The organism is Solibacillus sp. FSL K6-1126 (genome assembly GCF_038003445.1).
Lineage (GTDB): Bacteria > Bacillota > Bacilli > Bacillales_A > Planococcaceae > Solibacillus > Solibacillus silvestris.
In genome coordinates this window covers 2,939,322-2,996,992 of the sequence record NZ_JBBOPD010000001.1, presented here as the reverse complement: position 1 = coordinate 2,996,992, position 57,671 = coordinate 2,939,322, and the positions used below count along the sequence as shown (strand labels likewise).

The window sequence follows — 57,671 nt, the reverse complement described above, 5'->3', positions numbered from 1 at the left end:
CCCAATTATTATAGTCCTTTAGAAAATGCCATATTATCTCATTAGATAATGGTAATTCCACTGTGTGGATCGCGTTCGGCATAATGATTCCTCCTAAATCAGTTATAGAGTAAATTATTTCCAAAATGTACTGCTGTAAATAGTATGCTTAAAAATGAATTAGAATTCAATAAAAATCGGAAATATTCTCCAAAAAACATAAAATATATCCTTCAAGTAGTTATCTCATCGTTCAGGAATGAGTGTAATTATTATACAATTTAATTAATTTAAATAATTTATAATAATTCACTTGATTTTATATTTATTCATTTGTATAATAAAACCAACATAAAGCTCACAGAGGTGTGTAATAATGAAATTATTAGAAGAGGTGCAATTAAAGCCGGTTGAAAGTTTAAAAGGAAAAGACTTATTAACATTGCTTGACTATACGAGTGAAGAAGTGAAGCAACTGCTTGAACTTGCTACACAGTTGAAAATAATTACAAAAGCGGGCAAATGTCCACGATTATTGGAAGGTAAGACACTTGGCATGATCTTTGAAAAAAGTTCAACGCGTACACGTGTATCATTTGAAGTAGGTATGCAGCAGCTTGGCGGATATGGAATGTATATGAATGCGCGCGATATGCAAATTGGCCGTGGTGAACCAATATCTGATACAGGAAGAGTATTGTCAGGTTATTTAGACGGAATCATGATCCGTGCCAACTCCCATAAGATGGTTGAAGAATTGGCTGATAACGCCTCGATTCCGGTCATTAATGGGTTAACGGACCTTGATCATCCATGTCAGGCATTAGCTGACCTTGAAACAATTGCCGAAAATAAAGGGGAATTGAAAGGATTAAAAATTGCTTATGTAGGTGATGGCAATAATGTAGCACATGCGCTTATTGTTGCTGCAGCACATGTTGGTATGCATGTAGCAGTTGCAACACCACCAGGATATGAATGCGATACGCGTATTATTGAAAAAGCACAAGTGATTGCTTCTCGTAACGGCAGTACAATTGTCGTAACGAATGACCCAGTGGCAGCTGTTACAAATGCAGATGCTGTTTATGCAGATGTATGGACATCTATGGGGCAGGAAGAAGAAACGCAAAAACGACTGAAAGATTTTGCGAAATACCAGATTAACGATGAATTGGTTGCCCATGCAAAGCCGGATTATATGTTCCTTCATTGTTTACCGGCACATCGAGAGGAAGAAGTTGCGACGTCAGTTATTGACGGTCCAAATTCTTATATATTTGAGCAAGCAGAAAATCGCCTGCATGCCCAAAAAGCAGTATTAGTATCTTTAATGGCGTAAAACAAGCAGCTGGCATTGTACTACGGGTTGTAGTCGACACTGCGAACAATACATTGTTTATGGGCAGGAAGGGCAAATAAATAATGTAGTAGTCCAACATGAATAGCAACGGGAGACGCTGTGATGATTCATGAAGAACTACAAGTGATGTCTGTATTCAAGATGGAATGCCCCATCACTACATAGAAAAAGCAATCCGGGAGACGCTGGATTGCTTTTTTGTATGGAAAGATAATGGAATAATGGGTGGTAATGCTTAGTTATTAGCTGACAAATTGTTTTGCTAATTTTTGTGAAAAATCGTTTCGCTCGCTTTCGCTTGCACCGTTCCACCATTTTTCCAGAAAGACACCAAGGCCTGGAAGTAAATGCTCCTCGCCCCGTGCAATTGCATCATTGACGATATCCTGAAATTCAGCGGCATCTGAGCCCGTTACATTGGCAGTAATTGCTTGTCGAATTTGAAAATCCATATGAAACCTCCTTTTCCCATACTTTGTACAAAATAATAAACTTTATACATGGCATTGCGTTATGGATTACAAAATAATTGTGATAGAATATACAATCGAGTACGTAAAAAAGGACGGGAAATAATGAAAAAAATCGAATCGACACAAAATGCACTAGTGAAGCATTGGAAAAAGCTTGTTACACAACGTAAAGAGCGAGAAAAAACAGGAGAGTATATTGTAGAAGGCTTTCATTTAGTGGAAGAAGCATTAAAGCATAAAGACCAAATCGTCCAGATTATTGTGCGTGATGGTGTTGATCTACCATTGTTATGGGCAATAGATGAAGTAGTATTAGTCCATGTAAATGAGGCAGTCTCAAAAGAAATTGCGGAAACTGAAAATTCCCAAGGGGTATTTGCCCATTGTAAGCAGCGCCAAATCTCCGAAGATGAACAATTTAATTGGCGTAAAGTTTTATTAGTCGATGCAGTGCAAGACCCGGGAAATATCGGTACGATGATCCGTACTGCGGATGCGGCAGGAGTTGATGCTGTCATTCTTGGAAAAGGCAGCGTCGATGCATTTAATCCAAAATCATTGCGCTCTGCACAGGGCTCCCATTTCCACATTCCGGTAGTACGTGGTGACTTGATGGAGTGGGTGGAAAACCTGCAGGCTGATGGTATCCGTGTTTATGGCACTTCTTTAGATGAATCGATTTCATATAAAAAAGTGGAACCGAGTGATTCATTTGCTTTAATTGTTGGTAATGAAGGAAGTGGCATTAATCCCCAAATTTTGGCGAAAACTGACCAGAACATTATCATTCCTATATTAGGCGGTGCAGAATCACTAAATGTTGCAGTGGCAACAGGAATTTTATTGTATGCATTTGTAAAATAAACAGGTGAAAAGTTAAAGTGGGGATTTTGTAAGTAATTGCTTATAAAATCCCATTTCTTTTAAAAAAACAGGAAATAAGAGGGAATAAAACCCAGAATATGAAACAACTTCAGCTTTCTGATTAGTCGCAAAATATGAACTTTAACGAGTTCATAGAAATGTCATTTTTGAAATGAAGTTACCTTTTAGCTCGTAAACGCTCTATTTTCCTGCATTTGTCGTTATTATTTTAAAATATTAAAACAGAAATGCTCGAAAAATGGCAGAAATAAGGGTTTTTTCCATTTTGATGTTTTGACACCTATTTGATGTTTCACTAAAATCTAAGTAGGTTAGACAGACGCCTTAAGTTGTCGCAACAAAAAAATAAAATAATGCTTTTTAAAATAGTGTGCAAACTGTTGTTTATGGGATTCAATTTAAAGGTTCTAAATGGTGATGAATTGATGATCTGGCTAATTGCCACTATATGCATAGTGTAAATGGTAATAAGTGAAATTATTCATTCAAAGTCGCACTATCATCATTATTTTATTTTCGCTCTCACATGAAAGCGCTTAAGCAAAATCTAACAAGCTCTATTTATTTGGAAAGGAGTCCAACTATGAAAGTAAATATGAAGGGAACATTACTCTCTTTCATGGGACTAGGTGCTATTCTATTAGCAGGCTGTAACGATAAGTTAGCAGTACTTGATCCTAAAGGTCCTCAAGCTCAAAGACAAGCCGATGACACAATGTTATTAATTTACTTAATGTCAGGGATTGTTTTAACAGTATTAGCAATTTTGGTGTTTATGTTATTTAAATACCGTGCATCAAAACAAAGTCCGGATTACGAGCCACCGCATATTCATGGTCACTGGCTTGTAGAAACAATTATGATTGGTATTCCTGTAATCATCGTTATTTTCTTATCATTTGTTTCTGTTAAGAGTAACTACATTGTTGAGAATGTTCCACAAGAATATGAAGATCAGGAACCTTTAGTTATTTATGCTTCATCATCAAACTGGAAATGGCACTTCAGCTATCCGGAACAAGATATTGAAACAGTAAACTATCTGTACATTCCTGCCGGACGTGCAATTGAATTCAAACTTTATTCTTACGGTCCGATTACAAGTTTCTGGATTCCACAACTTGGTGGTCAGAAATACGCAATGGCAGACATGGTAACAACATTACACTTAGCTGCTGACAACCCAGGCGAATTCTGGGGACGTAACGCGAACTTCTCAGGTCGTGGTACAGCAGAAAACATTTTTGATGTAACAGCATTAACTCAAACTGAATTTGATGAATGGGTAACAGAAGTTCATGAAACGGCTGCTCCATTAACAGAAGAGAAGTTTGACGAATTATTAGAGCCAGGTCATCTTGGTAAACAAACTTACACTGGTACACATCTAGAGTTCTCACCAGCTCCAGAACACAACCATGAATCTTCAGACGAAGAAGATGAAGAGGATCATTCTTCACACTAATTTTTGAAAGTAACAACTTTTCGAAAGGAGTACTACTATGTCGGAATTCTTTGCACAGTTTGCAGTTCCACACCCAAGCACATTAATTTATATCGCAATGGCTTCTATAGTTTTAGGGTCAATCGCGTTAGTAGCAATCGTTACTTACTTTAAATTATGGGGCTACTTATGGCGTGAATGGATTACAACTGTTGACCATAAAAAAATTGGTATCATGTATTTAATCGTCGCTTTAGTTATGTTATTCCGCGGCGGTGTCGATGCCGTAATGATGCGTTTGCAGCTTGCTGTTCCAGATAACGGTTTCTTAGACGCTCAGCACTATAACGAAGTATTTACAACTCACGGAGTAGTCATGATTTTATTCATGGCAATGCCATTCATTACATTCTTCTTTAACTTTTTAGTACCATTACAAATCGGGGCACGCGACGTTGCGTTCCCGCGTTTAAACAACTTGGCATTCTGGTTATTCTTCATGGGTATGGGATTATTCAATATCTCGTTCATCGTTGGTGGATCTCCTGATGCTGGTTGGACTTCATATTTCCCATTAGCGGATAATGAATTCAGTACATCAGTTGGTACAAACTATTACATGCTGGCGCTTCAAATTGCCGGTCTTGGTACGTTAATGACAGGTATTAACTTCATTACGACTATCATGAAAATGCGTGCTCCAGGTATGACATTATTTAAAATGCCAATGTTCACTTGGTCTGCACTTATTGCAAACTTAATTATCGTATTCGCGTTCCCAGTATTAACAGTAGCTTTAGCTATGGGTACGATGGATCGTCTATGGGATACTAAATTCTTTGCTATCGGCGACGGTGGTATGGACATGCTTTGGGCCAACCTATTCTGGGTTTGGGGTCACCCTGAAGTATATATCTTAATTTTACCGGCATTCGGTATTTTCTCTGAAGTTATTTCGACATTCGCACGTCGTAACTTATATGGTTACACGTCAATGGTTTGGTCAATGATCTTAATTTCAGTATTCTCGTTCGCTGTATGGACTCACCACTTCTTTACAATGGGTCAAGGTGCATTCACGAACTCGATCTTCTCGATCACAACAATGGCAATTGCGATCCCAACAGGGGTTAAAATTTTCAACTGGTTATTTACACTTTATAAAGGGAAAATTGTTATTACAACACCAATGTTGTATGCATTACACTTCATTCCTTTATTCACATTAGGTGGTGTAACAGGGGTTATGCTTGCGATGTCAGCAGCGGACTACCAATACCACAACACAATGTTCTTAGTAGCTCACTTCCATAACGTAATCATCCCTGGTGTTGTTTACGCAATGTTAGCAGGTTTAACATTCTACTGGCCAAAAATGTTCGGTTTCATGTTAAATGAGCGTCTAGGTAAAGCTACAGTTTGGGTAATGTCTATAGGTTTCGTACTATCATTCATTCCAATGTATATCACTGGTTTAGATGGTCAGGCACGTCGTATGTACACTTACTCTGATGCAGCTGGATTCAGTACATTAAACATGGTATCGTTCGTTGGTGCCGGGATCATGTCTGTTTCATTCTTAATGCTTGTATGGAACATTTGGTACAGTTTCAAAAACTCTCCACGCGACATCGGTTCAGATCCATGGGATGCACGTGGTCTTGAGTGGGCGACACATACACCAATTCCGCATTATAACTTTGCAATTACTCCAGACGTAACTGATTCAACTTCAGAAGCATTCTGGGATTCTAAGAAAAACGGCACGAAGTTATTCAAAGGTGAAATTAAAGATATTCACATGCCGAATAACTCAGGTCAAACATTTATTTTATCAGTATTCTTCTTCATCGGTGGTTTCGCTCTAGTATTCAGTATGTTTACTTTGGCAATCATCAGCTTAATCGGTATTTTAGCTTGTATGGGTTACCGTTCACTAGAAGACGACCATGGCTACCATATCCATAAAGAAGAAGTTGAATTAATCGAGAAAAAATATGAAAAAGAAGGAGGTGCGAAATAATGGGTAAAGTTAATAACAATGTTCCATTGGAATATTCAACAGAGGAAAATAACCTGAAGATCTTCGGATTCTGGATTTTCCTAGGTGCGGAAATTATGTTATTCGGTACATTATTCGCATCATACTTTGTTCTAGAAGGTCGTACAGGTAATGGCCCAACTGCAGCTGAGATTTTCGAAATCGGTCCAGTACTTGCAGAAACATTCATTCTTTTAACATCAAGTTTTACAATCGGTTTAGCCATTCATGCAATGCGTCTTGGAAGTAAAAAAGCGACATTGTCATTTATGGGTATTACATTATTACTTGGTGCAGCGTTCATTTCTGTAGAAATTTATGAATTTGTACACTATGTACATGTTGGTGCAGGTATTACTACAAGTGCCTTCACATCTGCTTTATTAACAACGTTAGGAACACACGGTCTTCACGTAACATTCGGTTTATTCTGGGGAATCTTCATTATGATCCAAATTGCCAAACGTGGACTTAACTCGGTAACAGCAGGGAAAACATTTGTATTCTCACTATACTGGCACTTCCTGGATGTTGTTTGGATCTTCATCTTCAGTTTCATTTACTTGAAAGGAATGATGTAATCTATGGCTAAGTTCTTTCCAATCGGCCAAATTATGGGCTTCGTATTTTCACTGATTTTAACAGTGGTTGCAATGCTTGTTTACTTCACAGATATGTCATTCACAACTGGAATGGTTATCCTTTTAGTAACAGCATTCATTCAAGCAGGTTTACAATTTATGATTTTCATGCACGCTGGTGAAACAAATGACAAGTGGGCTATCTACTCAAACATCGTATACGGAATCGGTTTAGTAGTATTGACTGTTTTAGGTTCTTTATTAATCCTTCTATGGGATATGTAATGATGAAAAACACGCCAGCTAGTTGATAAATGTATGAAAATGCATTAAACTAGTTGGAGAATATATTACGAAATGCGTTGACCGGGAAGAGTAGGTATACAACATTTGTTTTAGGGAATGCAAGCCAATGACTGAAAGCTTGCTAACAAATTGTATAGTGAAGTTCACCCCGCGAGCAGCATCCGGGATCCACTTGTGGTGAAAGGATTGCCGGCTAGACATAGTCGTTAGCTCCAATGAAGTGATTGCAATTGCGCAATAACTAGGGTGGTACCGCGAAACTCGTCCTCGTCCCTTTCTTAGGGGACGAGGATTTTTTATTTTCAAAAATGGTGATGATTATAGTGCGTATATATGAATTTGTTTAAGCAACGGGTTCAGAGCAGGCACTATGTCACTATTTCTAATGAGTAGGAATTTTGTAGTTTTTGGAGATACTTAGTTGATTGAAATGTAGGCGGCGACTCCTACGGGAACAGCACGAGCGGAAGCACCCGGACTGAGCGAAGCGAGGGAGAAGGCTGGAGCCGTGCCCGTGGAAAGCGTCCGCCGAAATGGAAATCAACGGATTGAAGAAGCTAACTTTATTCTCTAACTAAATAAGGAGGACTTTGTAAATGGAACAACAATTAAAGCAACTGGAACAAGAAGCATTAGCCAAAATTGCCGATGCTGCTGACTTAAAAGCATTAAACGACGTTCGTGTTGCGTACTTAGGTAAAAAAGGACCGATCACGGATTTATTAAAAGGAATGGGGAAACTTTCTGCAGAAGAACGTCCGAAAATGGGTGCCCTAGTTAACACTGTACGTGAAAATGTAACAGCTGAACTTGAGAAAAAGGTTGCTGTTTTAGAAGAAGCTGCAATTTTAACGCAGCTTGAAAACGAGTCAATCGATGTGACGTTACCAGGTGCAAAAGTACGTGCAGGAAACCGTCACTTGTTAACACGTGTAATCGAAGAAATCGAAGACCTGTTTTTAGGTATGGGCTACGAAATCGTAGAAGGACCTGAAGTAGAAAAAGACTACTATAACTTTGAAGCTATGAACTTGCCTAAAGGTCACCCGGCCCGTGACATGCAGGATTCATTCTATATTTCAGAAGAAACATTATTGCGTACACATACTTCTCCAGTTCAGGCACGTACAATGGAAGCCAAAAAAGGCGAACCGATTCGTGTGATTTGCCCAGGTAAAGTATTCCGTCGTGACACAGATGATGCGACACACTCTCACCAATTCATGCAAATTGAAGGTCTTGTAATCGGGGAAAATATCCGCATGTCTGACCTAAAAGGAACTCTTGATGCATTGGCCAAGAAAATGTTTGGAGCAGAACGCGAAATCCGCCTTCGACCATCATTCTTCCCATTCACAGAGCCTTCTGTAGAAGTTGACGTATCTTGTCATAAATGTTCAGGTAAAGGCTGTAATGTATGTAAGCAAACTGGCTGGATTGAAATTTTAGGTGCTGGTATGGTACACCCGAACGTACTTGAAATGGCTGGCTACGATTCAACTAAGCTTTCAGGTTTCGCTTTCGGTATCGGTGCAGAACGTATCGCAATGTTAAAATACGGTGTGGATGATATTCGTCATTTCTATACAAATGACACACGCTTCTTATCACAATTCCACCAGGCAGAAGTGTAAGAAGGAGGACAATATAAATGTTAGTTTCATTAAAATGGTTAAGTCAATATGTAGACATTTCTTCATTAGAAGCAAATGTATTAGCAGAAAAAATTACGCGTGCAGGGATTGAAGTAGATGCAGTAATTGACCGTTCACAAGGTATGACAAATGTTGTTGTTGGTCATGTTGTGTCTAAAGAAAAACACCCGGAAGCTGATAAATTAAATGTATGCCAAGTTGATGTTGGGGAAGAAGAGCTTCAGCAAATCGTATGTGGTGCACCAAACGTCGATGCAGGTCAAAAAGTCATCGTAGCGCGTCCAGGAGCAAAATTACCAGGCGGCATTAAAATTAAAAAAGCGAAATTACGCGGCCAAGAATCAAACGGGATGATTTGTTCGCTTCAAGAATTGGGCATTGAAGGCCGTCTTGTACCAAAAGCTTATGCTGAAGGGATTTATGTACTTCCAGCTGATACCACTCCAGGTGCCGATGCATTAGATGTTTTAGGCTTACGTGATACAGTACTTGAGCTTGGTTTAACACCGAACCGTTCAGATGCAATGAGCATGCTTGGCGTTGCTTATGAAGTGGCAGCGATTTTATCTCAAGATGTAAAATTACCGAAAATCGATTATACTGCTTCAGCGGAAAAAGCGGCAGATGTATTAAAATTAACGGTAGAAGATAAAGAAGCAAACCCAATGTACGCAGCGAAGGTTGTAAAAAACATTGAAGTAAAAGAATCTCCATTATGGTTGCAACATGCGCTTATGTCTGCAGGTGTACGTCCACATAATAATGTAGTCGATATTACAAACTACGTATTAATGGAATACGGTCAACCATTACATGCATTTGACTACGATAAATTAGCAACTGGTGAAATCGTAACGCGTATGGCTCGTGATAGCGAAGTGATGACGACGCTTGATGATCAGGAGCGTAAATTAGCAAGCCACAATCTTGTCATTACAAATGGTCAAGAAGCAGAAGCGGTTGCAGGTGTCATGGGCGGTGCTAAATCAGAAGTGTCCAATTCTACTACGACAGTAGTAATCGAATCAGCTTACTTCAACCCGGCATCTGTGCGTCGTACTTCAAAAGAAATCGGCTTACGTTCGGATTCTTCTGCACGTTTTGAAAAAGGTGTAGATCCGAACCGTGTCCTTCCTGCAGCAGAACGTGCAGCACAATTACTTGCTGAATTAGCAGGAGGAGAAGTATTGGAAGGTACAGTGCTAGTAGATGAGCTTGATAAAACGCCAGCTCGTGTTGTAGTATCACCTGACTTTATTAACGGCCGTTTAGGCATGAAAATTTCTTTAGAGGATATGCTTTCTATTTTAGAGCGTTTAAAATTTGATGTGGAAGCGGCAAATGGTTTATTAATCATTGATGCGCCTACAAGACGTCAGGATATTAAAATTCCAGAAGATATCGTTGAAGAAATTGCACGTATGTATGGCTACGATGAGATCCCTGTAAGCCTACCAGCGAGTGAACAAGTTGGCCGGTTAACGCCATATCAAGCAGGACGCCGTATCGTACGCAATGTAATGGAAGGTGCCGGTCCTTATCAAGCGGTAACTTACTCATTAACTTCAGCAGCGCACGCTCAAAAGTTTGCATTAAAAGCTGAGGAGACAACAAAGTTATTAATGCCTATGTCTGAAGAACGCTCTACACTACGCCAAAGCTTAATTCCCCACTTAGTAGAGGCAGCAAGTTATAACGTAGCTCGTCAAGCGGAAACAGTAGCATTATACGAAATCGGATCAGTTTTCCTTGGACAAACAGCTGAGGAACTTCCATTTGAAGAAGAACACTTAGCGCTTGTATTAACAGGTAAATGGATTGATAATACTTGGCAGGGCGAGAAGAAAAATGTTGATTTCTTCGTTGCAAAAGGTATTGTTGAAGCGGTATTTGCTAAATTAGGCTTAACATCTCGCGTAAGCTATGTAAAAGCGCAAGTAGACGGCTTACATCCTGGCCGTACAGCTGATGTATTATTAGATGGCGAAAAAGTGGGTGTCATTGCCCAGCTTCATCCGCAAGAACAAAAAGCATTTGATGTAAAAGAAACATATGTAGCCGAACTGAACTTAAATGCCATTTTAAGTGCAACACAAGAAGAGCTTGTTTATTCTATGATTCCGCGCTTCCCGGCTATGAGTCGTGATATCGCATTAGAATTGGATGTAGCAGCTCCAGCCGGTGAAATTGTGAGCATTATTAAAGGTGCCGGAACTTCTTTACTGAAAGAAGTAAAAGTATTTGATGTTTATGCAGGGGAGAAAATGACGGCTGGTAAAAAATCAGTAGCCTTCTCATTAACATACTTCGACCCAGAGCGTACATTAACAGACGAAGAAGTAGTAGCAGCACATAATAAAGTATTAAAAGCATTGGCAGCAGCTGGTGCAGAAGTACGCTAATTAAATATAATAAAGAGGCTGGGACAGAAGTAGTAATTTCATAAACTAAGGAGAAAAACCTTATTAAGAAACGGATATTTTATAAAATTGATTGGAATGGAGGGCGACTCCTGCGGGAATAGCGTGACGCCTGAGACTACAGGCTCAGGCCACGCCCGCGGAAAGCGTCCCGGAATGGAAATCAATTTTTCCGCTCAGCAAAAAAATGCCATTTTCTCTAAGAGAAAATGGCATTTTTTGGTTATGTCCCACCCTCTTTTATAATTGCGGAGATTGTTTGGCAGATTTGAACATTCCATTAGCAGCTCCGATTAAAGCACTTAATGTATGAACAATTCCAAACGTATAAAAATTAAGAAAAACGTGATTCGTATACTCATTTAATAGGGGGAAACGGTAGATTGTGGAACCCGGTGTCTTCGTATCACCGCCGAGGGATGCATACACATTATTTGAAAAATCAATGGCATAATAGATGAATGCCACTAACAGCGCAATTCCAAATACTAAATAAATCATACGCATAAGCTGATCCTTTGCGTTTCTGGCGCTTTCAGTAAAGAAGCGAAACGTAATAAATAAACTAAGTATAATAAATGGTGCAACAAGCGCTAAACCAAGAGCACCAAGATTTCCTCCATTTGCAACATCGTCCGGTTTTACCGTAAAAAAGTGCTGAATGATTAATACTCCAAATAAACTAATGCCCATACTTATAAGCCAACTAAGACGCAACATGTGAATCCTCCATTTCTCTTTTCACTATACAGTGTCATGCATTTCGTTTCAATGGAGGATCTACTATTCATTTAGTGGGAAAGTTCAGTATAATAGAGAAGAATGCAACTTAGGGGAGGTATATTCATGTTAAAAAAAGAAGAAGCAGTATTAGTACTGATTGATATTCAGGGGAAATTGGCGCAAGTTGTTGAGGAAAGCGCACTCGTTGTAAGTAATATTGCCACAATGGTACAAGGGGCAAAATTATTGGAATTACCTATTTTATGGCTTGAGCAATATCCAAAAGGGCTTGGTCCGACAGATGAGCGAGTTGCGGAGCATTTAACAGATGAAAAACCGATTGAAAAAATTACATTCAGTGCTTATGATACTGAGGAATTTGTACAAGCATTACAGCAAACAGGACGCAAGAAGATTTTATTGGCCGGAATTGAAGCCCATATTTGTGTGTATCAAACAGCAGCTCAATTACTGGAAAACGGTTATGAAGTCGAAGTGTTGGCAGACTGTGTGTCTTCACGCACAGCGAGTAATCGAGAGATAGGCATCCAGAAAATGATGCAGCTTGGTGCACGCGTAACTAGTGTGGAAATGGCATTATTCGAAATGCAGCAAGTAGCAAAAGGCGATGCATTTAAAGCAATTAGCAAATTAGTAAAATAAAAATAGGATTGGTTAGCGAAATTGGCCGCTAACCAATTTTTTTATCCTCATTAACGGGGTCTCGTCTCTATAGGGGATGAGGAAACCCCCCACTAATTAAAGTTTCATTTTATTTAAAAAGGGGCAGTTTTTTCAAAGCGATACATACTGGTATTGCAATGATTAGTCCTACTGCATTTTGAACGAGATTTCCTGGAATTGATGCAAGTGGGATAATCCAGTTTCCATAGAGAACACGTTCACAAATATAATAACCTCCAAGCATAAATGGAACCGAGATAACGATAGCTGCTAAGTTATAAATAAAGCTTCCCCCATTTTTCCCATGCATTGTAGCAATTTTTCCTACAATATAGCCTTGCAGACCACGTGTAATGAATGTAAATGGTGCCCACAATGTCCATCCAGATAAAATATCGAACAGTGCCATACCGAATGCTCCGGCCAACGCACCCTTTTTTGGACCAAATAAGATTGCGATAATAAAGAGCATGGCAGACCCTAAATGAACAAGCCCACCATTTGCAGCAATCGGCAAACGGATATTAATAAAAAATGTTGCTACGAATACAAGTGAAATAAGAAGACTCGTAATAATTAAATCTTTTGTTTTTTCTGATGAAGTAGAAATTGAACGTGATGATTCCATAATAATTGACGCTCCCTTGCTTGAAATTATCTCTCATATTAGCAATTTGTTGGCATCAGTAAAAGGTTCAAAAACAAACAATTTAACCAGGTCAGAAGATTTGCACAATATTATTTACGGATATGACGGGGACTGTCCCTCTGACAAACTGACAAATAAAAGCGCAACAAATTATGAAAACAAATTTGCTGCGCTTTTTAAATAGAGCGGTTATAGTACCAATTCACATTGCCGTTATTTAGTATTAGAATTCATCGTAGAATGTTTTTTTCCATACGTGAAATATACGATTATACCGATAATAAACCAAATTCCGCAAGCGATCCATGTGTGCAAGGAAAGTTGCGTAATCAGAAAAATACAAAGAATAAATGATAAGATTGGTAATACAGGATAAAATGGTACTTTAAATCGATCTTGCGGTAAGTTTTTATTTTTACGTAAATATAAAATGCCGGCAGAAACGAAAATAAATGCGACCAATGTACCCATATTTACAAGTTCCGCCAACAAGTCCAATGGAACAAATCCTGCAAAAAACGAAATAATCAATGTAAACAGCCACGTATTTTTAGCAGGCATTTTGCGCTTTTCACTTAGGTGTGCCAGCATTTTAGGCATTAAGCCGTCACGGGCAAAGGCCATTAATAATCGCGTCCCGCCATACATCATGACTAATATAACGGTCATCATGCCAATGACAGCACCAAGCGATATGATCCCCGCTGCCCATTCCTGGTCGATAACATGCATCGCGTACGATACAGGGTCGGTTACATTGAGGTCAGTATATGGAACAATCCCTGTCAGTACAAGTGAAACTACAATATACAATACTGTACAGACAAGCAGGGAACCGATAATTCCGATTGGCATATTCCGCTGTGGATTTTTTACTTCCGCCGCAGCAGAAGACACGGCATCAAAGCCTAAGTAAGCAAAAAATACGAGTGCAGCACCTGTGAATACACCGCTCATCCCAAATGGCAGGAAGGGTGTCCAGTTATCCGGCTTCACATAAAAGACGCCAACTACAATAAACAATAAAATAACGCCGAGTTTAATGGCAACCAATACTGCATTAAAACGAGTTGATTCTTTCATTCCTAATGAAAGTAAAGCACCAATCGCAAAGATAATTAAAATTGCAGGCAAGTTAATATAAGTACCGTTTTCAGGACTGAATGCCCCTGTCAATGCTACCGGTAAATGGATATTTAAACCTTCCAGCAGCGATACGAAATATCCTGACCAGCCTGTTGCCACGGCAGCAGTTGCAAGGCCGTATTCCAATAGTAATGCCCAGCCGACCAGCCATGCTATGATTTCACCAAAGACAATATAGCTATATGAATAGGCACTTCCTGCAACGGGTACAGTAGAAGAAAACTCAGAATAACATAGCGCGGCTAATGCACAAACGACTGCAGCAATCGTAAAGGAGAAGACAATCCCCGGGCCTGCATGGAGAGCAGAGACCGTCCCAGGTAAAATGAAAATGCCTGTACCGACAATGGCACCGACACCTAACATTATCAAATCGAAAGAACCCATTGTTTTAGGCAACTGCATATTTCCGCTTTTAAGTAAAAGGTCATTGATTGGTTTTTTTCTAAATATTTTTTTCATTGATACACCTATTTCTTAATTTACAATAATCAAAATTTTAACATTATTTTTGTGGATAATAAATATGTTTATTGAGTTAAAGTGCTAAAGTATTGGCTTTGTCGAAAAAGGAAGAAATAACTCGAATAAAACAGTGAATAATGTTATTGTTAGTATTTAACAGAAAAAAATACCTACATTTAATAAAACTTATTTCTATAATTGTTTTTAAAAAATTTGTTCAAAATTAGTGAACTATTTGTGGTTTTTATAAAAAGGTATATAATTTCGATATAGTATAAATATAGGAATTTTGCTTATGCATACTGAACACAGCACAAAGGAGTGCAATTAATGGAGAAGAAAATCCAAATTAAGCAGCCTAAATATCAAGTAATAGCAGAAGATATTGCCGCTAAAATTGTTGAAAAAAAATATGTTGTCGGGGAAAAGATTTATGCCCGTTCATCGCTGGCATCTCAATACAGTGTTTCATCGGAAACAGCTAGACGAGCGATTGCCGTTCTACAGGATTTAAATATAGTAGAAGCGACAAAGGGAAGCGGTGTTGTCATCGTTTCCTATGAAAATGCGGCTAAATACATTCAGCGGTTAACTGGTGTCAAATCAATAAGAGATTTACAAAAACAATTAACTGACAGTATTGAACGCCAAATTGATGAGTTGCATCATTTCCAGGATACATTAGGAGAAATGGTCAATCGGACAAGCAGATATCAATCGATTAACCCGTTTGTACCTTTTCAAATTGATATTACCGATAATTGCCCATTCCTATCAAAAAATGTTGGCGAAATCAATTTCTGGCAGGAAACAGGTGCTACAATAATTGGAATCAAAAAAGATCATGAGCTGATTGTTTCGCCTGGGCCATACGCAACATTGTCCGCGGGTGATACATTATTTTTTATCGGTAAAGAAGAATGCTATTCGAATGTAAAACACTTTTTACAGCTGGAAAGTAACAACTTTCAATCTGATTCGATATAGAGTGTCAAATTTTCAACAAAAACAAACTACTCCCTCATTGTATTTCGGGAGTAGTTTTTTCTGTTTAAGGGACTTTATTTCTAGTTGGATGTACATAAAAATCAATTCTCATTTGACAATAGTAACAACGTCTATTAATATAAAAGTTGTTGCTTTTAACAACCCGAGATAAATATAAAGTTGTTACTAGCATGAAATTAATTATTATTAGGAAGTGGATTATGGGGAAAATTAAAATTGACCGAGTCACTAAAGTATTTGGAAAAAATACATCACAGGCATTGAAGCTCGTGAAGCAAGAAAAATCCAAAGAACAGATTTTAAAAGAAACAAATGCTACTGTCGGTGTATATGAAGCAAGTTTGACAATTGAAGAAGGTGAGATTTTCGTAATTATGGGGCTTTCAGGAAGTGGGAAGTCTACATTGATCCGTTTACTCAATCGTCTCATTCAGCCAACGAGTGGTGATATTTATATAGATGATCAAAATATTACAAAGCTCAATAAAAAGAGCCTGCAAGTTGTTCGCAGAGAAAAAATGAGCATGGTATTTCAAAACTTCGCATTATTCCCGCAACGTACCATTTTACAAAATGCAGAGTATGGCCTGGAAATCAGAGGCGTTCCGAAAGAGGAAAGACGATTAAAAGCAGAAAAGGCTTTACAGAATGCAGGGTTACTCTCCTATAAAGACCAGTATCCAGATCAATTATCAGGCGGTATGCAGCAGCGTGTAGGGCTTGCACGTGCTTTGGCAAATGATACAGAAATCATATTAATGGATGAAGCTTTTTCTGCTCTTGATCCGCTCATTCGTAAAGAAATGCAAGATGAGCTATTGGAGTTACAAGCTAATTTACAGAAAACAATTGTCTTTATTACACATGATTTAAATGAAGCGCTTCGTATTGGTGATCGTATTGCTATTATGAAGGATGGAAAAATCATGCAGGTAGGAACAGGGGAAGAAATTTTGACAAACCCTGCAAATGAATATGTCCGCTCATTCCTGGAAGATGTGGACCGTTCAAAAGTATTGACAGCGGAAAATGCGATGATTCGTCCAATGACAATCCAAATTGATCATGAAGGGCCAAAAGTTGCGTTGCAGCGTATGAGAGAAGATAAAGTAAGTGTCTTGCTCGCAGTAGATAAAGCCCGAAAATATTTAGGCTATATTACTGCAAATGATGCACTGGAGCTAGCGCAATCCGGTGAAAAATCACTGCAATCAATTTTACGTAACGATATGCCGATTGTTGAACCATCTACAGTCATACAGGATATTTTATCGGTTATTTCCGATTCTCCGACACCATTAGCTGTTGTAGAAGAAGGGAAACTGCGCGGAGTACTAATTCGTGGAGTTGTTTTAGAGTCGTTAGCCTCTGAAAAAAACGGAGGTGTAGACAATGAGTAAACTATTAAATTTAGCGACGCCATTACCAGTGGCGGAAAATGTGGAAAAGCTGATGGATATTGTAACAGATACGTTTTCAGCGCAATTCCGTTTTATTCAAAATAACGGTGAAGATTTGATGGATTTTGTAACATCCACATTAACTGCTATTCCACCATACGTATTTATTTTAATCATTGCCGTGTTAGCGTTTTTCGCAACAGGCAAAAAATTCGGCTTAGCCATCTTTTCAATCATTGGTTTACTATTCATTTTAAACCAAGGTTTATGGGAACAGCTTATGAATACATTTACACTCGTGTTGTTTTCAAGTTTAATCGCGATTGTAATTGGTATACCACTTGGTATCCTCATGTCGAAATCAAAAGTAGTAGAAGAAATTTTGAAACCAATTTTAGACTTTATGCAAACAATGCCAGGGTTCGTATATTTAATCCCAGCCGTTGCATTTTTCGGGATTGGTGTCGTACCAGGTGTATTTGCTTCAGTTATCTTCGCATTACCACCAACTGTACGTTTTACAAATCTCGGTATCCGTCAAGTTCCGACTCATTTAATCGAAGCGGCGGACTCTTATGGTAGTACTTTCACTCAAAAATTAGTAAAAGTAGAATTGCCACTTTCAAAATCTACAATTATGGCCGGTATTAACCAAACGGTACTTTTATCATTATCGATGGTCGTTATTGCATCAATGATCGGTGCGCCAGGTTTAGGTCGTGAAGTATTATCGGCTCTACAACGAGCACAAATCGGTAATGGATTTGTTGCGGGGATAAGTCTAGTAATCTTCGCTATTATTGTAGACCGTTTAACACAAAGTTTAAATAAACAAAAATCAAATGGGGGAAAGTAAAATGAAAAAATTAAAATGGATGCCTGCAGCAACAGCAATGAGTGCAGCGCTATTATTAGCTGCGTGTGGAGATGACACAACAGAGAAAAAAGAAACTTCATCTAAAGAAGATCTAGGTTCAATCGAATTAGCCTATGTAGAATGGGATTCTGAAGTTGCATCTACGTATGTAGTGGCAGAAGTACTGGAAAGTGTCGGCTATAACGTTGATATTACACCATTGGACAATGCCATCATGTGGGAAGCTGTATCAAAAGGTGAAGCAGATGCGATGGTATCTGGCTGGTTACCTGCTACACATGCTTCACAGTATGAAAAATACGGAGCAGACGTAGAAGATTTAGGACCAAACTTGCAAGGTGCCAAAATCGGTTTAGTTGTACCAAGCTATATGGAAGCAACATCAATTGCTGATTTATCGACTGAAGCGGCATCGACAATTACAGGCATTGAAGCAGGTGCAGGTGTAGTTGCAGCTGCTGAAAGAGCACTTGAAACGTATCCAAACTTGGAATCATGGTCATTACAACCATCATCATCGGGTGCGATGACAGTTGCTTTAGAACAAGCGATTAAAAATGAGGAAGATATCGTTGTGACAGGCTGGAGCCCACACTGGAAATTTGCCAATTATGATTTAAAATATTTGGAAGATCCTGAAGGCGTATTCGGCGGAGAAGAAAGCATTCACACATTTGTACGTCAAAATTTAGAAAAAGAGTCACCTGATGCTTTCAAGATTTTAGATGCCTTTGAATGGACAACAGAAGATATCGAAGAAGTTATGCTGAACATTTACTCAGGAACAAAACCTGAAGAAGCAGCACAACAATGGATTGAAGAAAATCAAGATGTTGTGAACAAATGGACAGAGGGCATTGAAAAGTAATTTAAAAAAGTTTTAGCTTAAATCAAAAGCGGTGCAAATTTTGAAATCTAAAATTTGCACCTTTTATTTTTTTATAGGAATTAAAAGACTCAATTTCCATTTGAGGGAAAGGTGCTGCACCCCAAAAGTTAGAGTTAAAAAACTAACTTTTGGGGTGTTTTTCTATGGTTAAATATAGCGAAGAATTCAAATTGATGGTGGTTAAAGACTACCTGAGTAGTTCATTAAGTTATCGAGTAACAGCTAGGAAACATGGCGTCGCTGAAGAATCTCAAGTAAGACGTTGGGTGCGTGCTTTTAAAGAATTTGGTCAAGGTAGCCTATCGATTAAGAAAAAGAAGCAGTTTTATTCTGTTCAATTTAAATTAGATATATTAAACTTTATGAAACAAACAGGTGCTTCTTATCTAGATACAGCGATTCAATTTAATATGAATAATCCAAGTTTAATCGCAAATTGGTACAGTAAATTTTTAAAAGAAGGGATAGAGGGCCTGCAAGAAAAAGCAAAGGGGCGCCCATCTATGTCTAAAAAATCAAAAACTACACAAAAGAAGCAAGAAAAAGAACTGTCACGTGAGGAACAGTTAGAGCGCGAAAATGAACTGCTTCGTTTGGAGGTTGCGTATTTAAAAAAGTTGAAGGCTTTTCGAGAGAATCCGGATGCCTTTCTCGAAAAGCACAAGCAGCGATTACCTTTGGACTCAAAGAAGAAGGATTCCGATTGATAGATATTTTAAAACGAGTGGACATTCCAGAAGCAACGTATCATTATCATATCAAACAAATGAATCAGGAAGATCCGGATAAAGCATGGAAAACATTGATTTTAGAGACGTTTGAGAAACATGAGGGTCGATATGGCTATCGCCGAATTCACGCAGAATTAAAGGCAGAAGGACACATAATCAACCATAAAAAAGTACAGCGAATCATGAATGAAATGAATTTGAAATGTGAGAAATTCGGGCGTAAATCTCGTTATAAATCTTATAAAGGAACTGTGGGTAAGGTCGCAAAGAATCGATTAAACAGACGTTTTATCACACCAAATGCCCTTCAAAAATTAGTAACAGACATAACCGAATTTAAGTGTACAGATGATGAAAAATTGTATCTAAGTCCCATCATGGATTTATTCAACGGTGAAATACTCGGTTTCAGTATGTCGAAACGCCCTACACTCGATTTCGTAATGGAGGCACTTGACCAAACACTTCCGATTATTCATGAGCAGGCGAATTATCGAACAACGATTCATTCGGATCAGGGGTGGCATTATCAACATAACAAATGGGTGAAAACATTAAAGAGAAACAAGATTTTCCAAAGCATGTCTCGTAAAGCAACATGTGCAGACAATGCGGCCATGGAGAACTTCTTTGGCATACTCAAACAAGAAATGTATTATGGGGAAGTATTGATTTCCTATGAAGCGTTACAGAAGAAAATTGTGAAGTACATCAGTTATTACAATAATGATCGAATTAAACAAAAACTGGCCGGCATGAGCCCGGTAAAATACCGAACTCATACCAGCCAATTAGCTGCATAATAAAAACTCTAACTTTAAGGGGTCACTACCAAATTGAGTCTTTTTGTTTTTTACTTCGTATAGTTATCGAAATAACCTTGGATGTAGATCATTGGTGTTCCTTTATCGCCTGAACCTGAAGTTAAGTCAGATAATGAACCGATTAAATCTGTCAGCTTACGAGGTGTCGTACCTTGTGCGGCCATATTGCCAGTTAAATCTTCTTCTTTGTTGTTAATATAGTCTTTGATTGCTTCTTTCAGCTCTTCACCCTGCAAGTTAGCGAAATCGTTATCCGCTAAATATTTCAACTTGATCTCGTTTGGAGTACCGTCAAGACCTGGTGTGTAAGCAGGTGAGACAACAGGATCTGCAAGTTCCCAAATTTGGCCTACTGGATCTTTAAATGCACCATCACCGTAAATCATTACTTCTACAAGTTTCCCAGTAGCAGCCAATATTTTTGCTTGAATGTCATCAACAATCGGTTGACAGTTATCCGGGAATAATTTAATGCCATCTTCTGTCGATTTGTTTGATCCAAGTAATCCATATTTAGAGTTACAGCCAGATCCGTTTACAGATTCAGCTAAAATGTCGTCAAGACCAAACACTTTTTCTGCACCAGCAGCATTTAGAATACGTTTTGTACGGAAGCGAGAGTGAATATCGCAAGTTAAAATGCTTTTCGTATAATCTAAAATCGTTTTTGCATTGTTCGAGAAGATAACTTCTACTTCCGCGCCTTGTTCAACGATTAATTCTTTATAATATTCGATGTAGTCCACACCTGTAAATGTATGTTTGTTAAAACCGAAATGACCACGGAATTCAGCTTCTGTCAGTACATCTGTCCATGGATTGATGCCTTTTTCATCTAACTCATCCAATGATACTAAATGGTTGCCCACCTCATCTGATGGGTAGCTTAACATAAGAACGATTTTCTTCGTACCTGCTGCAATTCCTTTTAAAATGTTAGAGAAGCGGTTACGCGAAAGAATCGGGAAAATAACACCTACTGTATCATCTCCGAATTTGGCTTTTACATCTGATGCGATATCTGAAATTTTAGCGTAGTTTCCTTGTGCACGTGCAACAACAGATTCTGTTACAGTCACAATATCACGATTTTCAATTTCATAGCCTTCTGTCTTTGCAGCATTTAACGCTGTATCAACAACGATTTGAACAATATCGTCACCTTCATTAATAATTGGGCCACGAAGACCTCGTACAACCGTTCCTACTACACGTTCCAAAATAATCTCTCCTTCAATAGCTGTAAGTTATATTTTAATTGCTTTTGCTTACCTTTAAGCAAAACATAAGTAATCTCACAATGTTTACTATAACCTGTTCATGTGATATAAGTAAAATTAATAATTCTAATATCAGATATAAGTGAGGGTTATATGATAATAAAGTTAGAAGCATATCGCATATTCAATGAAGTAAGTCGCAGTAAAAGTTTTTCAAAGGCAGCGAATGCTTTATACATGACACAGCCGGCAGTTAGCCAGTCTATTTCTAAGCTTGAAAAAGAACTTGATACTATTTTATTTAATAGAACACCAAAAGGGGTAACCTTAACAGAAGAAGGTGAATTGTTACACGAATACGTTAATTCTGCTCTTGGTATTTTAGACGCGGGTGAAGAAAAAATGGCCGAATTTAAAAATCTGCGTACAGGCGTTTTACGTATAGGTGTAGGGGATACGATTTCAAGATACTTTTTACTGCCTTATTTAGAGTCATTTCATATTAGGTATCCTGGCATTAAACTAAAGGTTTTAAACGGTACAACGAATGAAATATTGGCTTTTATCAAATCAGGGGAAGCAGACTTGGGCATATGCAACTTACCGATTCAAGATCCCCAGCTTCAAGTTAGCCCCTGTAAGGAAATTCATGATATATTTGTGTGCGGACAAAAATATAAAAACTTATCAAAAAAGCCAATTCGCCTCGATATGCTCATGAAGCTGCCATTAATTTTTTTGGAGAGAAAGGCAAACTCTCGTAATTATGTGGAAAACTATCTAAAAGAACAAGGCTATACGATTTCACCTGAATTCGAATTAGGCTCACATGATTTAGTATTGGAATTTGCAAAAATCAATTTAGGTGTCGCAAGTGTAACAAAGGAGTTTGCGACCGATTACTTGGATAAAGGGCTTTTATATGAAATTGAGCTCCAACAGCCAATTCCTAAGCGCAGTTTAGGAATTGTCCATTTAAAAAATGTTTCACTCTCGAAGGCAACAAGGAAATTTATCGCTATTGTTGATCCGGGAATCATTCATTAATAGAAGAAAATGAGGAATAAATATGACAACTAATTTTAACGAATTTCCATTATCACCAGAATTGCAAAATGCACTTAAAGATTTGGATTACAGTACCCCAACTGAAGTTCAGCAAAAAGTATTGCCCCACGCATTAAAAGAACAGGATTTAATTGTGAAAGCACAAACAGGAAGCGGAAAAACTGCAGCATTCGCAATTCCCATTTGCGAAAACATTGAATGGATCGAAAACAAGCCACAAGCGCTCGTATTGACCCCGACACGTGAATTGGCTGTTCAAGTAAAAGAGGAGTTTACCAATATTGGGCGTTATAAACGTATTAAAGCTACTGCACTTTACGGAAAGCAGCCGTTCCGTTATCAACAGGACGAATTAAAGCAAAAAACACATATTGCAGTTGGTACGCCAGGACGTGTGCTGGACCATATCGAAAAGGGAACATTGAAGCTCGATAAAATTCGCTATGTTGTTCTTGATGAAGCAGACGAAATGCTCAACATGGGCTTTATCGAGCAAGTTGAAGCGATATTGGCACATGTAGAACATCGTGAAGTAATGATGCTGTTTTCTGCGACAGTACCAGAATCGATAAAAAAACTGGCTTCCAATTACTTAAATGATCCGGTTGATATCGAAGTACAATCTGAAGAGGCTGCGCCAAAAATTGAACATGCCGTTATTGAAGTGCAGGATGAGGAAAAAACAGCTGCTGTCGAAAAAATTGCAGTTGTGGAAAATCCGGATACGTGCATTATTTTCTGTCGTACAAAAGATCGGGTCGATGCATTGCATGATTATTTGTATGACCGAGAGTACAGTGTCGATAAGCTGCACGGCGGCATGGACCAGTCAACACGCTTACTTGTCATGAACGACTACAAGCGCGGAGATTTCCGTTATTTAGTGGCAACAGATGTTGCGGCACGCGGCATTGATATCGAGAATATTTCGTTAGTGATTAACTATGATTTACCGATGGAAAAAGAAGCGTATGTACATCGTACCGGTCGAACAGGACGTGCCGGCAAGGAAGGAAAAGCTGTTACGTTTGTAACACCATTTGAACATGATTTTCTTGCGGGGATTGAAGAACTGATCGGCTTTACGATTACGAAGGTGGATTTGCCGACACACGAGGAAGTTGAGGCAAAGGCCGAAGCGTTTGACAAAAAGATGCAGAGCCGACCACAAAAGAAAAAACAAAAGAATGCCAAAGTTGATGCAAACATTACGAAGCTTTATTTTAATGGCGGTAAGAAGAAAAAGCTGCGTGCTGTTGATTTTGTCGGAACAATTGCAAAGATTCCGGGGATGACCGCCGCTGATATCGGCATTATTACGATACTGGATACATCTACATTCGTAGAAATTCTAAATGGAAAAGGAAATCTCGTGTTAAAATCGATGAAAACAACGCCTATTAAGGGCAAGCAATTAAAAGTGCACATCTCGACGAGCAATAACTAATAAAAAGTCGTATTGAACAGATGACGTTCAATACGACTTTTTTTATTGGTGAGGATCATCAGACACTAATATTAGTTCTGGTCCCCGTTTTTAATGAAGTACCATAATAAATTTGCAAGCTCGACATTTTCACCGGCATGCGGTGTGTTTACAAAAGCTTCCCGGAAAGGCTTAAGCATAGCTTCGATAACAGCAAGACGCAACTCGTTACGCTGCAGTTCATCCAGAATACTTTCAGTGAATTGGGTCCCCACCCTATTGTCGGTATCGAGTTTTAACTGGTCAAGGAATCCTTGAACCTTTTCGATTAAATCGTTCTTTGTAATCGACTGGTAAATTTTTTTCTCTTCGACTAGTTGAAGGGCATCCTGTGTAATGAGGATGTCGCCATTTTCCAACATAATAGGATAAATTGCTTTAACGTTACGTAATGCAATTTGCAAAATTTTCTTCTGGTCAATCATTTCACTGTAGAAGATACGGTGGGAATAGGTTAAATGGTGAACCATCGCAAAATATAAAATGGCAAGCTCTAGAGAATAGGGGCGAACTTCCTCGCCAAAAATATCTGTGAAACGATTGGATACCCACTCAATTTCTAATAGGCGATAGCGTTCCAATAAATGACGGAGCTCCTTGTCATTCGATTGAAAGATATTTTCGAACAAGGATACTAAGTTTTGCTTTTTATTGATTTGCATAAGAACGAGAATTTGTTCCAATAATAAGTTTTCATCGGTTATATCTTGATTTAGCAGCATTTCATGGCGTAATAAGCTCGCTTCGTATCGGGTCTGTTCCATAATCGATTTAAAACATTCCACTTTAGATGAGAAATAATTATAAAATGTCCCTTTTGAAATAAGCGCTTTGTCTAAAATGTCTTGTATTGATGTTTCATGAAAGCCTTTTTCGATAAAAAGCTGCAATGCACTATCAAGCACCTGTCTTTTTCGTTGATTCATGAACTTCCTCCATATCAATTAAAACGATTTACTGTGCATATAACGTAATAAAAGTGAATTTTTTTGTACTATATACTCTGAATTGTACTCTCATTCTACTGTTTAAAGCGTGGATTCGCAATGTTTTTAGACTTCGAGTATAAAATTGTTGAATTTATTGGACTCCGAGTATAAAATAGTTCGAGTACAGAAATAGGAAGATTGAAAGATTAAAGAAGGGAAATAAAAATATGGAACAGACAAAAGATGTAAAAACATTTCAAAAACCCCCGTATTTAATGATTGCCGTATTATTTGTCGGGGCGTTTGTAGCATTTTTAAATAATACATTATTAAACGTAGCTTTACCGTCTATTATGACTGCTTTTGATATTAAAGATTATTCAACAGTACAATGGTTAGCGACAGGCTATATGCTTGTAAGCGGGGTATTGGTTCCTACTTCGGCGTATTTAATTACGAAGTTCAGAACAAGACCTTTATTCATTTTATCGATGGCGATTTTCGTTATTGGTACAGCATTGGCCTCATTTGCGCCTAGCTTCAGTTTTTTATTGGCAGGTCGTATGATTCAAGCTGCTGGGGCAGCAACGATGGCACCGATTTTAATGAACGTAATGCTGATCAGCTTCCCGGTTGAAAAACGCGGGCAGGCAATGGGGATGTTCGGTTTAGTTATGGTATTGGCACCAGCAATTGGACCAACACTATCAGGGTGGATTGTGGAACATTACGACTGGAGCGTTCTGTTTAAAATGATTCTTCCAATTGCCGTTTTATCACTTTTACTGGCAGTTTGGAAACTGGAAGATGTCCTTCCAAACCGTGATGCTAAAATAGATATACTTTCTATTGTATTGTCTACAATCGGTTTTGGCGGATTATTATACGGCTTCAGTACAGCTAGTTCAGCTGGCTGGTCAGCAGTAGAAGTATGGGGAACGATTACCGTAGGGGCAATTGGCTTAGCCTGGTTTATCATTCGTCAATTCCGTTTGGAACAACCTTTACTGGATTTACGTATTTACACATATCCTTCATACGCACTCGCATCTGTCGTATCGATGGTATTATCTGTAGCGATGTTCTCAGGGATGATTTTAACGCCTGCCTATGTACAGAGTGTTCGAGGAATCGAACCATTTGAAGCAGGATTAATGATGTTGCCAGGTGCAATTGTAATGGGGATTATGTCGCCGATTACAGGGAAATTATTCGACCGATTCGGACCACGTATTTTAGCGGTTGTCGGGTTAACGATTACAACATTAGCAACAATCGGATTAGGATATTTGGAAGTTGATTCAACTTATTTATTTATTATTTCAGTTTATACAATCCGTATGTTAGGTATTTCGATGGTCATGATGCCGATTATGACAAACGGATTAAATGCATTGCCAAACCGTTTAAATCCGCATGGTACGGCGATGAACAATACAGCTCAGCAAGTAGCAGGGGCAATTGGTACAGCTGTTTTAGTAACAGTTTTCAACTCACACACAAAAACACGTGCAGCTGAAATTGCAGCGGATATGCAAGCGAATGCTTCATCTGCAGTACAGCCGACTGCTGAGCAAATTGCACAAGCCCAAGCACAGGTAATGCAACAGGCAATGCTTGACGGGATTACGTACAGTTTCTTCGTAGCAGCAGCAGTTACAGTCGTAGCTTTAATTTTAGCGCTATTTATTAAGCGTGTAGACATAACGAAACGTGAAGACTTTACGGGAGCAGTACAAGAAAAAAAATAAAATAGTGAAACGGCAGGAGTGAACTGCTCCCTGTCAAGTAGACAGTGGAAATAATAAAAATGCTTTAAGCGGCTTGAGACCTGAACTCTTTAGGACTCAAGCCGTTTAATGTTTCTTGATATCGTTCGTTGTTATAGAATTTTATATATGTATCAATCGCATGTTTTAACTCTTCGTACGTCTCAAACTTATGTAAATAATACTTCTCTACTTTTAGAGTCCCCCAAAACGCTTCTATCGGTCCATTATCAATACAGCGGCCGACTCTCGACATACTGTGTGTCAGATTTGCTTTCTCTATGATTCGCTTGAATTCTTTTGATGTATATTGATATCCTCGATCACTATGTAGGATAGGAAACTCCTTTTGATTTAACTGGCGTATAGCTGGTTTAACGGTCTTGAAAACTAAATCATTATTATTTAAATGTCCTAATTTGTAACTGACAATAGACTTGTCATATAGATCAATAATCGCACTTAAATAAGCCTTTTTACCATTTCCATACTGGAATTCAGTTACGTCTGTACACCATTTTTGATTTGGCTTTTTGGCCGTAAATTCGCGTGCTAATACGTTCTCAGCTGTGTAATCTGGTGTTACCTTACGGTACTTTTTTGGACGACATCGAATAACTGCCTGTAAATCGGAAATCTGCATCAGTCGATAAATACGTTTTTTATTTACTTTATTTAAGCCTTCTTTTTCGCGCTGACGATTGATTGTCATAGTGATTCTACGATAGCCGTAAATACCATTTACTTGTTTATATAAATGATTAATGGATGCTACTAACTGTCTGTTTTCCAATTCTTGCGATGTTGGCTGGCGGTTTAACCATTTATAATAAGCTGCTCGTGATACGTTAGCTAATTTACAAAGTAATAGAATCGGAAATTTTTCTTTTTCTGCTAATTCTTGAATAGCTAAATAATGACTCTGCGTACGAATTTTACTTAACGAAGCCTCCTTTCGATTTCCTCTAACTTTTTTAAAAGTAAATTTTCAGCACGTAATCTTTCATTTTCACGTTCTATTTGTTGGATTTTTAACCGTAATTTATCTTCTGGTGTACGTTCATCCGCTGATTTCATTCGCCCACGGCGATCTTCAAGAGATTCTTCGCCACCAACTTCAAACTTCCGTACCCACTGGTAAACTTGTTGGTAAGTCACATTATGTTGAGTTGCCGTTGTTTTATAATCCTTTTGATTCTTTATACAAGTTTTCGCAATTTCAATTCGTTCTTCTAGAGTAGTGTTTCTTCCCTTAGTCATAGTTTGGCTCACCCTTTTATTCGAGTCTTTTAAATCACTATGACTATTATATTTTTTTAACCACCTGTTGAATACATTTTGACCACTGATTCCATATTTGGCCATAATCTCGTGCTTTGAATACTTACCTGTTAAGTAATCTTCAATGGCATTTCTTTTCAACTCTTGAGGGTAAATTTTATTTTTCGCAGGACGAAGTAATGCGCTTGTGCCCCCAAATTGATATTTAGCTCGCCATTCGTATAATCTAGCTACATTCACATTAAACATGCGACAAATTTCTCTTACCGAGTAACGACCTTCCTCTAAATATTTAAGAGCCAAAATCTTAGTATCTATTGAAAATGTTTTATTAGACAAAAAAATGCCCCCATTCGACAAACAGATTTTATTTTTTATCTGTCTACCTAATGGGGAGCATATCAGAGTTTTTGCTCCTGCCGTTTTTTTATTTGTTATACTTGGGTAAAATACTTGGTAAAGTAATTTGTATAAAAAGGAGTTCGAAAAATGATTGAACAATTAGGGCAAGTCATGTTGTATGTAGAAGACCAGGAGCAGTCAAAGAAGTTTTGGACTGAAAAATTAGGATTTACTGTAGTTTCTGACATCGATAACGGCATGCGAATTATTACGATTGCACCAAAAGATGAAGCACAGACAAGCATTGTATTGCATGATAAAAAGAAGATAGAAGAAATGTCGCCAGAATTGAGTTTGTCTACGCCTTCTCTAATGTTTTATGCCCAAAATTTAGAGGAACTGTATGAAGATTTTAAATCAAAAGGAATTACAGTCGGGGAATTCATGAAGATGCCTTTCGGGAAAGTGTTCAACTTTGCTGATGATGAGGAAAATTACTTTGCAATAATGGAAAAATAGCGAAAAAGGAGCTATTGCCAATTATGGCGACAGCTCCTTTTCCTTATTTACCTTCTTTTTTGCAGAAGTTTGCGTGCTTTTTCAGTGTTGGCAAAATGCCATTTTGTCATGGAACGTAGTGTCTCTTCGCCATGCTTTAACCAGATTTTTGCGGCCATTTCATCGACTTTACCGCTTGCTCCTTTTTGAAGAGGGTACCCTGTCACTTTTGCCAGACGATCCATTTCTTTAAGAAATGCATAGCGTGCCAAAATCGAAGCAGTAGCAACAGCTACATGGAGATTTTCGGCTTTTGTCGAGAACAGGACGTTTTGGCGGACAATTTCTTTTTCATTTTTTATATGATTATAGTAAATTCCACGCTCTGCAAATTGGTCGATTAAAATATATTGCGGTGTTTCCGGTGCTATTTTTGTCAATACATGCTTTAAAGCCTGATTGTGCAGCAGCGCTTTTATTTTTCCCTGCGAGTAACCACGTGCCTGGATTTCATTGTATTTATCATTGCGAAGCGTCAATATACTGTAAGCGCAAACCTTCATTAAGTCCGGAGCGATTTGACGCATATAATCATCAGTTAATTGTTTAGAATCCTTCACGCCAAGTTCTTGGACCAGCGATATTTTATCTGCTGGAACATAGACAGCCGCTACAGTTACAGGGCCAAAGTAATCGCCTGTTCCAGTCTCGTCTGAGCCCAAAACGGATAAGGATGCAAAATTTTCAGGGAGTGTATCACCTTTAGTGGATGCAATTTTAGGAGCTTGAGCACTTGCTTGACCCCAACGTGCGGCTTCACGTTCTGCACCAGCCCCTTGAAACATTACTTTTCCTGATTTATAGGCAGTAATGGCCGTATCGGCAAGTTTTACCGCAAAAATTACGCCTGGAGCCTTCCGTTCAATAAGGGCGTCTTTATAGAAATGTTGAATAGATTGCTGTTGGTCAGCACTGCATAGTAAAACGATATTTGTCATAATCGATCCTTTCAAAAACAATGTATTACTATGTAGTATAGCTTTTACAATAGAAAAGGGAAACTTTCATATTGTATGATTCTTTCACAGGAACATTCGGGACATGGTGTTGCGATAGTGAATTTGGAAATGGTATGATGTACAATAGGAAAATGGCATCGTTATATAATAGAACCAATCAGTTTTGCATTCAATCATTTATTGGGCAAAGAATCGAAAATAGTATTTTCGTTACTGTTCACTTATTTTTTCTGGAGGGATTATTTTGGCTGAGCAAGAAAAGAATCGCATTTCCGTAGAAATATATGGCAATACATATAAAATGGTAGGAACAGAATCATCGGTCCATATGCGTCTTGTTGCTTCATTAGTGGACGACAAAATGCGGGAAATCAGTGCCCATAATCCATCTTTAGATACAGCGAAGCTAGCTGTATTAACAGCCGTTAATTCTGTGCACGACTATCTATTATTAAAAGAGCAATTTGAAAAACTAGAAATACAATTGAAACATTTGAAGGGTTGACATACATGTTGGATTTAATTATTCTCGTAGTCTTTATCATTAGTCTTATAGTTGGAGCGAAACGAGGGTTCGTTGTTCAGCTTATTAATATCGGAAGTTTTATTATTGCCCTCATTGTAGCGATTATTTATTATAAGCCGCTTGCAGAAAAATTTGTATTATGGATTCCGTATCCTGGATTTACAGAAGGTTCAACAGTGACGCTCGTTCTGGATTCACTTGATGTTGACCGTACATTTTATCGCGTCTTTGCGTTTGCCATTATCTTCTTCGCTGTAAAGATTGCCCTCCAAATTGTCGGGTCGATGTTTGATTTTTTAACGTATTTACCTGTATTAAGTTCGCTAAACTATGTATTGGGTGCAGTTCTTGGATTTATCGAAATGTATCTTGTACTCTTTATCGGGCTGTATGTTGTGGCATTACTGCCGGTGGAAATGATTCAAACATTCATCGACAATTCCATTTTGGCAGGACTCATACTTGAGCATACACCGATTATTACGAGCATGTTCCAAAACTGGTGGTATATTCAAAAAAATTAACTAATTCTCAGCGGGTGTCCCAAATTCGTAAAAGGAGTTTCTAAAGAACCAGCCAACCTAAAAAGCGTGGCATTGAGCGAAAACGGCTGATTTATCCTCACAACAGGACCTTAGCCGGAACGGGACCCCATGATGCCGAGGCGTAATTGATTTGAAAATCATGCGAATGCTTCTCTCGATTTTCGGGAGGAGCTTTTTTAAAGGAGAGACAATGATGATGAACAAAAAAATTATTATTCGTACATTGGAAAAAATCGCGTTATATATGGAGCTGCAGGCAGAAAATCCATTTAAAGTATCCGCCTTTCGAAAAGCGGCAGCGGCTCTCGAAGCAGATGAGCGGAGTCTAAGCGAAATCGATGATATTACAGCAATTAAAGGTATCGGTAAAGGAACAGCAGCGGTTATTACGGAACTGATGGAAATCGGGGAATCAACTGTATTGAAAGAGCTTGAGGCAATCGTACCGAAAGGGCTTGTTCCATTGATGAAACTACCGGGGTTAGGTGGTAAAAAGCTTGCCAAATTGTATCAGGAATTGAACATAGTTGATGCGGCTACATTAAAAGCAGCTTGTGAGGCAGGTCAAGTAAGGGGGCTTGCAGGGTTTGCGGCAAAAACAGAGGAAAAAATTTTAAAAGAGCTTGAAACATTTGGTTCCCGCGCGGAACGTTTACCTATTTGGCAGCTCGAGCCTGTAGTATTGGAGATTAACGAGCTTTTGGCAAGTTTACCTGAAGTGGAGCTGTTTTCGGTTGCAGGGAGCTTCCGACGCGTTGCGGAAACGAGTAAAGATGTTGATTTCATCATAGCAACAAAGGAATATGAAGTTGTACGTGAAGCGATTTTAACGCGACTCGCAATATTAGAAACCGTTGCAGCAGGGGATACAAAAGTGTCTGTTATATTGGACCGTGAAGAACCGGTAAGTGTGGATTTCCGTTTAGTGACTCGGGAAGAATTTGCAACAGCACTTCATCATTTCACTGGATCGAAGGACCATAATGTACGCATGCGTCAGCTTGCTAAATCTATGGGGAAGAAAATCAGTGAATATGGTGTCGAGCAAGAAGACGGTACTGTCGTAACATTTGAGTCGGAAGAAGCGTTTTTTGCGCATTTCAACTTACCATTTATTCCACCGACTGTGCGTGAAAGCGGTAAAGAGCTGGATCGTTTGGACGAGCTAAGTGAGTTAGTAAAGCTGGAAGATATAGTAGCGGATCTTCATATGCATACAACTTGGTCTGATGGAGCGCATTCAGTCAGCGAGATGGGGCAAGCTTTAATAGATAACGGGTATTCGCATGCGGTCATTACTGATCACTCGCAATACTTAAAAGTAGCGAATGGACTAACACCTGAACGACTTGAACAGCAAAAGCTCGATATTTATGCATTTAACGAAGCAAATCCAAATTTCCGACTATATAGAGGGACAGAAATGGATATTCTTCCTGATGGTACTTTGGACTTTGGGGACGATGTTTTAAAAGAACTGGATTTTGTTATTGCATCCATTCATTCAAGCTTTACACAACCGCAGGACAAAATTATGGCACGCTTAAAAACAGCGGTTGAAAATCCGTATGTCCATATGATTGCTCATCCGACAGGTCGTATTGTCGGACAGCGCGGAGGCTATGATCCGGATGTCCCGTTATTGATTGAATGGGCAGCAGCACACGGGAAAATATTGGAACTAAATGCAAATCCGTACCGCCTGGACTTAAGCATCGAATATTTAACGCTGGCAATGGAGAAAAATGTACCAATTGCCATTAATACAGACGCGCATGCAATTGACCAGCTGCGCTTCATGGACATCGGGGTCAAATATGCACAAAAAGCATGGCTGAAAAAAGACCTGATCGTCAACACATGGTCAAAAGATAAATTCGAAGCATTTATTTCAAAAAATAAATGATTAAAGAATAGGGAAATTGATTATGAAACGAGTTGATTGGAATAGAAGGAAGCGACTTCCGATTTAAGAGTTAGCACTTCTTATAAATCAAGTCGTTGCTTCTGCGGTGATCGCAATAAAGTGCCCCAATCCTCGGCGCATAGTAACAAAGACAAGCAGGTTTAACTTTGTTTCTTGATCGTCGGAAAGCGTCCGACCTGGAATGGAAATCAACTCCATAGTACAGTTTGACTAAAAATAAAGAAAAGTAATAGGAGGTGTTCTCATGATCGAACAACGAGCATTGAAAACACTAGAATTTCATAAAGTACGTGAACAAGTAGCGGCATTTTGTACAAATTCGATCGGGAAACAAGCAATCGAAGAGCTCGTACCGGAAACAGATTACGATACAGTTGTCGAACTACTGGAGGAAATGGATGAAGGACTCGCCATTTTGCGTGTAAAAGGCAATGTGCCGTTGGGTGGCATTTTCGATGTACGTCCACATGCGCGACGCTCGCAAATTGGCGGTATGCTTAGCCCGATGGAATTAATGGAAATCGCGAGCACAATACGAGCAAGTCGAATATTACGAAATTTCATTGAAGATATTGAATTGGAAAATACAATTGAAATCCCGCATTTTATCGAACGGAAAGAACAAATGCCTGTCTTGACAGCACTGCAGCACGAAATTAATGATTGTATTGATGATAATGGTACGGTTCTTGATTCAGCGAGCCCTGCACTACGCTCAATTCGCCAGTCATTGCGTTCAGAAGAATCCAAAGTCCGTCAAAAGCTGGAAAGTCTGACACGTGGTTCAAATGCAACGAAAATGCTGTCTGACGCGATTATTACAATTCGTAATGACCGCTTCGTAATCCCGGTAAAACAAGAATATCGTTCACATTACGGCGGAATTGTCCACGATCAGTCCGCTTCAGGTCAAACACTGTTTATCGAGCCTGATGCAGTGATTCAATCGAACAATGAAGTACAGCGTCTGAAAGTGAAAGAAAAGGCTGAAATTGAGCGTATTTTATCCGAGCTTACTTTAAAGGTACAGGAAGTCGGACACGAAATATTTGTTCTTGTACAACTACTTGGAGAAATGGATGTCATTTTAGCAAAAGGAAAGTACGGACAAGCAAATAAATGCACAATGCCAAAAATGAATAAAGAAGGCTATACACGACTAGTCCGTGCACGACACCCGTTATTGCCGATTGAAGATGCAGTTGCCAATACGATTGAATTTGGACGAGATGTCACAGCAATTGTCATTACAGGACCAAATACAGGCGGTAAAACAGTGACATTGAAAACAGTGGGACTGTGTACAATCATGGCACAGTGCGGCTTGCCTGTTCCGGCACTCGATGGTTCAGAATTGGCAGTGTTTGAGCAAATTTTTGCTGATATTGGTGATGAACAGTCGATTGAACAGTCATTATCAACTTTCTCTTCTCATATGGTGAATATAGTAGACATTTTAAGCAAATTTAATGAAAAATCGTTAATATTATTTGATGAGCTTGGCGCAGGTACCGATCCGCAAGAAGGTGCGGCACTCGCAATTGCTATTTTGGATGAAACAGTTGATCGCGGTGCACGTGTTATGGCGACTTCACACTATCCGGAGTTGAAGGCATACGGCTATAACCGTCCATCTGTTGTCAACGCGAGTGTAGAGTTCGATATTGAAACACTTAGCCCTACTTATCGATTACTGATCGGGGTGCCAGGTCGCTCGAATGCATTTGAAATTTCCAAACGTCTTGGATTAAGTTCAAATGTAATCGACCATGCAAAATCCTTTACAGGTACTGACCGTCATGAAGTTGAGTCAATGATTGCTTCACTAGAAGAAAGCCGGTTACGATCTGAACGTGAAGCGGACGAAGCTCATCTTTTACTGGAAGATGCACAAAAAATCCGGGCAGAGCTGGAAGAACGACTTCGTATTTATGATGAGAAAAAGGAAAACCTGGAGAAAAAAGCGAAAGATAAGGCTCGTAAAATTGTTGATGACGCGAAGAAAGAAGCGGAAACGATTATTGCAGAGTTGCGGAAAATGAAAGAAAATGCCGCGTTATCGGTGAAAGAACACGAGTTAATCGATGCGAAGAAGCGTTTAGATAATGCAGCACCGATTGATAACAATAAAGTGCTTCAAAAGGCTGTCGCTGCCCGTGAGCGTAAGCAAAATCTCCAAGTGGGCGATGAAGTAAAAGTATTAAGCTACGGTCAAAAAGGAACACTCTTGCAAAAAGCAGGAAATGAGTGGGTTGTTCAAATCGGTATTTTAAAAATGAAACTGCCCGAATCTGATTTAGAGTATGTGAAACCAGAAAAAGAGCAGGCTACTCGTCCGATGATGAATGTGAAAAACCGCAACAGTGTCGTGAAACTGGAACTTGATTTACGTGGGGAACGATATGAAGATGCACTTATTCGCACAGAAAAGTATTTAGATGATGCGTTATTAGCGAACTATCCGCGTGTATCGATTATTCACGGTAAAGGGACCGGGGCTTTACGCCAGGGAATTCAAAACTTCCTGAAAAACCATAAGCGGGTCAAATCATACCGTTATGGTGAAGCGGGCGAAGGCGGATTCGGTGTTACAGTCGTAGAACTAAAATAGTTGTTGCTCCTTTTAAATGATGCGCTAATATTAAACATATAAAGAAACTAATTAAAGGGGGTAAAATGGATTGCTAGGATCAGACTTTTGGCACCATCCTCTCGTAGAAACAGCAGGCTATTTTAGTGTGGTAGTCCTTTGCCTATTTGTATCGATGATTTTATTTGAAGTCGTAACAAAGTATAAAAATTGGGATGAAATAAAAAGAGGAAATGTCGCGGTCGCTTTAGCTACTGGAGGAAAAATTTTAGGCGTCTGTAATATTTTCAGATATTCAATTAATCAGCATACATCTTTTATTGAAATGCTCGGTTGGGGTTTGTTTGGTTTTACCTTATTGATTTTTGCATATTTTTTATTTGAGTTTTTAACACCGAAATTTAATGTTGATGAGGAGATTGCTGCTGACAACCGTTCAGTTGGGTTTATCTCATTTACAATTTCCCTCGGTTTGTCATTTGTTATCGGAGCAAGTATTTCATAGGAGCATACACATGGAAACATTATCGAAAATCTTACTCGTCGTCTGTTTCATATTTCTGGCAGTCGGCATTTACTACATGATGACACTCTAAACATAAAAGCAAATGAACTAGCATTGAGTTAGTTCATTTGCTTTTTTTTATTAAATTTTATTTAGGAAAATTATCACCATATACAAAAAATATTCAAACTATTAAAACTTTATTAAAAAAGTATATTTCCATACTAAACGAATAGTCCTATATGTTTTATATTCAATATTACTATAAAACTCAAAATATTTAGCGAGAAAATATCTGCATTATCGAGAATAAAACGTGTGTATCTATGAAAATAGTTTGAAACCATTTCCAATTTTCATTATAATGATGTAAACAAGTAAAGCTTTAGTAAAGGGGAGGAGTTTTATGACAGAAAAGGTTTGGTTGGCAAGCTATCCGAAAGAAGTACCACATTCTATTGAGCTGCCGGAAATTCCTGTGCACCAGTTTTTAACACAAGCATTTGAGTCAATGCCTAATAAGGTTGCTATCCATTTTATGGGGCGCGAGCTTACGTACAAAGAGCTTTATGAATCAGCGTTGAAGTTTGCGAACTACCTGCGTTCTCTAGGGGTGGAGAAGGGGGATCGTGTAGCAATCATGCTGCCGAACTGTCCGCAAGCGGTCATTGCCTATTATGGTACGATGTATGCCGGTGGGGTTGTCGTACAGACGAATCCGCTTTATACCGAGCGGGAGCTGCAATATCAGATGGCAGATTCCGGAGCAAAAGTGATTTTAGTAATGGATATTTTATACCCGAGGGCAATGAAAATTTTACATGAGACTAAGATAGAAAATGTCATCGTTTCAGGAATTAAAGACTATTTGCCTTTCCCGAAAAACTTAGTGTATCCGTTCATCCAAAAGAAACAGTACGGCTTTAGTGTAAAAGTGGAACATAGCGGAACGAATCACCTGTTTACAGAAATTATGAAAATGGCCAAAATGGATAAAATCGAACCAGACTTTGATTTTGAAAATGATTTGGCACTATTGCAATACACTGGCGGTACAACAGGTTACCCGAAAGGTGTTATGCTAACACATAAAAACCTCATTGCAAATACGTTGATGTGTGATGCATGGATGTATAAATGTAAAAAAGGTGAAGAAACAATTTTAGGCATACTTCCATTCTTCCATGTATATGGTATGACAACGGTATTAATTTTATCGGTCATGCAGCAAGGCAAGATGGTATTATTACCGAAATTTGATGCTGAGCAAGCGTTGAAGACAATTGATAAACAAAAACCAACGTTATTCCCCGGCGCCCCAACAATGTATATTGGTTTGTTGAATCACCCGGATTTAGCAAAATATGATTTGTCATCAATTAAAGCGTGTTTAAGCGGTTCCGCTGCATTACCTCTGGAAGTACAGGAAAAGTTTGAAGAATTGACAGGCGGTCGTTTAGTAGAAGGATACGGCTTAACAGAAACTTCTCCAGTTACACATGCCAATCCGATTTGGGATCATCGTATCAACGGTTCAATCGGTTTACCATGGCCGAATACAGAAGCGGTAATTTTACGTTCAGGTGAATCGGAAGTATTGCCTGTCGGTGAAATCGGCGAAATAGCGGTAAAAGGACCACAAGTTATGAAGGGTTACTGGAATCGTCCTGAAGAAACAGCAATGACATTTGCAGATGGCTGGTTTTTAACGGGTGATTTAGGTTATATGGACGAAAAGGGTTATTTCTATGTTGTTGATCGAAAAAAAGATATGATAATTGCAGGCGGATTTAATATTTACCCGCGTGAAGTAGAAGAAGTGCTGTATGAGCATGAAGCGGTTCAAGAGTGTATAGTAGCCGGTATACCGGATCCGTATCGTGGAGAAACTGTAAAGGCATACATTGTTCTTAAAGAGGGTAAATCTGTTACAGACAAAGAACTGAATGAGTATTGCCGTAAAAACTTAGCAGCTTATAAAGTGCCGCGTTTCTATGAATTCCGTCAAGAGCTGCCGAAAACAGCAGTAGGAAAAATTTTACGACGTACACTAATTGAAGAAGAGAAACAGAAAATGGCACAACAAGAAGCAAATTAATTAATTGTTTAGCAAACTATTGACAGAATGCAGAACAAATTATAATATGAAAACATGAATGAATGGTCATTCATGTTTTCATATTTTTTTTGGTGGTGATCTGCTTGAAACGAAACAAACCCAAATATATGCAAATAGTAGACGCAGCAGTCATTGCTATCGCTGAAAACGGCTATCATCAAGCCCAAGTTTCAAAAATAGCCAAACAAGCTGGGGTTGCTGATGGTACAATCTATTTATATTTCAAAAACAAAGAAGATATTTTAATTTCTGTATTCCAGGAAAAAATGGGTATTTTCGTAGAGAATTTACAGGCTATAATAAAAAGTGGGGAAACTGCTTCCGATAAGTTATGTAAAATGATTGAAAATCATTTCCGTGTTCTATCAAGTGATCGCTACTTGGCAACTGTAACTCAACTTGAGCTACGGCAATCGAATAAAGAAATTAGACTGAAAATTAATTCTATTCTAAAAGAATACTTAATTTTACTAGATCAAATTTTAATCGAAGGTATGCTAAATGGTGAGTTCAACCAGACGATGGATGTTCGTATTGCGAGACAAATGGTGTTTGGCACAATTGACGAAATTACGACAACTTGGGTAATGAATGAAAATCGATATGATTTATTAGAGCAAGCTCCGAAAGTGAAGCAATTACTGCTAAACGCACTAAAAGCATAAAGGGGATGTAGAGGATGGAGTTTCTAAGTTGGAAAGTAGAAGAAGGGGTCGCAATTGCAACAATTTCAAGACCACCAGCAAATGCACTTTCACAAGGCTTGATCCATGATGTGAATGCACTTTTAGACGCTGTCGAAGAAGATGAAAATGTACGTGTCATCGTCTTGCATGGCGAAGGACGTTTCTTTTCTGCAGGTGCAGATATTAAAGAATTTACGAGCGTACAGTCAGGCGAAGCATTTACAGGATTGGCGAAAAATGGACAAGATGTTTTCGAACGTATTGAAACATTCAGTAAACCGGTTATTGCCGCAATCCACGGTGCAGCATTAGGAGGCGGCTTGGAACTTGCGATGGGATGCCATATGCGCTTTGTAACCGCATCGGCAAAATTAGGCTTACCTGAGCTATCATTAGGCTTAATACCTGGATTTGCAGGAACACAGCGATTACCACGATATGTTGGTGTAGCCAAAGCTGCGGAAATGATGTTTACAAGCGACCCGATTACAGGGGCTGAAGCTGTAGAATGGGGATTAGCAAACCGTGCTTTTCCCGACGAAGAGCTGTTGCCGGAAACATTGAAAGTCGCTAGAAAAATTGCGAAGAAATCACCAATTGCTCTTAAAGCAGCAATCCAAATGCTGAATTACTCGAAACCATCATCTTATTACGATGGAGTAAATGCTGAAGCAAACAGTTTCGGTGAGGTATTTGTTTCTGAAGATGCTAAAGAAGGAATCCAAGCATTTATTGAAAAACGTGAGCCAGTATTTACTGGCAAATAAAAAAATGTATTCTTCCCTGTTTTTTCGGGATTAAAATTAAAAAGCTTTTAGGAGGTCTAGATTATGAATATTTTTGTATTAGTAAAACGTACTTTTGACACAGAAGAAAAAATCGTCGTATCCGGCGGTAAAATTCAAGAAGATGGTGCAGAATTCATCATCAACCCATACGATGAGTACGCAATTGAAGAAGCAATTCAAAAGCGCGACGCATTAGGCGGTAAAGTAACAGTTGTGACAATCGGTGGCGAAGATGCAGAAAAGCAGTTACGTACAGCTTTAGCAATGGGTGCCGATGAAGCGGTATTAATTAATACAGAAGATGATTTAGATGAGCTTGACCAATATTCTTCAGCTTATATTTTAGCGGAATATTTAAAAGACAAAGAAGCAGATTTAATTTTAGCAGGAAATGTAGCAATCGATGGTGGTTCAGGACAAGTTGGCCCGCGCTTAGCAGACCTGCTGGGCATTAACTACGTAACAACAATTACTTCATTGGAAATCGACGGCACGAACGTTAAGATTGTACGTGATATCGAAGGGGACGCTGAAGTATTAGAAACATCATTACCATTATTAGTAACAGCTCAACAAGGTTTAAACGAGCCACGTTACCCATCTTTACCAGGTATTATGAAAGCGAAGAAAAAACCGCTTGCAGAACTTGAATTGGATGATTTGGATATCGATGAAGACGATGTTGAAGTAAAAGTAGAAACAGTTGAAATTTACTTACCGCCACAAAAAGCGGCTGGTCGTGTATTAGAAGGCGATCTTTCTGCACAGGTAAAAGAATTAGTAAACTTACTTCATAACGAAGCAAAAGTAGTCTAATAGAAGTCAACTAGAGTACGAAAATTTTTACGAAGATGGTAATGGAGGGATATTCTATGTCAAAGAAAGTTTTAGTGTTAGGTGAAGTTCGCGAAGGGAGCTTACGTAACGTTTCATTCGAAGCAATTGCAGCAGGTTTACAAATCGCTGACGGCGGTGAAGTAGTAGGTTTATTAGTAGGGGATGCAGTAGCTGATTTTACGCAGGAATTAATCGCATATGGAGCGAGCCGCGTTATTACAGTTGAACATCCACACTTGAAAAACTATACATCTGACGGCTACAGCCAAGCAATTTTAGCAGTAGTAGAACAAGAAAATCCAGAAGCAATCGTTTTCGGTCATACTTCTTTAGGTAAAGACTTATCGCCAAAAATTGCTTCACGCCTACAATCTGGCTTAATTTCAGATGTTACGGAAATCCAAGGAGCTGGTGATGATACAGTATTTGTCCGCCCAATCTATTCTGGTAAAGCATTTGAAAAAGTAAAAATCAAAGATGGTATTATTTTTGCGACAATCCGTCCAAACAATATTCCGCCATTAGTAAAAGACGATTCTCGTACTGGTGAAGTATCATCAGTTTCAGTGGATATTACAAATTTACGTACAATCATCAAAGAAGTTGTGCGCAAATCAACTGAAGGTGTAGACCTTTCAGAAGCGAAAGTAGTAGTTGCAGGTGGTCGTGGTGTTAAATCCGGAGAAGGTTTTGAGCCATTAAAAGAGCTTGCTAATTTACTAGGTGGAGCAGTTGGCGCATCTCGTGGTGCATGTGACGCAGAATATTGCGATTACTCATTACAAATCGGCCAAACTGGAAAAGTTGTAACACCTGATCTTTACATTGCTGCAGGTATTTCTGGTGCGATTCAGCATTTAGCTGGTATGTCAAACTCTAAAGTAATCGTTGCGATCAACAAAGATCCAGAAGCAAATATCTTTAAAGTAGCGGACTACGGTATTGTTGGTGACTTATTCGAAGTAGTGCCAATGTTAATCGAAGAGTTTAAAGCGCTTAAAGTAAATGCATAATATTTGATTGAGGCTTCCTTCTTTTGAAGGGAGCTTTTTTTGAAGAAGTTAATGTATATGGTGCGGCAAATGGTGCTAATAACTGTATCAGAAATTCCAGTATAATTTAAAAGTTCTTATGTGTAGTTAATAAAATACAAGTTTTTTAAATATAAGAACCCAAGTTTCAAAATAAAGAATTAACATGTTCAAACTAAGGGTATATGTCTTCAAATAACTAATAAAAAATGCTAATAAAAATTTATTAAGCATCAGAAAACAACAGTTAAAATCCGGTGCCTTTATATTCCCAAGCATTTTACTACTGTTTAATTGGGAAAACATGCTATACTACAACCATATGTTATTTAAGGAGGCTATTTAATATGGCAATTGTACACGCGACAGATCAAACATTTCCACAAGAAATTTCAAACGGCACAGTTTTAGTAGACTTTTGGGCTACTTGGTGCGGACCATGTAAAATGATCGCTCCAGTTCTTGAAGAATTAGATACAGAAATCGGTAACGATGTTAAAATCGTAAAAGTGGACGTAGATAACAACCAAGGTACTGCTGCTGATTACCAAATCATGTCAATCCCATCATTATTATTATTCGTAGATGGTGAATTAAAAGCAAAAACTGCTGGCTTCATGCCAAAAGAAGCGTTAATCGATTTCATTAACGACAACAAATAATTCAACCATTGGCCATTCAAACGCCAAGGCGCAATTGATATGTCAAAAAGCCGTATGCCGTATAAGGTGTACGGCTTTTTTCTAATACTCCAATCAGTTAAAATAAAGAAAGGACATATTAAACAGGTGAGAAGATGAATGCAATCATTAAAGCAAAACTAGAAATATTACCGAACGAATCAGGTTGCTATATTATGAAAGACCGTCAAGGCACAATTATATACGTCGGTAAGGCCAAAGTATTGAAAAATCGAGTGCGTTCTTACTTTACGGGAAGCCATGACGGCAAAACAGCGAGACTAGTAAGTGAGATTGAAGACTTCGAGTATATTGTGACTTCAAGCGATTTGGAAGCCCTTATTCTGGAACTGAATCTAATTAAGCTGCATGACCCGAAATATAATGTGAAATTAACGGATGATAAAACGTATCCCTATATAAAAATTACGAACGAACGATACCCGCGTATTATTACGACAAGAAAAGTGAAGAAGGATAAAGCAAAATATTTCGGACCGTATCCGAATGCCTATGCAGCAAACGAAACGCGAAAATTACTGGACCGTTTGTATCCACTTCGTAAATGTACACATCTGCCTAATCAAGTATGCTTGTACTATCATTTAGGGCAATGTTTGGCACCGTGTGTAAAGGACATTGAAAAACAAGTGTATGACGAAATGATCGATGAGATTTCAAAGTTTTTAAACGGAGGAGTCGAAGAAATACAGCAAGATCTTCAGCAAAAAATGATCGATGCTGCCGAAAATCTTGAGTTTGAGCGTGCGAAGGAATTCCGTGATTTGATCGCCCATATCGATCAAATTATGGAAAAGCAAAAAATTGTAACAGATGATTTGAGCAACCGAGATGTATTTGGCTATGCAGTAGAAAAAGGCTGGATGTGTGTCCAGGTATTTTTTGTGCGTCAAGGCAAACTCATTGAGCGCGATGTATCGATTTTCCCGATTTATAATGAGCCGGAAGAGGAATTTTTAACATTTGTCGGCCGTTTTTACGAACAGCCGCATCATTTATTACCAAAAGAAATCTTTGTTCCGAAATCGATTGACGTAACGATTTTACAAAAGCTGTTGGATGTTAAAGTAGTGACACCGAAGCGCGGTTCAAAAAAAGAGCTTGTTGATCTAGCGATGAAAAATGCAGAAATCGCCATTCACGAGAAGTTCCAGTTAATTGAACGTCAAGAGGAACGGACAGTAGGGGCTTGTGAAGCACTTGCCGAAGCGATGCAAATTCCATTGCCGTTAAGAATTGAAGCATTTGATAATAGTCATATGCATGGAGCTGATCCGGTTTCAGCAATGGTTGTTTTTATAGACGGGAAGCCTGCGAAAAAGGAATACCGGAAATATAAAACAAGAGAAGCGGCTAAACATGATGACTATGGTGCGATGCAGGAAGTTATTCGACGCCGCTATACACGTGTATTGCGGGAAAATCTGCCATTGCCTGATCTCATTCTCATAGACGGAGGAAAAGGGCAAATGGAAGTTGCACGAGAAGTAATTGAAGACGAACTGGGGTTAGTCATTCCAATAGCGGGGCTGGCAAAAGACGAAAAGCACAATACGTCCCAGCTTTTATTTGGTACGCCGCCGGAAGTTGTTCCGTTAAAGCGTACGAGTGACGGTTTTTATTTATTGCAGCGCATTCAAGATGAGGTACACAGATTTGCGATCACATTTTTACGTCAGCAGCATCAGACAAATGCGATTACTTCGGTTCTTGATGGAATTGAAGGAGTAGGTCCGAAGCGAAAGCAGCAACTTATGAAACATTTTGGGTCCGTAAAAAAAATTCGCGAGGCAAGCGAGCTGCAACTGCAGGAGTCCGGTGTTCCGGCAAAATTGGCGGAAGTTATTTATCGCCATTTTCATGAAGCACCATTGAATAAAGAATAGTGTTATGCTAATATTTAAGACAATTCAATATTTACTAAGATAGAGGTGCAGTATTCAATAGTACATTGCTTGAGGAGGAACAATTCCATTGACAGCAATCGAAAGGGGGTCCTGCCGAAGTGAAGTGCGTATTGTTCGCGTAGTTTGCTGGTTTTGCATTTAAGAGATGTAAAACTGTCAGAGCTTTTTGTTCTGGAGGGCTATCCTGAAAAACTTATAACTATTTATTTGTATTGACGGCGGCTTTCCATGAACATGGAAAGCCGTTTTTTGTTTTCGGTTTTATTCAAGGAGGGGAAAAAATGGAGACAGTTGTAGTAAAGTTTGGTGGTCCGGCACTGACTACGCCGGAAAAAATAGTACAGGTAGCTAAAAAAGTGATAAAAGAGCAAGGACGTGGCATAAACTTAGTCGTTGTCGTTTCTTCAATGCCCGCTTTACGACGAGAATTCCGACAATATGCTGCCGAAATTACCGATGAGCCGTCGAAACGGGAAATGGATGCGCTTGTCGCATCTGCAACACAAATGACAAGTGCAATGCTGGCGATGGCAATTCAGGAGCATGGTGGTAAAGCGGTGTCGCTTGCTGGCTGGCAAACAGGCATTCAAACAAATCAAAAACATGGCAATGCACGGATTGATCATGTAGATAGTAAACGGATTGAGGAATATTTAGCATTAGGAGAAATCGTCGTAGTAGCTGGTTTTCAAGGAGTTACGGGGACAGAGAATATTTCAACATTCGGCAAAGGGGGTTCTGAAACTTCAGCGGTTGCATTGGCGGTTGCTCTTGAAGCAGAGCGTGTCGAGATTTTTTCATCGGTTGAAGGGATTTTCACGGCAGACCCAGAAATTGTTAAAGAATCCAGGAAACTTCCGGAAGTTTCTTATGATGAGATGTTGGAATTTGCAAATTTAGGAGCTAAAATTTTGCACCCACGTGCGGTTGAACTTGCCAAGAAATATAATATACCGCTCATTGTACGCTCTTTCGTACAAGACGTGGAAGGCACTTTTATTAAAGGGGATGTAGACATGGAGAAAAACTTACTTGTACGCGGGGTAGCCTACGAATCGGATATAATTCGTTTGACGATAGGCTATGATTCTTATGAAACCGCGTCATTGGCAGAAGTGTTTAGTGTTTTAGCAGAAAATGATATCAATGTGGATATTATTGTGCAAGCAGTCATTGATGGCGTGAAGCCGACCATTTCCTTTACAATTTCGAAAGATGAGTTTGCGGAAGCTTTACGGGTATTGGAAACTAGTAAACTGTCGCTTGGCTTTAGTTTTGCGGATTTTGAAGTAGGTTTAGCGAAAGTATCTATTATCGGTTCTGCCATGGCATCCAATCCGGGGGTGGCCGCACGCATGTTTGCACGGTTGGGTCGCGAACATATTCCTGTAAAAATGGTCAGTACTTCAGAAATTAAAGTGTCTGTCGTTATCCCACAGGATGAGATGGTTCGTGCTGCGAATGTGTTGCATGAGGAGTTCAATTTGGCGATGAAAGAAGTAACCGCTTCTTAAAGTAATAGCTGGAAATGAGCTGTAATGGCTTATTTCCAGCTTTTTTATTGAGTAAATTTGCTGCTTCAGCAATTATTGATTATGATAAGGTGAAGGCTAAATCTTCTCTTTTAAATCCCATTTTAACGTAAATTTTACGACATGTTTGTCATTATCTTTTTCTTCATAGCATTCCGTCAAATAGCCAAGCTGCTTTTGTTTTTGTTCTGCTAAAAAGCCAGCTTCAAGACGGAAGCAACGTTGTACAATATTGAGTGGCAGTTCTTCTGTCGTCAAAAGTATGTAATGAAGTTCATCCTTCGTTTCTTTTTCCAGAACTAACTGGCCCCATCCAGCTTCCATAAAAAATGAAGGCAGTTCATCCATAGAAAACAATGGGAACTTTCTTGCAATTTCTTTACCTGCCCAATATAAAACATCTTCTTCATGCTTACCTAAAATAGAAGGAAGAAGATGGTCACGAATGATTTCGTACCCAAAAGTTGGAATCGTTTTCATTTTGTACCCTTCCATATAAAAAACCTCTTTCATAAATTTTCTTATAATTTTCATTCTTTCATGAAAAAATGAGTTATAAGCAGAAAAAACAGTTCTCAAAACAGCGTAAAACCGTCTTTAAAATGATTATAAAATATCCCGCGTTGCCTTGACGCTAGTATCTGTTGAGAGTACAATGGACATGTCATAATATTGTACCATGATGAAATGCGCAGTCAACATCACAACTTTTACAAATTTGAGACGTTGCGCATGTGTATTTCAAGTACTAAGGGGGGTAACAGTTTTGTCGAAAGATCGTGAATTTTTATGGCGCCGCTTACACTCGTTATTAGGTGTAGTTCCTGTCGGGTTGTTCTTGGTGTTCCACTTATTTCTGAACTTCACTGCAGTTGGCGGTGAAGAAACTTACAATAACGCAACAGGTGTTATGGAATTACTTCCACACTCGTTGTTGTTAGCGATGGAATGGATCATTATCTATATTCCATTAATGTTCCACGGATTCTATGGAGTGTATATTGCATTTACTGCAACTTACAATACTGGACGATTCAGCACATTCCGTAACTGGATGTTTGCATTGCAACGTTTCACAGGTATTTTCCTTGTAATCTTCATTGCGTGGCATATTTTCCAAACACGTATCCAAAAAGCATTCGGTGCTGAAGTTGAATTTAATATGATGGTTGAAATCGTTGACAATCCATTAATGTTAGTATTCTACATCTTAGGTATCGTTTCAGCAGCATTCCACTTAGCGAACGGTTTATGGTCGTTCTTAGTAAGCTGGGGTATTACGCAATCAAACAAATCTCAACGAATCGCAACTTATGTTACGTTGTTAATTTTCGTAGTATTAGCAATCGTTGGTGTTGCAGCTATCTTAGCATTCGTCTAATCACTTAACTTGTTCACTACTACATAGTTAAGATCCTAGATGGAATGAAATATGAGTAAAAGTTTTTAGCAATTAATGAGGAGTGAGAAATAATCATGGCAAAAAGTAAAGTTATCGTCGTTGGTGGCGGTCTTGCTGGCTTAATGGCTACGATTAAAGCAGCTGAAGTTGGTACTGAAGTTGAATTATTCTCGTTGGTTCCAGTTAAACGTTCACACTCTGTATGTGCACAAGGCGGAATTAACGGAGCAGTTAATACAAAAGGTGAAGGGGATTCTCCATGGATCCACCTTGATGATACAGTTTATGGTGGCGACTTCTTAGCGAACCAACCACCAGTTAAAGGTATGTGTGATGCAGCACCTGGTATTATCCACTTAATGGACCGTATGGGTGTAATGTTCAACCGTACTCCAGAAGGTTTACTTGACTTCCGTCGTTTCGGCGGTACGTTAATGCACCGTACAGCATTCTCTGGTGCGACAACTGGTCAACAATTATTATATGCCCTAGACGAGCAAGTTCGTGCACACGAAGTAGCTGGTTTAGTTACGAAATATGAGCACTGGGAATTCCTTGGTGCGGTGCTTGATGACGAAGGCGTTTGCCGCGGTATCGTAGCACAAGATTTACGTTCTGAAGAAATTCGCTCATTCCGTTCTGATGCTGTAATTATGGCAACAGGTGGTCCTGGTATTATCTTCGGTAAAACAACAAACTCAGTAATCAACACTGGTTCTGCAGCATCGATTGTTTACCAACAAGGTGCAACATATTCAAACGGTGAAATGATTCAAATTCACCCAACAGCGATTCCTGGAGACGACAAAAACCGTCTAATGTCTGAATCTGCTCGTGGTGAAGGTGGACGTATTTGGACGTATAAAGACGGTAAGCCTTGGTACTTCTTAGAAGAGAAATATCCTGCTTACGGTAACTTAGTACCACGTGATATCGCAACACGTGAGATTTTTGACGTGTGCGTAAATCAAAAGTTGGGTATTAATGGCGAAAACATGGTATACTTAGACTTATCCCATAAAGATCCTCATGAATTAGATATTAAATTAGGTGGTATTATCGAAATCTACGAGAAATTCGTAGGTGATGACCCACGTAAATTACCGATGAAAATCTTCCCAGCGGTACACTATTCAATGGGTGGATTATGGGTTGACTATGACCAAATGACTGAAATCCCTGGTTTATTCGCTGCAGGTGAATGTGACTACTCACAACACGGTGCAAACCGTTTAGGTGCGAACTCATTATTATCAGCGATTTACGGTGGTATGGTTGCTGGTCCAAATGCTGTTAAGTACATTAAAGGACTTAAAAAGCATGCAGAAGATTTACCTGAAGAAATCTACACGCGTCGCGTACAGGAAGAAACAGAAAAATGGGAAGCTATCCTTAATATGGATGGTACAGAAAACGCTTACTTGCTACACAAAGAGCTTGGTGAGTGGATGACTGACAACATGACTGTTGTACGTGTAAACGCAAAATTAGAAGAAACTTATGCGAAATTAACTGAACTTCAAGAGCGTTGGGAAAACATCAACATTAACGACACACAAAAATGGTCGAATCAAGGTGCTCACTTCACTCGTCAGTTAAAGAACATGCTATATTTAGCTAAAGTTATGACTAAGGGTGCATTATTACGTAACGAATCTCGTGGGGCTCACTTCAAGCCTGAATTCCCAGAACGTGATGATGAAAACTTCTTAAAAACAACTATGGCGAAGTTCGATCCGGCAACGGGCGAACCAATTATTACTTATGCCGAAGTAGACGTTTCGTTAATTCCACCACGTAAACGCGACTACTCAGCGTAGAAGGGGGAACTAAACAGTGGAAACAGTAAATACTGGTAGAACAGTTAAGTTAGAAATCGTTCGTCAAGACAATGAGAATGGTGCTACACGCGTTGAAAAGTTCGAAGTTCCTTACCGTCCTGGTATGAACGTTATCTCTGCTCTAATGCATATTCAAAAATATCCTGTTACTGCTGATGGTCAAAAAACGACTCCAGTATCATGGGATATGAACTGTCTGGAAGAAGTTTGTGGTGCATGTTCAATGGTAATCAATGGACGTCCGCAACAATCTTGTTCAGCATTAGTAGACAAGTTAACTCAACCAATTCGTTTAGAGCCAATGAAAACTTTCCCGGTTATCCGTGACTTACAAGTAGACCGTGAGCGCATGTTTAACGCACTTAAGAAAGTTAAAGCATGGGTACCAATCGATGGTACTTATGATTTAGGCGAAGGTCCTCGTATGCCAGAGCGCAAACGTCAATGGGCTTATGAATTATCAAAATGTATGACTTGTGGTGTATGTATGGAAGCATGTCCAAACGTGTCTGAATCAGCATCATTCATCGGTCCATTTGCTTTATCACAAGTACGTTTATTCAACACACACCCAACTGGTGCAATGAATAAAGACGAGCGTTTAAATGCAATTATGGGCGACGGTGGTCTTGCAAACTGTGGTAACTCTCAAAACTGTGTAGCTGCTTGTCCAAAAGGTATTCCTTTAACAACATCTATTGCTGCACTTAACCGTGAAACAACAGTTCAAATGTTCAAAAACTTCTTCGGTTCTGACCACATGGTTGACTAATCGAATGAATATAATTGACCCTCACTTCGGTGAGGGTCTTTTTGTTTTGATCGCTTTTTGCTTCTGACAAATTATGCTATAATGAATGGGTATTCATTATCAGGGGATGATGATCTAATCAGACAAAGGGGGAATTTTTTATGCGAGCTACATATATTCAGGATGCAGCAGAGTGGATGGCAGGGTTTTCATTTTCTACAAAGGTAAAGGTACGATTTTCAGAAACAGATATGTACGGGCATGTAAACAATACAAAAGTATTTGCCTATTTCGAGTATGCACGTATCGAATATTTTAAAGCATTAGGATATAATTTTACTGCTGGATCGGAAACAGGAAATATGCTCGTTGTGGCAGACATTCAGTGCGATTATTTGAAAGAAGTGTTCTTTGATGAAGAACTTACAATTTTTGTTAAAACGGCATCAATCGGCACGTCTTCAATTGATTTGCATTATTTGGTGAAAAATGAAAAAGATGAAGTATGCTATACGGGGCGCGGAACGCTTGTACAATTGAGCAGTGACACGGGGAAAGGTGTCCCTCTACTGGATGAGCAAAAAAAATTATTGCTTGGGAAATAGTTAAATGCCCTCACCTGCTTTGTATTTTCGACATAATGTACAAAGAAGAGGATAGGAGGGTGTTGCAAAATGAATCGTCCGCAGCATCGTTCGCTGTTAACAAAAAGAGAACGCGAGATTTTTGAGCTATTAATAAAGGACTATTCAACACGGGAAATATCAACGAAGCTAGGCATTAGTGAAAAAACCGTTCGTAATCATATTTCCAATACGATTCAAAAGCTGGGTGTATCAAGTCGTACGCAAGCGATTCTTGAGCTTTTGAGACTTCAGGAATTGTCAATTTACTGATTCGATGCTTGCTATTTTATAAAAAAAACTTCAAAATAGAACTATGAAACGCATCGAGGAGTGAATGGAGTAGATGAAAGATCACAGCACACATAGCTCTGAATCTGTAGCAATCCTGGAAAAAGAACTGAGATATATTTCACACTTAATCAAACAAAAAGGTCGAGAAATTTTAAGTAATTATACGATTACGCCTCCGCAATTTATTGCATTGCAATGGTTGCATGAATCAGGAGATATGACGATCGGTGACTTGTCGACGAAAATGTATTTAGCATTTTCGACAACAACAGATTTAGTGGACCGGATGGAGAAAAATGAATTGGTACAGCGTGTACGTGACGAAAATGATCGACGTGTTGTACGGATTCATCTTTTACCTGAAGGCGAAAGAATTATCGAAGAAGTAATTTTTAAGCGTCAAAATTATTTGCGGGATATTACACAGGAATTTAACGCAGAAGAGTTTGAACAATTATCAAGAACATTACAAAAACTACATTTATTAATGAAATAGGATAGAGGCGGTACAAGTGAATGCCCCAATTGGTGTTATCGATTCCGGAGTTGGCGGATTAACAGTGGCAAAAGCGATTATGGAGCTTTTGCCGAATGAAACAATATATTATATAGGTGATACGGCGCGATGTCCTTACGGGCCACGCACAAAGCAAGAAGTCCGCAATTTTACATGGGAGATGGCAAAAGCGCTCGAAAAGATGAATGTGAAGATGCTTGTCATTGCATGTAATACTGCGACTGCCGTTGCATTGGAAAGTCTGCAAAAACATATGCCATTTCCGGTTTTAGGAGTTATTAATGCAGGGGCACGAGCGGCCATAAAAAAGACAAAGCGCAATGAAGTTGTCGTATTAGCGACAGAAGGCACGATCAAAAGTGGCGCATATGAAGAAGCGGTGAAATCATTGTCGACAAAAGCGAAAATAATTCCACTTGCCTGTCCTACATTTGTGCCACTCGTTGAAAGTGGCGAATACGAAGGCCAATTTTCGTATGATCTCGTTGCGAAAGGGTTAAAGCCGCTTGAAGATGAGCGATTTGATACAGTCATTTTAGGCTGTACACATTATCCTATTTTACAAAAGCAAATTGAGGCAGCAGTAGGCTCACAAGTTCATGTCCTGTCATCTGCCGAAGAAACGGCAAAAGATGTCGAAGCGATTTTAAGCTATACAGGACAATTACGAACAGATGAAGAACCGCCTAAGCATATTCTGCATGCATCTGGTTCCGTGCCGATTTTCCGTTCCATAGCAGAACGTTGGCTGGAAAAAGGTGAATTGGATATACGTAAAATTACATTCGAAAAATAGTTGTTAGCTCAGATTAGGCATTTTGTCTAATTTGAGCTTTTTCCTTCTATGTCTTGCTTTTCTGCTTTAGACACTCCTTAAATTGTGATAAGATAAGTGCGCGAACAAATTGAGGAGGTCACGAATGACTAGACATGACTTACGAGCTGTGAATGAATTACGTCCAGTTCAAATTGATAATAATTATTTAATGCATCCGGAAGGCTCGGTATTAATAACCGTTGGAAATACAAAGGTGATTTGTACTGCAACGATTGAAGAAAAAGTACCTGGTTTTTTACGTGGACAAGGTAAAGGTTGGATTACGGCTGAATATTCCATGCTACCACGCGCTACAGAGCAACGCACACGTCGTGAAAGCTCTGCAGGGAAGGTAAGTGGCCGCACGATGGAAATTCAACGCTTAATCGGCCGTGCATTACGTGCTGTCGTTGATTTAGAAGCTCTTGGCGAAAAAACGGTATGGATTGACTGTGACGTGATTCAGGCAGATGGTGGAACGCGTACGGCATCGATTACAGGTGCATTTGTAGCGATGACACAGGCAATTGCGAAATTAGGCGTTGACAAGCCATTCGTGAAATTTCCAGTAACAGATTATTTAGCTGCAACTAGTGTCGGAAAACTAGAAAATTTTGGCGCAGTTTTGGATTTAAACTATGTAGAAGATTCAGCTGCACAAGTCGATATGAACGTTATTATGACAGGTGCCGGCGAATTTGTGGAGTTACAAGGAACAGGCGAAGAAGCGACATTCAGCCGCTCAGAACTAAATGAATTGCTCGATTTAGGAGAAGCCGGGATTGCGCAGCTAATCGAGATGCAGAAAACAGCACTAGGTGACACCGCAAACTTGATTGGAAAGGTGGAAGCATAATGAAACAAGTAGTAATCGCAACAAAGAACAAAGGAAAAGCGAAAGACTTTGAAGCACTATTCGGACCATTCGGCTATGAAGTTGTCACAATGTTTGAGGTTGCTCCAGATGTGGAAATTGAAGAGACAGGTACGACTTTTGAAGAAAACGCAATTTTAAAAGCGGAAACATTAGCGAAGATGCTCGGTCAAATCGTAATTGCTGACGACAGCGGTTTAGCGATCGATGCATTAAATGGTGAGCCTGGAGTGTATTCAGCACGATATGCCGGTGATCATGACGATGAAGCGAATATGGTGAAAGTGCTGGAAAACATGAAGGATGTTCCGGAAGACCAGCGTACAGCCCGTTTCTGCTGTGCATTGGCGATTGCAGGTCCGAATATGGAAACGAAAACGGTATTTGGCACATGTGAAGGCATGATAGCATCTGAAAAGAAGGGAACAAACGGATTCGGTTATGACCCGATTTTTTATGTACCTGCATTGGAAAAGCATATGGCTGAGCTGTCTGCCGAAGAAAAAGGGGCCATTTCACACCGAGGCAATGCCATTCGTAAACTGGCATTGCAGTTAGCGGAATTTCTGAAATAACAATTCCGGCAATTGTTGGAAATTGTAAAAATTTGTTTAATAACGATTGAATTTTTATTTCAATGCTGTCACACTAAGAATAGAAATGTAAAGGATGTGGATACGAATGAAGCTATTGATTATGAGTGATACACATGGTGACGAGGAAATCATTGAACGTGTAAAGGGCTACCATCCAGATGCGTATAAAGTGATCCATTGTGGCTATAGTGAATTGCCGTATGCGCATCCTCTTATGCAAGGGATAGAGTGTGTGAAAGGTAATTGTGATCATGACCAGAACTATTTGGAGGAGATGCTGTTTCAGGTAAATGGAGATCGTGTGTATGTGACACACGGGCATTTATACGATGTGAAAAACTCTCCGATGAAACTGATTTACCGCGCAAAGGAAGTCGGCGCACAAATCGTATGTTTTGGTCATTCACATATACTTGGCGCGGAATATATCGATGACATTTTATTTATTAATCCGGGTAGCTTACTGAAGCCTCGACGGATAAAAGAAAAATCATTTGTCACACTTACAACAACTCCAACGCATTTTACATTACAATGTTATGATGATAATAATAATTTGATTGATGAATTATTTTATGAGCGTTAATTATCAAAGTGAAGTCTTGATTTAAAGAGGACTTCACTTTTTTAATGCAGAATTTAGAGAACAGAAAATTATTTTAGTTAAATAATAATTTTTTTGAATTAGATTGTTGACTTTAAATGAAATGTACCATATAATAAAAAATGTCTTAATTACCAATTGGTGATGAAAAACATGTCTCAGTAGCTCAGCTGGATAGAGCAACGCCCTTCTAAGGCGTCGGTCGGGGGTTCGAATCCCTCCTGGGACGTACATAAAACCGTCAAACTTGAATTAAACAAGTTTGGCGGTTTTTTATTTCCTTAATATAGTTGTTTACGTAAGAAAGCCCGATTTATTTCAGCTTTATATTTTCTATATACAGATCAACATCTTTCATCAATTGTTTAAATAATATTCTATTTTTCTTTTTAATGTTTATTTTCTTTCTTGCAGCCTTTAAAGAGAATTCTTCATGAACAATACAACTTCTGAGATTCGCCAATAATTTAGTATTATTCTTAAAAATTAAGTTATCACCCAACTGTTCCTCTAAATCAAGGATTATATTGTTATCCGATTTATTTCTATATTTACGTTTGAAAATAACTTTATAAATGTCTTTTAATAGTTGTTCAATTAATGAATATAACTCAACTGTGAGCGTAGCGTATTTACGGTCTCTGCGCCGACCGTAAAATTCCTCCAATTCATAATCGCTTAATAGCTCCAGCCATTTAAAAGTACCAGCTTTATTCGAAGTATTTTTTACAATTTGCTGAAATTCTTTTTCGATTAAACAAAGATCTGCAAATGCATGATCTTTTAATTTTTTGATTTCTTTCTTTTTACTCAACTAAAACACTCCTTCCATCGTTGGCTTTGAAAGCAAAGGGGAAGCTCAATCGCTCATCGCTCCCATTTGCAACAACTCTCCTATATTTCTTACCCGTAATTTTAAACTAATCAACTATTTTTTTACTTCGACCTTCGCAACAGGAACTTAGCAATGTTCTAACCGTAGAATGTTTTATTTAATAGGGAGCAAAAATCCCAATTTGTTTTATAATCTAATCGATTTATTGCAAGATGTTGCTTCTAAACATAAAGTAACGGTACCACAAGTTGTTCTCGCATGGTTACGTGATCGACCGAATGTAGATTCAATTGTTTTGTCTGCAAGAACTAAAGAACAGTTACATGAAAACATTGCATCATATAGTTTAAAGTTAACAAAAGAGGATATTTCCCAAATTAATGATTTAACTGAACTTGAACCTATTTATCCATTGTGGCATCGCGCTATGAATTCATTAGATAGAGCTTCAAATGCAGAAAAGGTATATTTTGATGAATACATTAAGTTGATGGAAAGTAAAAACCGTTCGGCTCATAGTTAACGGAACCTTTGCAAAAGTGTAAACATTATTTTGGAAATCAAGGGGCAAGAAGCCAAGAAAACGCTGTGAAGACATGCTTTCTTGGCTTTTTTGAATATAATTTATACATTATGTGGAGATGGATTTCAAAATGTATCCATAACACACGTATATTGTGAAGATTTTCACTTATACTAACGTGGGAAAATGCTTAGGTTATAGGATAAATAAAAGAAACAGATATTTGTGGTAATAAATTGGCGAATCAAGGGTAATTAAAGTTATATGGACATGCATTCAAATAAGAAGCATGGCATCTTGAGTAAACTGCGTTAATTGGAAAGGAAGGTACCTATGAATAAAAAATGGAACAAACAGTTTATTGGTGGTGAATGGAGAGAAGGAAACAGCGAAAGAGTTTACGTTGATCAGAATCCATACAATGAGGAAACGATTGCAGAAATCCGGTTAGCAAATGAACAGGACATAGATGAGGCATATAAGGCTGCCAAAGATGCACAAAAAGAATGGGCGCAGGTCAATGCCTATCAAAGACAAGCAATCATAGAAAAAGCTGCACAAATTGTAGAGCGACGTAGAGAAGAAATCGTGCAGATTTTAGTGGAGGAGAATGGGGCTTCCCATACAAAAGCGAATATTGAAATTAGTGGCGCAATTGGTATTATGAAAGAGTCTGCTACGTTTCCTCTCCGGATGCATGGACAAATAATGCCATCCATTATTCCTGGGAAAGAGAACCGGGTATATCATAATCCTGCTGGGGTAGTGGGGATAATTAGTCCATTTAATTTCCCGTTTCATTTAACGATGCGTTCCCTTGCTCCTGCTTTGGCAACAGGCAATGGGGCTGTGCTTAAACCTGATTTGCAGACGATGATATCAGGCGGACTCATTCTAGGTGAAATTTTTGAAGAGGCTGGTATCCCTAAAGGATTACTAAATATAACGGTTTGCAGCTCATCAGAAATTAAAGATGCATTTGTTGAACATCCGATTCCTCAAATTATTTCTTTTACCGGTTCTACACAGGTAGGGCGCCATATTGGGGAGCTTTGTGGAAGAAACCTGAAACGTGTCGCTCTGGAACTTGGCGGAAACAATGTCATGCTAGTTTTGAAAGATGCTGATGTGCAAAGAGCAGCTGCTTCTGCTGCCTTTGGTAAATTTTTAAACAGCGGACAAATTTGTATGTCGCTGAATCGGATTGTTGTTGAACGCCCGGTATACGAATCGTTTCTAAAAGCATTTGTGGATAGAGCATCCAAGATCAAATATGGGGATCCAAAAAATGATGATGTTGTAGTAGGTCCGCTTATTAATCATAAACAAATTGAACGGATTCAAAAGTTAATTGATCAAAGCATCGAGCAAGGAGCAGAATACGCCCTGAAAGGGGAAGTAAAAGGCAATGTGCTGGCTCCGACTATTTTGACAAATGTAACAAATGATATGCCGATAGCACAGGAAGAAATTTTTGGACCTGCTGTAGGTGTTATTGTTGTAGATAGTGAAGAGGAAGCGATTCGTGTTGCCAATGACAGCGACTATGGACTGAGCGGTGCTGTTCATGCAGGTACAACTGAACATGGCGTTGAAGTAGCGAAACAGATTATAACGGGAATGATTCACGTTAATGACCAGGGAGTCAATGATGAACCGATTGTTGCCTTTGGTGGGGAGAAAGCATCAGGTTTAGGCCGATATGGTGGTGAATGGGCAATCCATGAATTTACAACGACAAAATGGATTTCAGTACAGACAGACCCTCGAGAGTATCCGTTTTAATATTGAAAGTAATAAGACTAGACCTAATCATAATTCAAGATTAGGTCTTTTTATATTTTTAATTGGTAAAGTGCTTTATTTACAATGAGTCTTTAGTTTTACTCTTATTTAAAATTTTTAAAAGAACTTAAAATATTAAAAATGAAAAAATAGGAATTGAGTTGTATGGTATAAAGGGGTATTGTTAAGTTAGTCTTATTGAAATAGTAGTAAATAAATTTCTAATTTAAAAACATCTAGGTACAAAGTGAATGTATTATGGTTAAAAGAGTAAATAAATAAAAAAATGAGAAATTTAAATCATAGACATATAGAACTAATTTATATTCTCGTGCTATAATCGAATGTGGAGCATATGGT

Annotated in this window: 55 protein-coding genes, 1 tRNA gene, 1 riboswitch and 1 other annotated feature (1 of these 58 only partly in view); of the genes, 45 read left to right on the top strand and 11 right to left on the bottom strand. The window is 38.7% G+C overall.

All coding sequences use genetic code 11. The features are described 5' to 3' along the window. Positions 1–82, bottom strand: partial view of a CoxG family protein gene (locus tag MHH44_RS14875; protein ID WP_340798944.1) — the start only. The gene continues 371 nt to the left of window position 1, outside the view; 82 of the gene's 453 nt are visible here — the first part of the coding sequence; the start codon lies at positions 80–82; its stop codon lies beyond the left edge, outside the window. Between the two features lie 273 nt (positions 83–355). Between MHH44_RS14875 and argF the strand changes: the two genes are divergently transcribed. Beyond that, complete coding sequence (gene argF / locus MHH44_RS14870) at positions 356–1,321, top strand: ornithine carbamoyltransferase (protein WP_340798943.1); 966 nt, start codon at positions 356–358, stop codon at positions 1,319–1,321. 263 nt (positions 1,322–1,584) lie between these two features. Here argF and sspI read toward each other — a convergent pair whose 3' ends face one another. Further along, positions 1,585–1,794 carry a small acid-soluble spore protein SspI gene (gene sspI, locus MHH44_RS14865; protein ID WP_340798942.1) on the bottom strand — a complete coding sequence of 70 codons (210 nt, stop codon included), beginning with the start codon at positions 1,792–1,794 and terminating at the stop codon, positions 1,585–1,587. Between the two features lie 123 nt (positions 1,795–1,917). Between sspI and MHH44_RS14860 the strand changes: the two genes are divergently transcribed. The 7 genes from MHH44_RS14860 (at position 1,918) to pheT (ending at position 11,129) form a co-directional block, all read left to right on the top strand. After that, positions 1,918–2,679, top strand: coding sequence for a TrmH family RNA methyltransferase (locus MHH44_RS14860; RefSeq protein ID WP_340798941.1), 762 nt, complete (start codon positions 1,918–1,920; stop codon positions 2,677–2,679). Positions 2,680–3,283: 604 nt separating this feature from the next. Further along, entirely contained in the window at positions 3,284–4,165 is an 882-nt protein-coding gene (gene qoxA, locus MHH44_RS14855) for a cytochrome aa3 quinol oxidase subunit II (protein WP_340798940.1), read from the top strand. Between the two features lie 37 nt (positions 4,166–4,202). Next, a complete protein-coding gene (gene qoxB, locus MHH44_RS14850) occupies positions 4,203–6,167 on the top strand; it encodes a cytochrome aa3 quinol oxidase subunit I (RefSeq protein ID WP_340798939.1) in 1,965 nt (654 codons plus the stop codon). Beyond that, complete coding sequence (qoxC, locus tag MHH44_RS14845) at positions 6,167–6,766, top strand: cytochrome aa3 quinol oxidase subunit III (protein WP_340798938.1); 600 nt, start codon at positions 6,167–6,169, stop codon at positions 6,764–6,766. Before qoxB ends, qoxC begins: the two co-directional genes overlap by 1 nt. 3 nt (positions 6,767–6,769) lie before the next feature. After that, positions 6,770–7,051 (top strand): cytochrome aa3 quinol oxidase subunit IV, encoded by a 282-nt coding sequence (gene qoxD / locus MHH44_RS14840; RefSeq protein ID WP_340798937.1) that lies wholly within the window; start codon positions 6,770–6,772, stop codon positions 7,049–7,051. 68 nt (positions 7,052–7,119) lie between these two features. Further along, positions 7,120–7,350, top strand: a binding site (T-box leader). Positions 7,351–7,668: 318 nt separating this feature from the next. Further along, positions 7,669–8,706, top strand: coding sequence for a phenylalanine--tRNA ligase subunit alpha (gene pheS / locus MHH44_RS14835; protein ID WP_340798936.1), 1,038 nt, complete (start codon positions 7,669–7,671; stop codon positions 8,704–8,706). A gap of 17 nt (positions 8,707–8,723) precedes the next feature. Continuing rightward, entirely contained in the window at positions 8,724–11,129 is a 2,406-nt protein-coding gene (gene pheT, locus MHH44_RS14830; protein ID WP_340798935.1) for a phenylalanine--tRNA ligase subunit beta, read from the top strand. A gap of 258 nt (positions 11,130–11,387) precedes the next feature. Here the strand turns inward: pheT and MHH44_RS14825 are convergent, their stop codons facing one another. After that, positions 11,388–11,867, bottom strand: coding sequence for a hypothetical protein (locus MHH44_RS14825; protein WP_008404994.1), 480 nt, complete (start codon positions 11,865–11,867; stop codon positions 11,388–11,390). Between the two features lie 126 nt (positions 11,868–11,993). Here MHH44_RS14825 and MHH44_RS14820 point away from each other — a divergent pair, with 126 nt between their 5' ends. After that, a complete protein-coding gene (locus MHH44_RS14820) occupies positions 11,994–12,533 on the top strand; it encodes a hydrolase (RefSeq protein ID WP_339262682.1) in 540 nt (179 codons plus the stop codon). Between the two features lie 109 nt (positions 12,534–12,642). Here the strand turns inward: MHH44_RS14820 and MHH44_RS14815 are convergent, their stop codons facing one another. Both MHH44_RS14815 and MHH44_RS14810 read right to left on the bottom strand, forming a co-directional pair. Then, on the bottom strand, positions 12,643–13,182 hold the full coding sequence (locus tag MHH44_RS14815) for an ECF transporter S component (RefSeq protein ID WP_065215533.1): 540 nt from the start codon (positions 13,180–13,182) through the stop codon (positions 12,643–12,645). Between the two features lie 234 nt (positions 13,183–13,416). Continuing rightward, a complete protein-coding gene (locus MHH44_RS14810) occupies positions 13,417–14,811 on the bottom strand; it encodes an amino acid permease (protein WP_340735445.1) in 1,395 nt (464 codons plus the stop codon). A 333-nt stretch (positions 14,812–15,144) separates the two neighbouring features. On the opposite strand from MHH44_RS14810, the gene MHH44_RS14805 reads away from it, so the two are divergent. From MHH44_RS14805 to MHH44_RS14780, 6 genes are all read left to right on the top strand, one after another. Beyond that, positions 15,145–15,801 carry a TrkA C-terminal domain-containing protein gene (locus tag MHH44_RS14805; protein WP_008405004.1) on the top strand — a complete coding sequence of 219 codons (657 nt, stop codon included), beginning with the start codon at positions 15,145–15,147 and terminating at the stop codon, positions 15,799–15,801. A gap of 221 nt (positions 15,802–16,022) precedes the next feature. Next, a complete protein-coding gene (locus tag MHH44_RS14800; RefSeq protein ID WP_008405006.1) occupies positions 16,023–17,222 on the top strand; it encodes a quaternary amine ABC transporter ATP-binding protein in 1,200 nt (399 codons plus the stop codon). Further along, the gene (locus MHH44_RS14795; protein WP_008405007.1) at positions 17,215–18,078 is read left to right on the top strand and encodes an ABC transporter permease; all 864 of its coding nucleotides are present in this window, start codon (positions 17,215–17,217) and stop codon (positions 18,076–18,078) included. Before MHH44_RS14800 ends, MHH44_RS14795 begins: the two co-directional genes overlap by 8 nt. Before the next feature lies 1 nt (position 18,079). Then, complete coding sequence (locus MHH44_RS14790) at positions 18,080–18,967, top strand: glycine betaine ABC transporter substrate-binding protein (protein ID WP_008405008.1); 888 nt, start codon at positions 18,080–18,082, stop codon at positions 18,965–18,967. A gap of 164 nt (positions 18,968–19,131) precedes the next feature. Next, positions 19,132–19,695, top strand: coding sequence for a helix-turn-helix domain-containing protein (locus tag MHH44_RS14785; protein ID WP_340797817.1), 564 nt, complete (start codon positions 19,132–19,134; stop codon positions 19,693–19,695). Continuing rightward, positions 19,659–20,522 carry an IS3 family transposase gene (locus MHH44_RS14780; protein WP_340799483.1) on the top strand — a complete coding sequence of 288 codons (864 nt, stop codon included), beginning with the start codon at positions 19,659–19,661 and terminating at the stop codon, positions 20,520–20,522. The genes MHH44_RS14785 and MHH44_RS14780 overlap by 37 nt, the downstream gene beginning before the upstream one ends. Positions 20,523–20,572: 50 nt before the next feature. Here the strand turns inward: MHH44_RS14780 and MHH44_RS14775 are convergent, their stop codons facing one another. Beyond that, positions 20,573–21,763 (bottom strand): coenzyme F420-0:L-glutamate ligase, encoded by a 1,191-nt coding sequence (locus MHH44_RS14775; protein WP_008405011.1) that lies wholly within the window; start codon positions 21,761–21,763, stop codon positions 20,573–20,575. Between the two features lie 153 nt (positions 21,764–21,916). On the opposite strand from MHH44_RS14775, the gene MHH44_RS14770 reads away from it, so the two are divergent. Both MHH44_RS14770 and MHH44_RS14765 read left to right on the top strand, forming a co-directional pair. Beyond that, entirely contained in the window at positions 21,917–22,810 is an 894-nt protein-coding gene (locus MHH44_RS14770) for a LysR family transcriptional regulator (protein ID WP_008405012.1), read from the top strand. A 22-nt stretch (positions 22,811–22,832) separates the two neighbouring features. Next, complete coding sequence (locus MHH44_RS14765; protein WP_340798934.1) at positions 22,833–24,278, top strand: DEAD/DEAH box helicase; 1,446 nt, start codon at positions 22,833–22,835, stop codon at positions 24,276–24,278. Between the two features lie 71 nt (positions 24,279–24,349). Here the strand turns inward: MHH44_RS14765 and MHH44_RS14760 are convergent, their stop codons facing one another. After that, positions 24,350–25,243, bottom strand: coding sequence for a TetR/AcrR family transcriptional regulator (locus MHH44_RS14760; RefSeq protein WP_014823157.1), 894 nt, complete (start codon positions 25,241–25,243; stop codon positions 24,350–24,352). Positions 25,244–25,473: 230 nt separating this feature from the next. On the opposite strand from MHH44_RS14760, the gene MHH44_RS14755 reads away from it, so the two are divergent. Then, on the top strand, positions 25,474–26,997 hold the full coding sequence (locus MHH44_RS14755; RefSeq protein WP_008405015.1) for a DHA2 family efflux MFS transporter permease subunit: 1,524 nt from the start codon (positions 25,474–25,476) through the stop codon (positions 26,995–26,997). 64 nt (positions 26,998–27,061) lie between these two features. Here MHH44_RS14755 and MHH44_RS14750 read toward each other — a convergent pair. Then, a protein-coding gene (locus MHH44_RS14750; RefSeq protein WP_340797534.1) for an IS3 family transposase occupies positions 27,062–28,635 on the bottom strand; the annotation gives its coding sequence in 2 pieces (ribosomal slippage) (positions 27,062–27,996 and positions 27,996–28,635; 1,575 coding nt in all). Between the two features lie 150 nt (positions 28,636–28,785). Between MHH44_RS14750 and MHH44_RS14745 the strand changes: the two genes are divergently transcribed. Next, positions 28,786–29,157: a VOC family protein gene (locus MHH44_RS14745; protein WP_008405016.1), complete on the top strand. Its 372-nt coding sequence runs from the start codon at positions 28,786–28,788 to the stop codon at positions 29,155–29,157. Between the two features lie 47 nt (positions 29,158–29,204). On the opposite strand, the gene rnhC is transcribed toward MHH44_RS14745, so the two are convergent. Next, positions 29,205–30,134 carry a ribonuclease HIII gene (gene rnhC, locus MHH44_RS14740; protein ID WP_014823158.1) on the bottom strand — a complete coding sequence of 310 codons (930 nt, stop codon included), beginning with the start codon at positions 30,132–30,134 and terminating at the stop codon, positions 29,205–29,207. Positions 30,135–30,399: 265 nt separating this feature from the next. Here rnhC and zapA point away from each other — a divergent pair, with 265 nt between their 5' ends. The 13 genes from zapA (at position 30,400) to MHH44_RS14675 (ending at position 45,831) form a co-directional block, all read left to right on the top strand. After that, on the top strand, positions 30,400–30,660 hold the full coding sequence (gene zapA / locus MHH44_RS14735; protein WP_008405018.1) for a cell division protein ZapA: 261 nt from the start codon (positions 30,400–30,402) through the stop codon (positions 30,658–30,660). A 5-nt stretch (positions 30,661–30,665) separates the two neighbouring features. Further along, entirely contained in the window at positions 30,666–31,205 is a 540-nt protein-coding gene (locus tag MHH44_RS14730; RefSeq protein WP_008405019.1) for a CvpA family protein, read from the top strand. Between the two features lie 217 nt (positions 31,206–31,422). Next, the gene (polX, locus tag MHH44_RS14725; protein WP_197494708.1) at positions 31,423–33,132 is read left to right on the top strand and encodes a DNA polymerase/3'-5' exonuclease PolX; all 1,710 of its coding nucleotides are present in this window, start codon (positions 31,423–31,425) and stop codon (positions 33,130–33,132) included. 265 nt (positions 33,133–33,397) lie between these two features. Next, the gene (locus MHH44_RS14720; protein WP_340798933.1) at positions 33,398–35,764 is read left to right on the top strand and encodes an endonuclease MutS2; all 2,367 of its coding nucleotides are present in this window, start codon (positions 33,398–33,400) and stop codon (positions 35,762–35,764) included. 70 nt (positions 35,765–35,834) lie between these two features. Further along, positions 35,835–36,248: a DUF350 domain-containing protein gene (locus tag MHH44_RS14715; RefSeq protein WP_008405023.1), complete on the top strand. Its 414-nt coding sequence runs from the start codon at positions 35,835–35,837 to the stop codon at positions 36,246–36,248. 406 nt (positions 36,249–36,654) lie between these two features. Further along, positions 36,655–38,346 (top strand): long-chain-fatty-acid--CoA ligase, encoded by a 1,692-nt coding sequence (locus MHH44_RS14710; RefSeq protein ID WP_340798932.1) that lies wholly within the window; start codon positions 36,655–36,657, stop codon positions 38,344–38,346. Positions 38,347–38,450: 104 nt separating this feature from the next. Further along, complete coding sequence (locus MHH44_RS14705; RefSeq protein WP_008405026.1) at positions 38,451–39,032, top strand: TetR/AcrR family transcriptional regulator; 582 nt, start codon at positions 38,451–38,453, stop codon at positions 39,030–39,032. A 14-nt stretch (positions 39,033–39,046) separates the two neighbouring features. Next, positions 39,047–39,820 carry an enoyl-CoA hydratase gene (locus tag MHH44_RS14700; RefSeq protein ID WP_065215542.1) on the top strand — a complete coding sequence of 258 codons (774 nt, stop codon included), beginning with the start codon at positions 39,047–39,049 and terminating at the stop codon, positions 39,818–39,820. Positions 39,821–39,883: 63 nt separating this feature from the next. Continuing rightward, the gene (locus MHH44_RS14695) at positions 39,884–40,657 is read left to right on the top strand and encodes an electron transfer flavoprotein subunit beta/FixA family protein (RefSeq protein WP_008405030.1); all 774 of its coding nucleotides are present in this window, start codon (positions 39,884–39,886) and stop codon (positions 40,655–40,657) included. A gap of 56 nt (positions 40,658–40,713) precedes the next feature. Then, a complete protein-coding gene (locus tag MHH44_RS14690; RefSeq protein WP_008405031.1) occupies positions 40,714–41,691 on the top strand; it encodes an electron transfer flavoprotein subunit alpha/FixB family protein in 978 nt (325 codons plus the stop codon). Positions 41,692–42,056: 365 nt separating this feature from the next. Continuing rightward, positions 42,057–42,371: a thioredoxin gene (gene trxA, locus MHH44_RS14685; RefSeq protein ID WP_008405032.1), complete on the top strand. Its 315-nt coding sequence runs from the start codon at positions 42,057–42,059 to the stop codon at positions 42,369–42,371. Positions 42,372–42,505: 134 nt separating this feature from the next. Continuing rightward, positions 42,506–44,296: an excinuclease ABC subunit UvrC gene (uvrC, locus tag MHH44_RS14680; protein WP_340798931.1), complete on the top strand. Its 1,791-nt coding sequence runs from the start codon at positions 42,506–42,508 to the stop codon at positions 44,294–44,296. A gap of 32 nt (positions 44,297–44,328) precedes the next feature. Further along, positions 44,329–44,507, top strand: a riboswitch (Lysine riboswitch). A gap of 91 nt (positions 44,508–44,598) precedes the next feature. After that, positions 44,599–45,831 carry an aspartate kinase gene (locus MHH44_RS14675; RefSeq protein WP_339262657.1) on the top strand — a complete coding sequence of 411 codons (1,233 nt, stop codon included), beginning with the start codon at positions 44,599–44,601 and terminating at the stop codon, positions 45,829–45,831. 96 nt (positions 45,832–45,927) lie between these two features. Here the strand turns inward: MHH44_RS14675 and MHH44_RS14670 are convergent, their stop codons facing one another. Continuing rightward, positions 45,928–46,344, bottom strand: coding sequence for a YslB family protein (locus MHH44_RS14670; RefSeq protein WP_008405035.1), 417 nt, complete (start codon positions 46,342–46,344; stop codon positions 45,928–45,930). Positions 46,345–46,615: 271 nt separating this feature from the next. Between MHH44_RS14670 and MHH44_RS14665 the strand changes: the two genes are divergently transcribed. The 11 genes from MHH44_RS14665 (at position 46,616) to MHH44_RS14615 (ending at position 54,397) form a co-directional block, all read left to right on the top strand. Then, positions 46,616–47,230, top strand: coding sequence for a succinate dehydrogenase cytochrome b558 subunit (locus MHH44_RS14665; protein ID WP_008405036.1), 615 nt, complete (start codon positions 46,616–46,618; stop codon positions 47,228–47,230). Positions 47,231–47,325: 95 nt separating this feature from the next. Further along, positions 47,326–49,071, top strand: a complete 1,746-nt coding sequence (sdhA, locus tag MHH44_RS14660) for a succinate dehydrogenase flavoprotein subunit (RefSeq protein ID WP_008405037.1) — start codon at positions 47,326–47,328, stop codon at positions 49,069–49,071. Between the two features lie 16 nt (positions 49,072–49,087). Next, positions 49,088–49,864 (top strand): succinate dehydrogenase iron-sulfur subunit, encoded by a 777-nt coding sequence (gene sdhB / locus MHH44_RS14655; protein WP_008405039.1) that lies wholly within the window; start codon positions 49,088–49,090, stop codon positions 49,862–49,864. 140 nt (positions 49,865–50,004) lie between these two features. Further along, positions 50,005–50,448 carry an acyl-CoA thioesterase gene (locus MHH44_RS14650; protein ID WP_339262654.1) on the top strand — a complete coding sequence of 148 codons (444 nt, stop codon included), beginning with the start codon at positions 50,005–50,007 and terminating at the stop codon, positions 50,446–50,448. A gap of 69 nt (positions 50,449–50,517) precedes the next feature. After that, positions 50,518–50,739, top strand: coding sequence for a helix-turn-helix domain-containing protein (locus tag MHH44_RS14645; protein WP_008405041.1), 222 nt, complete (start codon positions 50,518–50,520; stop codon positions 50,737–50,739). Positions 50,740–50,812: 73 nt separating this feature from the next. Beyond that, positions 50,813–51,256, top strand: a complete 444-nt coding sequence (locus tag MHH44_RS14640) for a MarR family winged helix-turn-helix transcriptional regulator (RefSeq protein WP_008405042.1) — start codon at positions 50,813–50,815, stop codon at positions 51,254–51,256. Positions 51,257–51,272: 16 nt separating this feature from the next. Beyond that, positions 51,273–52,073 carry a glutamate racemase gene (gene racE / locus MHH44_RS14635; protein WP_014823166.1) on the top strand — a complete coding sequence of 267 codons (801 nt, stop codon included), beginning with the start codon at positions 51,273–51,275 and terminating at the stop codon, positions 52,071–52,073. Between the two features lie 124 nt (positions 52,074–52,197). Further along, positions 52,198–52,950, top strand: a complete 753-nt coding sequence (gene rph / locus MHH44_RS14630; protein WP_339262652.1) for a ribonuclease PH — start codon at positions 52,198–52,200, stop codon at positions 52,948–52,950. Beyond that, a complete protein-coding gene (locus MHH44_RS14625; RefSeq protein ID WP_339262650.1) occupies positions 52,950–53,543 on the top strand; it encodes an XTP/dITP diphosphatase in 594 nt (197 codons plus the stop codon). Before rph ends, MHH44_RS14625 begins: the two co-directional genes overlap by 1 nt. A 106-nt stretch (positions 53,544–53,649) precedes the next feature. Next, positions 53,650–54,150 carry a metallophosphoesterase gene (locus MHH44_RS14620; RefSeq protein ID WP_340798930.1) on the top strand — a complete coding sequence of 167 codons (501 nt, stop codon included), beginning with the start codon at positions 53,650–53,652 and terminating at the stop codon, positions 54,148–54,150. 173 nt (positions 54,151–54,323) lie between these two features. Further along, positions 54,324–54,397, top strand: a tRNA-Arg gene (locus tag MHH44_RS14615). 84 nt (positions 54,398–54,481) lie between these two features. Here the strand turns inward: MHH44_RS14615 and MHH44_RS14610 are convergent. After that, a complete protein-coding gene (locus MHH44_RS14610; protein ID WP_065215551.1) occupies positions 54,482–54,982 on the bottom strand; it encodes a nucleoside-diphosphate sugar epimerase in 501 nt (166 codons plus the stop codon). Positions 54,983–55,184: 202 nt separating this feature from the next. Here MHH44_RS14610 and MHH44_RS14605 point away from each other — a divergent pair, with 202 nt between their 5' ends. Together MHH44_RS14605 and MHH44_RS14600 are read left to right on the top strand one after the other, a co-directional pair. Further along, a complete protein-coding gene (locus MHH44_RS14605; protein WP_340798929.1) occupies positions 55,185–55,526 on the top strand; it encodes an aldo/keto reductase in 342 nt (113 codons plus the stop codon). Positions 55,527–55,859: 333 nt separating this feature from the next. Next, on the top strand, positions 55,860–57,311 hold the full coding sequence (locus MHH44_RS14600) for an aldehyde dehydrogenase family protein (protein ID WP_340798928.1): 1,452 nt from the start codon (positions 55,860–55,862) through the stop codon (positions 57,309–57,311). Positions 57,312–57,671 lie beyond the last annotated feature (360 nt).

Excerpts from the sequence above, each read along its gene's own strand:
- argF (WP_340798943.1), top strand. The coding sequence starts at position 356 with ATGAAATTATTAGAAGAGGTGCAATTAAAGCCGGTTGAAAGTTTAAAA.
- sspI (WP_340798942.1), bottom strand. The coding sequence starts at position 1,794 with ATGGATTTTCAAATTCGACAAGCAATTACTGCCAATGTAACGGGCTCA.
- MHH44_RS14860 (WP_340798941.1), top strand. The coding sequence starts at position 1,918 with ATGAAAAAAATCGAATCGACACAAAATGCACTAGTGAAGCATTGGAAA.
- qoxA (WP_340798940.1), top strand. The coding sequence starts at position 3,284 with ATGAAAGTAAATATGAAGGGAACATTACTCTCTTTCATGGGACTAGGT.
- qoxB (WP_340798939.1), top strand. The coding sequence starts at position 4,203 with ATGTCGGAATTCTTTGCACAGTTTGCAGTTCCACACCCAAGCACATTA.
- qoxC (WP_340798938.1), top strand. The coding sequence starts at position 6,167 with ATGGGTAAAGTTAATAACAATGTTCCATTGGAATATTCAACAGAGGAA.
- qoxD (WP_340798937.1), top strand. The coding sequence starts at position 6,770 with ATGGCTAAGTTCTTTCCAATCGGCCAAATTATGGGCTTCGTATTTTCA.
- pheS (WP_340798936.1), top strand. The coding sequence starts at position 7,669 with ATGGAACAACAATTAAAGCAACTGGAACAAGAAGCATTAGCCAAAATT.
- pheT (WP_340798935.1), top strand. The coding sequence starts at position 8,724 with ATGTTAGTTTCATTAAAATGGTTAAGTCAATATGTAGACATTTCTTCA.
- MHH44_RS14825 (WP_008404994.1), bottom strand. The coding sequence starts at position 11,867 with ATGTTGCGTCTTAGTTGGCTTATAAGTATGGGCATTAGTTTATTTGGA.
- MHH44_RS14820 (WP_339262682.1), top strand. The coding sequence starts at position 11,994 with ATGTTAAAAAAAGAAGAAGCAGTATTAGTACTGATTGATATTCAGGGG.
- MHH44_RS14815 (WP_065215533.1), bottom strand. The coding sequence starts at position 13,182 with ATGGAATCATCACGTTCAATTTCTACTTCATCAGAAAAAACAAAAGAT.
- MHH44_RS14810 (WP_340735445.1), bottom strand. The coding sequence starts at position 14,811 with ATGAAAAAAATATTTAGAAAAAAACCAATCAATGACCTTTTACTTAAA.
- MHH44_RS14805 (WP_008405004.1), top strand. The coding sequence starts at position 15,145 with ATGGAGAAGAAAATCCAAATTAAGCAGCCTAAATATCAAGTAATAGCA.
- MHH44_RS14800 (WP_008405006.1), top strand. The coding sequence starts at position 16,023 with ATGGGGAAAATTAAAATTGACCGAGTCACTAAAGTATTTGGAAAAAAT.
- MHH44_RS14795 (WP_008405007.1), top strand. The coding sequence starts at position 17,215 with ATGAGTAAACTATTAAATTTAGCGACGCCATTACCAGTGGCGGAAAAT.
- MHH44_RS14790 (WP_008405008.1), top strand. The coding sequence starts at position 18,080 with ATGAAAAAATTAAAATGGATGCCTGCAGCAACAGCAATGAGTGCAGCG.
- MHH44_RS14785 (WP_340797817.1), top strand. The coding sequence starts at position 19,132 with ATGGTTAAATATAGCGAAGAATTCAAATTGATGGTGGTTAAAGACTAC.
- MHH44_RS14770 (WP_008405012.1), top strand. The coding sequence starts at position 21,917 with ATGATAATAAAGTTAGAAGCATATCGCATATTCAATGAAGTAAGTCGC.
- MHH44_RS14765 (WP_340798934.1), top strand. The coding sequence starts at position 22,833 with ATGACAACTAATTTTAACGAATTTCCATTATCACCAGAATTGCAAAAT.
- MHH44_RS14760 (WP_014823157.1), bottom strand. The coding sequence starts at position 25,243 with ATGAATCAACGAAAAAGACAGGTGCTTGATAGTGCATTGCAGCTTTTT.
- MHH44_RS14755 (WP_008405015.1), top strand. The coding sequence starts at position 25,474 with ATGGAACAGACAAAAGATGTAAAAACATTTCAAAAACCCCCGTATTTA.
- MHH44_RS14745 (WP_008405016.1), top strand. The coding sequence starts at position 28,786 with ATGATTGAACAATTAGGGCAAGTCATGTTGTATGTAGAAGACCAGGAG.
- rnhC (WP_014823158.1), bottom strand. The coding sequence starts at position 30,134 with ATGACAAATATCGTTTTACTATGCAGTGCTGACCAACAGCAATCTATT.
- MHH44_RS14730 (WP_008405019.1), top strand. The coding sequence starts at position 30,666 with ATGTTGGATTTAATTATTCTCGTAGTCTTTATCATTAGTCTTATAGTT.
- polX (WP_197494708.1), top strand. The coding sequence starts at position 31,423 with ATGAACAAAAAAATTATTATTCGTACATTGGAAAAAATCGCGTTATAT.
- MHH44_RS14720 (WP_340798933.1), top strand. The coding sequence starts at position 33,398 with ATGATCGAACAACGAGCATTGAAAACACTAGAATTTCATAAAGTACGT.
- MHH44_RS14710 (WP_340798932.1), top strand. The coding sequence starts at position 36,655 with ATGACAGAAAAGGTTTGGTTGGCAAGCTATCCGAAAGAAGTACCACAT.
- MHH44_RS14700 (WP_065215542.1), top strand. The coding sequence starts at position 39,047 with ATGGAGTTTCTAAGTTGGAAAGTAGAAGAAGGGGTCGCAATTGCAACA.
- MHH44_RS14695 (WP_008405030.1), top strand. The coding sequence starts at position 39,884 with ATGAATATTTTTGTATTAGTAAAACGTACTTTTGACACAGAAGAAAAA.
- MHH44_RS14690 (WP_008405031.1), top strand. The coding sequence starts at position 40,714 with ATGTCAAAGAAAGTTTTAGTGTTAGGTGAAGTTCGCGAAGGGAGCTTA.
- trxA (WP_008405032.1), top strand. The coding sequence starts at position 42,057 with ATGGCAATTGTACACGCGACAGATCAAACATTTCCACAAGAAATTTCA.
- uvrC (WP_340798931.1), top strand. The coding sequence starts at position 42,506 with ATGAATGCAATCATTAAAGCAAAACTAGAAATATTACCGAACGAATCA.
- MHH44_RS14675 (WP_339262657.1), top strand. The coding sequence starts at position 44,599 with ATGGAGACAGTTGTAGTAAAGTTTGGTGGTCCGGCACTGACTACGCCG.
- MHH44_RS14670 (WP_008405035.1), bottom strand. The coding sequence starts at position 46,344 with ATGGAAGGGTACAAAATGAAAACGATTCCAACTTTTGGGTACGAAATC.
- sdhA (WP_008405037.1), top strand. The coding sequence starts at position 47,326 with ATGGCAAAAAGTAAAGTTATCGTCGTTGGTGGCGGTCTTGCTGGCTTA.
- MHH44_RS14650 (WP_339262654.1), top strand. The coding sequence starts at position 50,005 with ATGCGAGCTACATATATTCAGGATGCAGCAGAGTGGATGGCAGGGTTT.
- MHH44_RS14645 (WP_008405041.1), top strand. The coding sequence starts at position 50,518 with ATGAATCGTCCGCAGCATCGTTCGCTGTTAACAAAAAGAGAACGCGAG.
- MHH44_RS14640 (WP_008405042.1), top strand. The coding sequence starts at position 50,813 with ATGAAAGATCACAGCACACATAGCTCTGAATCTGTAGCAATCCTGGAA.
- rph (WP_339262652.1), top strand. The coding sequence starts at position 52,198 with ATGACTAGACATGACTTACGAGCTGTGAATGAATTACGTCCAGTTCAA.
- MHH44_RS14625 (WP_339262650.1), top strand. The coding sequence starts at position 52,950 with ATGAAACAAGTAGTAATCGCAACAAAGAACAAAGGAAAAGCGAAAGAC.
- MHH44_RS14620 (WP_340798930.1), top strand. The coding sequence starts at position 53,650 with ATGAAGCTATTGATTATGAGTGATACACATGGTGACGAGGAAATCATT.
- MHH44_RS14600 (WP_340798928.1), top strand. The coding sequence starts at position 55,860 with ATGAATAAAAAATGGAACAAACAGTTTATTGGTGGTGAATGGAGAGAA.